This window comes from Pseudomonas sp. R38(2017), assembly GCF_002112395.1.
In the GTDB taxonomy this organism is placed as follows: domain Bacteria; phylum Pseudomonadota; class Gammaproteobacteria; order Pseudomonadales; family Pseudomonadaceae; genus Aquipseudomonas.
Genome location: NZ_NEHN01000002.1, coordinates 398,024 through 455,360, shown reverse-complemented (window position 1 = coordinate 455,360; position 57,337 = coordinate 398,024). Strand labels below are relative to the sequence as shown.

Annotated in this window: 50 protein-coding genes (2 of these 50 cut by a window edge); 15 read left to right on the top strand and 35 right to left on the bottom strand. The window is 60.7% G+C overall.

Annotation, left to right across the window (positions count from 1 at the left end; all coding sequences use genetic code 11):
• The 8 genes in view from CAF87_RS05690 to arnB are tightly spaced (each overlapping or abutting the next) and all read right to left on the bottom strand, a layout consistent with a single transcriptional unit that may run on beyond the window.
• A protein-coding gene (locus CAF87_RS05690) for a UDP-glucose/GDP-mannose dehydrogenase family protein (RefSeq protein ID WP_085730864.1) crosses the window boundary here: on the bottom strand, positions 1–258 show its beginning. The gene continues 1,122 nt to the left of window position 1, outside the view; only the first 258 of its 1,380 coding nucleotides appear in the window; its start codon is at positions 256–258; its stop codon lies beyond the left edge, outside the window.
• Positions 255–668: a 4-amino-4-deoxy-L-arabinose-phosphoundecaprenol flippase subunit ArnF gene (gene arnF / locus CAF87_RS05685; RefSeq protein WP_085730865.1), complete on the bottom strand. Its 414-nt coding sequence runs from the start codon at positions 666–668 to the stop codon at positions 255–257. The genes CAF87_RS05690 and arnF overlap by 4 nt, the downstream gene beginning before the upstream one ends.
• Entirely contained in the window at positions 665–1,009 is a 345-nt protein-coding gene (gene arnE, locus CAF87_RS05680; RefSeq protein ID WP_065257283.1) for a 4-amino-4-deoxy-L-arabinose-phosphoundecaprenol flippase subunit ArnE, read from the bottom strand. The genes arnF and arnE overlap by 4 nt, the downstream gene beginning before the upstream one ends.
• Complete coding sequence (gene arnT, locus CAF87_RS05675; protein WP_085730866.1) at positions 1,006–2,655, bottom strand: lipid IV(A) 4-amino-4-deoxy-L-arabinosyltransferase; 1,650 nt, start codon at positions 2,653–2,655, stop codon at positions 1,006–1,008. The genes arnE and arnT (CAF87_RS05675) overlap by 4 nt, the downstream gene beginning before the upstream one ends.
• Positions 2,652–3,536, bottom strand: coding sequence for a 4-deoxy-4-formamido-L-arabinose-phosphoundecaprenol deformylase (arnD, locus tag CAF87_RS05670; RefSeq protein WP_085730867.1), 885 nt, complete (start codon positions 3,534–3,536; stop codon positions 2,652–2,654). Before arnD ends, arnT (CAF87_RS05675) begins: the two co-directional genes overlap by 4 nt.
• The gene (arnA, locus tag CAF87_RS05665; protein WP_085709967.1) at positions 3,536–5,527 is read right to left on the bottom strand and encodes a bifunctional UDP-4-amino-4-deoxy-L-arabinose formyltransferase/UDP-glucuronic acid oxidase ArnA; all 1,992 of its coding nucleotides are present in this window, start codon (positions 5,525–5,527) and stop codon (positions 3,536–3,538) included. Before arnA ends, arnD begins: the two co-directional genes overlap by 1 nt.
• Positions 5,524–6,546 carry an undecaprenyl-phosphate 4-deoxy-4-formamido-L-arabinose transferase gene (gene arnC / locus CAF87_RS05660; RefSeq protein ID WP_085730868.1) on the bottom strand — a complete coding sequence of 341 codons (1,023 nt, stop codon included), beginning with the start codon at positions 6,544–6,546 and terminating at the stop codon, positions 5,524–5,526. The genes arnA and arnC overlap by 4 nt, the downstream gene beginning before the upstream one ends.
• Entirely contained in the window at positions 6,543–7,694 is a 1,152-nt protein-coding gene (arnB, locus tag CAF87_RS05655; protein WP_085730869.1) for a UDP-4-amino-4-deoxy-L-arabinose aminotransferase, read from the bottom strand. Before arnB ends, arnC begins: the two co-directional genes overlap by 4 nt.
• A gap of 373 nt (positions 7,695–8,067) precedes the next feature.
• Between arnB and xerC the strand changes: the two genes are divergently transcribed.
• Positions 8,068–9,006 carry a tyrosine-type recombinase/integrase gene (gene xerC, locus CAF87_RS05650; protein ID WP_349016886.1) on the top strand — a complete coding sequence of 313 codons (939 nt, stop codon included), beginning with the start codon at positions 8,068–8,070 and terminating at the stop codon, positions 9,004–9,006.
• Positions 9,007–9,013: 7 nt separating this feature from the next.
• Here xerC and CAF87_RS05645 read toward each other — a convergent pair whose 3' ends face one another.
• The 6 genes from CAF87_RS05645 to CAF87_RS05620 all read right to left on the bottom strand — a co-directional run bounded on the left by CAF87_RS05645 (position 9,014) and on the right by CAF87_RS05620 (position 17,065).
• Positions 9,014–10,072 carry an ABC transporter ATP-binding protein gene (locus CAF87_RS05645; protein ID WP_085730871.1) on the bottom strand — a complete coding sequence of 353 codons (1,059 nt, stop codon included), beginning with the start codon at positions 10,070–10,072 and terminating at the stop codon, positions 9,014–9,016.
• Positions 10,069–11,664: an iron ABC transporter permease gene (locus tag CAF87_RS05640; protein ID WP_085730872.1), complete on the bottom strand. Its 1,596-nt coding sequence runs from the start codon at positions 11,662–11,664 to the stop codon at positions 10,069–10,071. Before CAF87_RS05640 ends, CAF87_RS05645 begins: the two co-directional genes overlap by 4 nt.
• Positions 11,665–11,667: 3 nt before the next feature.
• Positions 11,668–12,681 carry an iron ABC transporter substrate-binding protein gene (locus CAF87_RS05635; protein WP_085730873.1) on the bottom strand — a complete coding sequence of 338 codons (1,014 nt, stop codon included), beginning with the start codon at positions 12,679–12,681 and terminating at the stop codon, positions 11,668–11,670.
• Between the two features lie 200 nt (positions 12,682–12,881).
• The gene (locus CAF87_RS05630; protein WP_085730874.1) at positions 12,882–14,411 is read right to left on the bottom strand and encodes a glycosyltransferase family 39 protein; all 1,530 of its coding nucleotides are present in this window, start codon (positions 14,409–14,411) and stop codon (positions 12,882–12,884) included.
• Entirely contained in the window at positions 14,408–16,120 is a 1,713-nt protein-coding gene (arnT, locus tag CAF87_RS05625; RefSeq protein WP_085730875.1) for a lipid IV(A) 4-amino-4-deoxy-L-arabinosyltransferase, read from the bottom strand. The genes CAF87_RS05630 and arnT (CAF87_RS05625) overlap by 4 nt, the downstream gene beginning before the upstream one ends.
• A gap of 291 nt (positions 16,121–16,411) precedes the next feature.
• Positions 16,412–17,065, bottom strand: coding sequence for a histidine phosphatase family protein (locus CAF87_RS05620; protein WP_085730876.1), 654 nt, complete (start codon positions 17,063–17,065; stop codon positions 16,412–16,414).
• Between the two features lie 326 nt (positions 17,066–17,391).
• On the opposite strand from CAF87_RS05620, the gene CAF87_RS05615 reads away from it, so the two are divergent.
• Positions 17,392–18,702, top strand: coding sequence for a HAMP domain-containing sensor histidine kinase (locus CAF87_RS05615; protein ID WP_085730877.1), 1,311 nt, complete (start codon positions 17,392–17,394; stop codon positions 18,700–18,702).
• Here CAF87_RS05615 and CAF87_RS05610 read toward each other — a convergent pair.
• From CAF87_RS05610 to CAF87_RS05590, 5 genes are all read right to left on the bottom strand, one after another.
• Positions 18,663–19,211 (bottom strand): membrane integrity-associated transporter subunit PqiC, encoded by a 549-nt coding sequence (locus CAF87_RS05610; protein WP_085730878.1) that lies wholly within the window; start codon positions 19,209–19,211, stop codon positions 18,663–18,665. The genes CAF87_RS05615 and CAF87_RS05610 overlap by 40 nt on opposite strands.
• Positions 19,212–19,227: 16 nt before the next feature.
• Positions 19,228–20,883 carry an intermembrane transport protein PqiB gene (locus CAF87_RS05605; RefSeq protein ID WP_085730879.1) on the bottom strand — a complete coding sequence of 552 codons (1,656 nt, stop codon included), beginning with the start codon at positions 20,881–20,883 and terminating at the stop codon, positions 19,228–19,230.
• A gap of 113 nt (positions 20,884–20,996) precedes the next feature.
• Positions 20,997–22,298 carry an FAD-binding oxidoreductase gene (locus CAF87_RS05600; RefSeq protein ID WP_085730880.1) on the bottom strand — a complete coding sequence of 434 codons (1,302 nt, stop codon included), beginning with the start codon at positions 22,296–22,298 and terminating at the stop codon, positions 20,997–20,999.
• Positions 22,295–23,383 (bottom strand): polyamine ABC transporter substrate-binding protein, encoded by a 1,089-nt coding sequence (locus CAF87_RS05595; protein ID WP_085730881.1) that lies wholly within the window; start codon positions 23,381–23,383, stop codon positions 22,295–22,297. Before CAF87_RS05595 ends, CAF87_RS05600 begins: the two co-directional genes overlap by 4 nt.
• A 91-nt stretch (positions 23,384–23,474) precedes the next feature.
• A complete protein-coding gene (locus CAF87_RS05590; protein WP_085730882.1) occupies positions 23,475–24,833 on the bottom strand; it encodes a glutamine synthetase family protein in 1,359 nt (452 codons plus the stop codon).
• A 162-nt stretch (positions 24,834–24,995) separates the two neighbouring features.
• On the opposite strand from CAF87_RS05590, the gene CAF87_RS05585 reads away from it, so the two are divergent.
• Positions 24,996–25,901, top strand: a complete 906-nt coding sequence (locus tag CAF87_RS05585; RefSeq protein ID WP_085730883.1) for a helix-turn-helix domain-containing protein — start codon at positions 24,996–24,998, stop codon at positions 25,899–25,901.
• Between the two features lie 18 nt (positions 25,902–25,919).
• Here CAF87_RS05585 and CAF87_RS05580 read toward each other — a convergent pair whose 3' ends face one another.
• Together CAF87_RS05580 and CAF87_RS05575 are read right to left on the bottom strand one after the other, a co-directional pair.
• The gene (locus CAF87_RS05580) at positions 25,920–26,666 is read right to left on the bottom strand and encodes an anti-sigma factor (protein WP_085730884.1); all 747 of its coding nucleotides are present in this window, start codon (positions 26,664–26,666) and stop codon (positions 25,920–25,922) included.
• Positions 26,659–27,171 (bottom strand): sigma-70 family RNA polymerase sigma factor, encoded by a 513-nt coding sequence (locus CAF87_RS05575; protein ID WP_085730885.1) that lies wholly within the window; start codon positions 27,169–27,171, stop codon positions 26,659–26,661. The genes CAF87_RS05580 and CAF87_RS05575 overlap by 8 nt, the downstream gene beginning before the upstream one ends.
• 154 nt (positions 27,172–27,325) lie before the next feature.
• On the opposite strand from CAF87_RS05575, the gene CAF87_RS05570 reads away from it, so the two are divergent.
• A complete protein-coding gene (locus CAF87_RS05570; RefSeq protein ID WP_085730886.1) occupies positions 27,326–28,297 on the top strand; it encodes a metallophosphoesterase in 972 nt (323 codons plus the stop codon).
• 14 nt (positions 28,298–28,311) lie between these two features.
• Positions 28,312–28,620, top strand: a complete 309-nt coding sequence (locus CAF87_RS05565) for a cupredoxin family copper-binding protein (RefSeq protein WP_085730887.1) — start codon at positions 28,312–28,314, stop codon at positions 28,618–28,620.
• 42 nt (positions 28,621–28,662) lie between these two features.
• On the opposite strand, the gene CAF87_RS05560 is transcribed toward CAF87_RS05565, so the two are convergent.
• The 12 genes from CAF87_RS05560 to CAF87_RS05505 all read right to left on the bottom strand — a co-directional run bounded on the left by CAF87_RS05560 (position 28,663) and on the right by CAF87_RS05505 (position 44,460).
• On the bottom strand, positions 28,663–29,712 hold the full coding sequence (locus CAF87_RS05560; protein ID WP_085730888.1) for a hypothetical protein: 1,050 nt from the start codon (positions 29,710–29,712) through the stop codon (positions 28,663–28,665).
• 30 nt (positions 29,713–29,742) lie between these two features.
• The gene (locus CAF87_RS05555; protein WP_085730889.1) at positions 29,743–31,560 is read right to left on the bottom strand and encodes a hypothetical protein; all 1,818 of its coding nucleotides are present in this window, start codon (positions 31,558–31,560) and stop codon (positions 29,743–29,745) included.
• Between the two features lie 3 nt (positions 31,561–31,563).
• Entirely contained in the window at positions 31,564–32,856 is a 1,293-nt protein-coding gene (locus CAF87_RS05550) for a hypothetical protein (protein WP_085730890.1), read from the bottom strand.
• A gap of 19 nt (positions 32,857–32,875) precedes the next feature.
• Entirely contained in the window at positions 32,876–33,796 is a 921-nt protein-coding gene (locus tag CAF87_RS05545) for a hypothetical protein (RefSeq protein WP_085730891.1), read from the bottom strand.
• 65 nt (positions 33,797–33,861) lie between these two features.
• Positions 33,862–36,231 (bottom strand): hypothetical protein, encoded by a 2,370-nt coding sequence (locus tag CAF87_RS05540; RefSeq protein WP_085730892.1) that lies wholly within the window; start codon positions 36,229–36,231, stop codon positions 33,862–33,864.
• 10 nt (positions 36,232–36,241) lie between these two features.
• Entirely contained in the window at positions 36,242–37,384 is a 1,143-nt protein-coding gene (locus CAF87_RS05535) for a hypothetical protein (RefSeq protein WP_085730893.1), read from the bottom strand.
• Complete coding sequence (locus CAF87_RS05530) at positions 37,363–38,808, bottom strand: alkaline phosphatase family protein (protein WP_085730894.1); 1,446 nt, start codon at positions 38,806–38,808, stop codon at positions 37,363–37,365. The genes CAF87_RS05535 and CAF87_RS05530 overlap by 22 nt, the downstream gene beginning before the upstream one ends.
• Positions 38,798–40,030, bottom strand: coding sequence for a metabolite traffic protein EboE (gene eboE / locus CAF87_RS05525; protein WP_085730895.1), 1,233 nt, complete (start codon positions 40,028–40,030; stop codon positions 38,798–38,800). The genes CAF87_RS05530 and eboE overlap by 11 nt, the downstream gene beginning before the upstream one ends.
• Positions 40,027–40,911: a TatD family hydrolase gene (locus CAF87_RS05520; protein WP_085730896.1), complete on the bottom strand. Its 885-nt coding sequence runs from the start codon at positions 40,909–40,911 to the stop codon at positions 40,027–40,029. The genes eboE and CAF87_RS05520 overlap by 4 nt, the downstream gene beginning before the upstream one ends.
• A 35-nt stretch (positions 40,912–40,946) precedes the next feature.
• The gene (locus tag CAF87_RS05515; RefSeq protein WP_085730897.1) at positions 40,947–41,702 is read right to left on the bottom strand and encodes an EboA domain-containing protein; all 756 of its coding nucleotides are present in this window, start codon (positions 41,700–41,702) and stop codon (positions 40,947–40,949) included.
• Positions 41,699–42,589, bottom strand: a complete 891-nt coding sequence (locus CAF87_RS05510; protein WP_085730898.1) for a UbiA family prenyltransferase — start codon at positions 42,587–42,589, stop codon at positions 41,699–41,701. Before CAF87_RS05510 ends, CAF87_RS05515 begins: the two co-directional genes overlap by 4 nt.
• On the bottom strand, positions 42,586–44,460 hold the full coding sequence (locus CAF87_RS05505; protein ID WP_085730899.1) for a 3-dehydroquinate synthase: 1,875 nt from the start codon (positions 44,458–44,460) through the stop codon (positions 42,586–42,588). Before CAF87_RS05505 ends, CAF87_RS05510 begins: the two co-directional genes overlap by 4 nt.
• A 470-nt stretch (positions 44,461–44,930) precedes the next feature.
• Between CAF87_RS05505 and CAF87_RS05500 the strand changes: the two genes are divergently transcribed.
• Positions 44,931–45,146: a hypothetical protein gene (locus tag CAF87_RS05500; protein WP_139831703.1), complete on the top strand. Its 216-nt coding sequence runs from the start codon at positions 44,931–44,933 to the stop codon at positions 45,144–45,146.
• Between the two features lie 153 nt (positions 45,147–45,299).
• On the opposite strand, the gene CAF87_RS05495 is transcribed toward CAF87_RS05500, so the two are convergent.
• Positions 45,300–46,007 carry a cupin domain-containing protein gene (locus tag CAF87_RS05495; protein ID WP_085730901.1) on the bottom strand — a complete coding sequence of 236 codons (708 nt, stop codon included), beginning with the start codon at positions 46,005–46,007 and terminating at the stop codon, positions 45,300–45,302.
• Between the two features lie 63 nt (positions 46,008–46,070).
• A complete protein-coding gene (locus tag CAF87_RS05490) occupies positions 46,071–46,925 on the bottom strand; it encodes a GNAT family N-acetyltransferase (RefSeq protein ID WP_085730902.1) in 855 nt (284 codons plus the stop codon).
• 593 nt (positions 46,926–47,518) lie between these two features.
• On the opposite strand from CAF87_RS05490, the gene CAF87_RS05480 reads away from it, so the two are divergent.
• From CAF87_RS05480 to CAF87_RS05440, 9 genes are all read left to right on the top strand, one after another.
• Complete coding sequence (locus CAF87_RS05480) at positions 47,519–48,187, top strand: haloacid dehalogenase type II (protein WP_085730903.1); 669 nt, start codon at positions 47,519–47,521, stop codon at positions 48,185–48,187.
• Positions 48,188–48,219: 32 nt separating this feature from the next.
• Entirely contained in the window at positions 48,220–49,494 is a 1,275-nt protein-coding gene (locus CAF87_RS05475; RefSeq protein WP_085730904.1) for an FAD-binding oxidoreductase, read from the top strand.
• Positions 49,495–49,588: 94 nt separating this feature from the next.
• The gene (locus CAF87_RS05470; RefSeq protein ID WP_085730905.1) at positions 49,589–51,226 is read left to right on the top strand and encodes an ABC transporter substrate-binding protein; all 1,638 of its coding nucleotides are present in this window, start codon (positions 49,589–49,591) and stop codon (positions 51,224–51,226) included.
• A 47-nt stretch (positions 51,227–51,273) separates the two neighbouring features.
• Positions 51,274–52,230: an ABC transporter permease gene (locus CAF87_RS05465; protein ID WP_085730906.1), complete on the top strand. Its 957-nt coding sequence runs from the start codon at positions 51,274–51,276 to the stop codon at positions 52,228–52,230.
• A complete protein-coding gene (locus CAF87_RS05460) occupies positions 52,227–53,102 on the top strand; it encodes an ABC transporter permease (RefSeq protein WP_085730907.1) in 876 nt (291 codons plus the stop codon). The genes CAF87_RS05465 and CAF87_RS05460 overlap by 4 nt, the downstream gene beginning before the upstream one ends.
• Before the next feature lies 1 nt (position 53,103).
• On the top strand, positions 53,104–54,945 hold the full coding sequence (locus CAF87_RS05455) for an ABC transporter ATP-binding protein (RefSeq protein WP_085730908.1): 1,842 nt from the start codon (positions 53,104–53,106) through the stop codon (positions 54,943–54,945).
• Complete coding sequence (locus CAF87_RS05450) at positions 54,942–55,250, top strand: (2Fe-2S)-binding protein (RefSeq protein WP_085730909.1); 309 nt, start codon at positions 54,942–54,944, stop codon at positions 55,248–55,250. The genes CAF87_RS05455 and CAF87_RS05450 overlap by 4 nt, the downstream gene beginning before the upstream one ends.
• On the top strand, positions 55,232–56,608 hold the full coding sequence (locus CAF87_RS05445) for an NAD(P)/FAD-dependent oxidoreductase (protein WP_085730910.1): 1,377 nt from the start codon (positions 55,232–55,234) through the stop codon (positions 56,606–56,608). Before CAF87_RS05450 ends, CAF87_RS05445 begins: the two co-directional genes overlap by 19 nt.
• A protein-coding gene (locus CAF87_RS05440; RefSeq protein WP_085730911.1) for an FAD-binding oxidoreductase crosses the window boundary here: on the top strand, positions 56,605–57,337 show its 5' portion. It continues 422 nt past the right edge of the window; the window shows 733 of its 1,155 coding nt (coding positions 1–733); it begins with the start codon at positions 56,605–56,607; its stop codon lies off the right edge, out of view. Before CAF87_RS05445 ends, CAF87_RS05440 begins: the two co-directional genes overlap by 4 nt.

Here is a 57,337-nt window from a genome sequence, read left to right as displayed (position 1 = left end):
TGTGCCCACGGCAATGAACGCCACGCGACCGTGAAGTACGGCGGTCTTCTCATCGGAAGTGAAGTGCAGACGACCGGAATCCAGGCCTTCACGGACCAGGCTCGACAGGCCCGGTTCGAAGATGCTGACGTGACCCTGGCTGAGCAGCTCGACCTTCTTCTGATCGATATCCATGCACACGACATCATGGCCGACCTCGGCCAGAACCGCGGCTTGCACCAGGCCGACGTAACCGCTTCCAAATACTGTGATTTTCATGGAGCACTCCTCAAATCGGGCGCTTGTGCCGGACGAGTGTTGATAGTGATGACACCGAGCATGACCAGTGCCACGCCCAGTGATTTGGTGAAACTGAAGGATTCGTTGAACAGCGGCAGACTGGCCGCCAACAGGTACACCAGCGCATAGCTGATGCTCAGCAGCGAATAAGCACGGCCCAGCGGCAGGTCGCGCAGGGCGGCGAGCCAGCAGAGCATCGACAGTGCGTAGGCGAGAATGGCCGTGACGACCACCGCTAGCGCTGACAGATCGACGCTGCCGCCGCTCAGGGCTGACAACCATTGTTCAGGCTGCGGAAGGCGCGTCATGCTCCAGCGCATACCCAGTTGGGCGCCGCTGACCAGCAATACGCTGCCCAGGGCGAAGCCGATGCCGCGTCCCTGGCTCATGATTGTTGCCCCAGCAGTGCCACGCCGCCGATCACCAGTGCGACGCCGATCCAGTGCTGGCGATCGATCGGTTCGCGAAAGACGAAACGCGCGATCAAGGTGATCAGCACAAAGTTGAGGCTGAGCATCGGATAAGCGATGCCCACTTCAAGGCGTTGCAACACCAGCAGCCAGACCAGCAGGCCCGAACCGAGTGCGAACAGCGCCAGCCACAGCCACGGCGAGCGCAGTTTGTCGGCCCAGGACGAGTCGACACCACGCCAGCTCTCCACGGCGTACTTCTGTGCAACCTGGCCCAGACACGTCAGCAGACACGCCGTCAGCAACAGCAACCAGCTCATGACGGATCCTTGGGCAGGACGATGATCACCAGGTTGCCTTGCTCATAACGGGTGCCGTCCTTGGGCAGCAGGTCGACTTCATGCAGCTCGTCGTCGCCCTTGACCCGCATGACCACGCCGACCGAGCCGGTGCGGCGGGCATCGCGTACCCACTGCTGGACTTCATCGGTGGTGATCCGCTGTTCGGCGCCTTCGGGATAGCTCAGGCCATACTTCAGCTCGCCCACGGTGTTGTACAACGCCACCTTGGGTTGCTTCAGGCGCCAGGCCAGTGCCGAAGCGGCACCGAGATCGTTGCTCAGCAGGTGCGTGGTGCCGGACAGTTCGTCGAGGTGATGCAGGATGAACTGGTCCGGAGTCTTGTTGGCCACCACCGACTTCGGCAGTGCGGCCGGCAGCACGCCGATCAGCAGCAGACTGCCGAGCGCCGGAGCGGCCCAGCACTGCAGCGGTAGAAACGCTTGCGCAAGGTTGGCGATGATCCAGCCGATCAGGGCAATGAACACCAGCACCATGCTGTGCAGCTCATGGTCGTACACCGGTTTTTTCAGTTGCAGGTAAACCAGTGCGATCAGCGTGACGACACCCAGCACCAGGTTAAGCAAACCGTTGATGCTCAAGGCCCGGCCTTGTTCCAGACGCAAACGGTCGGCCAGGGCATGACCCAGCAACAGCGCCAGCGGCAGCAGACACGGCAGGATGTAGGTCGGCAGCTTGCCGTTGGCGGTGCTGAAAAACGCCAGCGGCATCACCAGCCACAGCAGCAGGAAGGCGATGCCCGGTTGGGTACGGGTCTGCCAGGCTTGCTTGAAGGCCGGCACCAGCATGCCGACCCACGGCAGGCTGAAGGCAACCAGCAATGGCAGGTAGAACCACCAAGGCGCGTCGTGTTGGGCATCGTCACCGGCAAAACGGCGGATGTGTTCGTGCCAGAAGAAGAACCGCCAGTAATCCGGTTCCTGACTGTGCACGGCCAGCACCCACGGCAGGCTGACGACGATCGCCACGGCAACCGCCACCGGGCCGTAGATCAGCAGCTCACGCCAGCGTTTCTGCCAGAGCATCCAGGGCAGGGCGACCAGCACCGGCAGCAGCCAGGCGAGAAACCCCTTGGTCATGAAGCCCATGCCGCAGGCTAGCCCCAGGACCGCCCAACTGATCACGCGTTGTCGGGTGCTGCGACTGTCGACAGCAAACCACAGGGCCACGAGGCTCAGGTTGACCCAGAAGGTGAATTGCGGATCGAGGTTGGCATAACCAGCCTGGCCGGCAACCACCGTGAAGCTCATGTAGAGGAGGGCGCAGATGAAGCTTTTGCGCGGCTCGTTCCACAGGCGACGGGCAACCAGGAAGCACAACAGCACACTCAATCCGGTGCTGAGGGCCGAGGCGAAACGCACACCGAACAGGTTCTGCCCGAACAATTCCTGACCGAGCGCGATCATCCAGTAACCGGCAATCGGTTTCTCGAAATAACGCAGGCCCATGAAATGCGGGGACACCCAGTTGCCGCTCAGCAGCATGTCCTGGCTGATCTGGGCGTAACGGGTTTCATCGGGAATCCACAGACCATGGGTGCCGAGCGGCAGCAGGTAGGCAAGCAGAAACAATCCGATCAGCAGCGGCAATGCCCAGCGTTTGCTCATGCCCCTTGCACTCCCAGCCAGCCTTCACGGCCTTCGAGGACGCCACGCTGCACACGGCCGACAGGCAATGTGTTGAGAAACTCGGGCAACAGATCGCCCAAAGGCTTGAACTCGATTTCTCGCTGGCGTGCATCGGCCAGCAAACGGCGAAACTCTTCGGCCATCAGAATCCCTTCTACTTCGGCATGAATGGTGTAGTTGTTGAGGTTGTCCGGGCGGAACCGGTCAAGAATGAAGGCGTTGAAGTCCTTCGCCGCCACGGTCGGGCCGACCACTTCGTCGAAGGTCGGCATGTCCACCGGAATCTGCGGCGCACCCACTGAACCATCGGCCAGCAGTGGTCGAAACAGCCGATTCCCGCGGCAGTCGCTGTTATAGCGAAAACCGAAGGTCTCTTTGGCTTCGACCACACGCTCGTCCGCGCGCCATCCGGCGGCGGCCGAACACTGGATTTTCTCGCCGATGATGTCGCTCAGGGTGTCGACGCCGCGACGGATCTGTTCGATCAGTTGCGCGTCGCTCCAGGTGCCGGCATTGGCCTGCCAGCCGTGGTGATCCCAGGCGTGCAGGCCGACTTCATGGCCGGCGTCCCGGGCCTGACGCATCAGGTGCCCGAGGTCGCGACCGATCGGTTTGCCCGGCCAGGCTGTCCCGGCCAGCAGGATGTCCCAGCCATACAGGCCGGCGGCGTTGGAACGCAGCATTTTCCAGAGGAATTGCGGGCGGATCAGGCGCCACAGATGTCGGCCCATGTTGTCCGGGCCGACACTGAAGAAAAACGTTGCCTTGACCTGCGCTTCGTCGAGGATTTCCAGCAACCGGGGCACCCCTTCACGGGTGCCTCGGTAGGTGTCGACATCGATACGAAGACCTGCCTGCATTAACGCTTGTCCGCGATTTCGAGCATGGCTTCACGCAGGAAGAAGTCCAGGGTGTTGCCGATGGTTTCGCGCATTTCCACGGTTGGCTCCCAGTTCAGCAGGCGCTTGGCGTTGGCGATGCTTGGCTTGCGGTGTTCCACGTCCTGGTAACCGGCACCGTAGAACGCCTTGCTTTCCACGTCGCGGAAACCGGCGAACGGAGGGAAGTTGCTGCGCAGCGGGTGAGCTTCGAACTGACGCAGCAGTTCTTCGCCCAGCTGACGGATGCTGGCTTCGTTTTCCGGGTTGCCGATGTTGATGATCTGGCCGTTGCAGACATCATTGTCGTTGTCGATGATGCGGGCCAGCGCCTCGACGCCGTCGGCGATGTCGGTGAAGCAGCGCTTCTGCTCGCCGCCGTCGAACAGACGGATCGGAGTGCCTTCCACCAGGTTCAGGATCAGTTGGGTGATGGCGCGGGAGCTGCCGATACGGGCCGAGTCCAGACGGTCCAGACGCGGGCCCATCCAGTTGAACGGACGGAACAGGGTGAAGTTCAGGCCTTTGGCGCCGTAAGCCCAGATCACGCGGTCCAGCAGTTGCTTGGAAACCGAGTAGATCCAGCGCTGCTTGTTGATCGGGCCGACGATCAGGTTGGAGCTGTCTTCGTCGAAGTTCTTGTCCTGGCACATGCCATAGACTTCGGAGGTCGACGGGAAGATCACGCGCTTGTTGTACTTGACGCAGTAGCGAACCAGTTTCAGGTTCTCTTCGAAGTCCAGTTCGAACACGCGCAGCGGGTTGCGGGTATATTCGATCGGTGTGGCGATCGCCACCAGCGGCAGGACCACGTCGCATTTCTTGATGTGGTACTCGATCCACTCGGAGTGAATGCTGATGTCGCCTTCGACGAAGTGGAAGCGTGGGTGGTCGCGCAGACGGTCGATGGCGTCGGAACCGATGTCCAGGCCATAGATCTCGTAGCGGTCGTCACGCAGCAGGCGCTCGGACAGGTGGTTACCGATGAAGCCGTTGACGCCCAGGATCAGCACGCGGGTGCGACGTGGCGCACGGCCGGATTCAGCACCGCGCAGCAGCGAACCGTCTACCAGACCCAGTTCATTGGCCAGTTGCGGGCCGCTCAGGTACAGGCCGTTGTCGTTGCGTTGACCGGCGTTGATCACCAGCGAATCTTCACCGCAGGCGATGCGCAGCGGATCGACGCTGATCACACGGCCAGGGGCCTGACCTTCGTTGCCCTTGACCACTTCGGCGCTCCAGACGATCAGCTTGTGCTCGCCTACGGCGCAGAAGGCGCCGGGGTACGGACGGGTCACGGCGCGAACCAGGTTGAACAGCTGCTCGGCCGGTTTGGCCCAGACCAGTTTGCCGTCCGCCGGCGTACGACGACCGAATACGGTGGCCTTGGATTCGTCTTGCGGGGTTTCGGTGATTTTGCCTTGCAGCATGTTCGGCAGGGTGTCGCGCAGCAGGTCGCTGGCGGCAGTGCGCAGTTTGGCGTGCAGGGTCAGACCGGTATCGCTGCGCTCGATGGCAACGCGTTGCTGGGCAACGATGGCGCCGGCATCGGCGCGCTTGACCATCCGGTGCAGGGTGACGCCGGTTTCGGTTTCGCCGTTGACCAGCACCCAGTTGGCCGGGGCGCGGCCACGGTAGCGTGGCAGCAGCGAGCCGTGCAGGTTGAACGCGCCTTTTTTGGCCAGTGCCAGCAGCGGCTCGCTCAGCAGGTTGCGGTAGTAGAACGAGAAAATGTACTCAGGGTCGAGTTTGGCGATGCGCTCGATCCACAGCGGGTGGTTGGCGTCTTCCGGGGCGTGGACCGGAATGCCTTTGCTGGCGCACAGCTGTGCAACCGAGGCGTAGAAGGCGTTTTCTTTCGGATCGTCGGCGTGAGTGAACACTGCTGCAATGTCGTAGCCGCTGTTAAGCAGGGCTTCAATGCCGGCGCAGCCAATATCGTGGTAAGCGAAGACAACAGTTTTTGCACTCATGAGAGAACCTGATCGGAAGTGGAATTGGAAGTAAGGCCGTCAACGGTGACCGCAGGTGCCGGGGAGGCCGGCTGGCTGCGCAACACCTTTTCAATGAAGAAGCGCGGGCGGGCGCGCACGTCGCTGTACATGCGTCCCAGGTATTCACCCAGCAGACCCATGCCGATGAACTGGCCACCGGTGAACACGAACAGCACCGCAAACAGTACGAATGTGCCGTCACCGGCCCAGACTGCACCGAACGCCAGGCGCAGGACGATCAGCGCAACGGCGAACAGTGCGCCCAGGCCTGCCATCGCGAAGCCGACGATGCTCAGCAGGCGCAGCGGCGTGGTGGTCATGCACGTGACCAGATCGAACATCAGGTTGATCAGGCGCATCGGGCTGTACTTCGAGTCGCCGTGTTCACGCTCGGCGTGGGCCACGACGATTTCGGTGGTGTGGCGAGCGAAGCTGTTGGCCAGGATCGGAATGAACGTGCTGCGTTCGCGGCAGGCGAGCATCGCGTCGATGATGGTGCGGCGATAGGCACGCAGCATGCATCCGTAGTCGCTCATGGCCACGCCGGTGGAGCGTTGCACCGCCAGGTTGATCAGCTTCGACGGATAGCGGCGCAACGCCGAATCCTGACGATGGCCACGCACGGTGCCGACCACGTCATAGCCTTTCTCCGCCTCGGCCACCAGGCGCGGAATTTCTTCCGGCGGGTTTTGCAGGTCGGCGTCGAGGGTGATCACCACGTCGCCCTTGCACTGTTCGAAACCGGCCATGATCGCGGCGTGCTGGCCATAGTTGCGGTTGAGGATGACGGCTACGAACGGACTGTTTTCACGCCCGGCGGCTTCCTCGAGCATGTTGGCCGACTCGTCGCGACTGCCGTCGTCGACCAGCACGATTTCGTAGTCATGTTTGAGCTGGGCGCAGGCTGCCTCTGTGCGCCGAAGCAGCTCAGGCAGACTGTCCTGTTCGTTGTAGACCGGGATGACGATCGACACGCATTTAATCGGGTAAGGTCTCACGAGCGTTTGTCCATAAGGGTGGCGATGGCACCGACAACACGATCCAGATCCTGGTCGGTCATGTCGGGGAACAGCGGAATTGAGCATAGCCGCGCCGAGTTCCATTCGGTGTTGGGCAGATACAGATCAGGGTCACGCTGGCGGTACCAGGTGTGCAGATGGGTGGCAATGAAGTGAATGCCGGTGCCGATACCTTGCTCCTGCAGGCCCTTCATGAAGGCCTCGCGATCCATCCCGCAGCGCTCGCTGTCGATGCGCAGGATGAACAGGTGCCAGGCGTGTTGCTGGGCGTATTGCTGTGGCACGGCCAGCGGCTGCACTGGCAAGCCTTCGAGCTTTTGCAGGTACTGACCGGCCAGCTCGGTGCGGCGGGCATTAATGGCGTCCAGGCGCTCCAGTTGCACCAGGGCAATGGCGGCGTTGATGTCGGCCAGGTTGTACTTGAAGCCCGGCTCCATGACCTGAGCTTGCGGCTTGCGGCCACCGGTCAGACGATCGTAGGCATCGACGCCCAGACCGTGGAACTTGAGCATGCGTACACGGCTGGCCAGGGCTTCGTCGTCGGTGACGAACATCGCGCCTTCGGCGCAGGTCATGTTCTTGATCGCGTGGAACGAGAAGATCGCCGTGCCGTGGGAACCGACATGGCGGCCCTTGTAGCGGGTACCGGCAGCGTGAGCGGCGTCTTCGATTACGGCGATGCCGTGCTTGTCGGCCAGGGCATACAGCGGATCGAGATCGAACGCGGCGCCGGCGTAATGCACGGGAATGATGGCTTTGGTGCGCGGCGTGATGGCCGCTTCGATGCGGGCCGCGTCGGTCATCAGGGTGTCGCGGTCGACATCGACGAACACCGGTGTGGCGCCCAGCAGGGAAATCATGTTGGCGGTGGAGACCCAGGTCTGCGACGGCGTGATGACTTCATCGCCGGGACCGATGCCCAGGGCCAGCAGGGTGATGTGCATGCCGCCGGTGGCGGAGGAGAGAGCAACGGCGTGCTTGCAACCCACGTACTGCGCGAACTGTTCTTCAAGTGCCTGGTTTTTCGGCCCGGTGGTTATCCAGCCCGAACGCAGTACCTGCTCGACGGCCGCAATTTCTTCATCGCCGATACTCGGGCGAGAGAAGGGGAGAAACGCCTGACTCATGGACACCTCATTGCGAAAAAAATGGACAGATCCATCTGTTCATCGGATCCAATCCCAGCGTAGCTACAAAAAACGGGTTTTGCATCAACGAGTTGCTTGGTAAGCATGACGTCGGGGTTTGGTTGACTTTTCAGGCGTTGCCCGGCAGGTTGGGCGGTACCGACTGAGGACCTATCTAGCTAAGGTTATTCCCGATTTTGTGAAAGGAATATGAAAAACCGGTCGGCGAATCGTTTATCTGAAATTCATACAGCCGCTGTTCAGACTTCCGCGGCTTTTGTTGGAAAAGTCCTACTAAAAGACTCTCCTTTATATCAAGTTCATTGCAGTTGTTAGTTGTTGTGCTGGACTGTTTTTACTCAAGGCCTTTCGTTTGAGCAGCTTATCCGTTACCCCTTCAGAATCCATCAGAAGTAATCCTTTGTCCTTGTATCTGGCGCGTTTGGCACCTTCCAGCCAACTCACCATGCGTTACGTTTTGCAGGATGCCGCCGACCGTCTCGGCTTTGAAGACATGAATGTCGAGGACATTCCGTGGCATGCCTTACAACCCGAAGATGTTGTGGCGTTAGTCGCAGCATTGCGTGCAGACAACTATGCCCCCAACACCTCTTCACTTTATGTAAATGCCATTCGCGGTGTGATGAACGAAGCCTGGCGCATGAGCCTGATCACTCAGGATCATCTTTTGAAAATGCGTTCGGTCAAGGGCATGGCCGGCACGCGACTGTCTCAGGGGCGCAATCTCAAGCGCACGCTGATTCATGAACTGATGGAAGTCTGCGCCGCCGATCCGCGCCCGCAGGGGTTGCGTGACGCGGCTGTGATTGCGTTGTTGTACGGCACCGGCATGCGTAAATCCGAGTCGGTGGATCTGGATTTGAACCAGGTGGACTTCACTGAACGCAGCCTGTGCGTCACCGCCAAGGGCAACAAGCAACTGATCAAGTACGCGCCGGCCTGGGCGTTTGCCAAGCTGAATGCCTGGCTGGAGTTTCGCCGTTCAGAACTCAAGGAAGGCGAAAGCGACGATTCGTTTCTGTTCAACCGCATTCGCCGTGGCAGCCACATCACCCGCGAGCGCATCACCAAACACGCGATCTATTACATCGCCCGCCAGCGCGGCACGCAGGTCGGGGTGAAGATCATGCCCCATGATTTCCGGCGCTCATTCATCACTCGGGTCATCGAAGAACACGATCTGTCGATTGCCCAGAAACTGGCGCATCACAGCAATATCCAGACGACCGCCAACTACGACGTGCGCGACGACAATGAACGGCGTCGCGCCGTGGATCGTTTCGATCTGTAGCTGAACGTCAGGATGCCTCGAAAACGTGGGCGGCCCCGAGTATCGACAGTTGCACCGCGCTGCCGGCCGGTGGCGCGTGCATTCCGGTACTGCGCACCAGTAGCGAACGGCCGGCTTCTTCATTGATGCTGGCGCGCAGTTCAACCGTCAGGGTGCAGGTATTGCCACCGAAGTCGCGTTCGGTGACGACAGCATTGCAGCCCCTTTGATCGGCAGGCGCATCGGACAGCTGAAGCTGTTCCGGGCGCAGCATGATCTGCGCCGGCCCGGAGAAACCGTTGCTGTTCACCGCGATCCGTCCAAGATCGCAATGGGCCCAGCCGGCCTCGATTCGCGCCGGCATGACCACCGCTTCGCCGAGAAAACGTGCGGTCTGCTCGTCGTCCGGATAACGGTAGAGGTCCATCGGATGCCCCGATTGCACGAGTCGTCCGTCACGCATGACCGCCAGTTGATCGGCAAACGACAGCGCTTCGCTTTGGTCGTGGGTGACCAGAATTGTGGTCACGCCGGCCTCTTCGAGCAGGCGGGCGACCATTTTGCGCATGGCGCCGCGCAGGCCGGTGTCGAGGGCGGAAAAGGGTTCATCCAGCAGCATCAGGCGTGGTTGTTGGGCCAGTGCCCGGGCGAGCGACACCCGTTGCTGCTGGCCGCCGGACAATTCATGAGGCCAGCGTGCGGCCATGCTGGCGTTCAGGGCCACGCTGTCCATCAACGCCTGAATGCGTTCAGTTCGAGCGCTGCCGGTTTCGCTCAGTCCGAAACCGATGTTGTCCGCCACGGTCATGTGTGGAAATAGCGCGCCATCCTGCGGAACATAGCCGATCTGCCGCTGGTAGGCGGGCACGGCGTGGGTGCTGTCGACCAGCGTCTGGCCGTTGAGCATCAGGCTGCCGGCGTCGGGAAACTCGAATCCGGCGATCATCCGCAGTAGCGTGGTCTTGCCGGAGCCAGACGGGCCGACGATCACGGTGCGACTGCCGGTCGGGACGGACAGGTTGATGGTGTCCAGCGCGGTTTGCGCGCCGAAGGATTTGCTGAGATTGATGATGTCGAGAGCGTTCATCGGCCGGCACTGCGCCTGGATTGGTGATAGAGGATGGCCGTGAGCGGCAGCGAAAGCACTACCATCAACAGCGCGTAAGGCGCTGCGGCGGCGTAGTCGATTTCGCTGGTCATGGCCCAGAAACCGGTGGCCAGGGTGCGCGTGCCGTTGGGCGCGAGCAACAGGGTTGCGGTCAATTCATTGGTGATCGCCAGGAACACCAACGCGGCACCTGCCGCTGCACCCGGCGCGGCCAGGCGCAGAGTGATCAGCCACAAGGCGCGCAGGGGTGAACGGCCGAGGCTTTGCGCGATATTTTCCAGTTCCACCGGCGCCTGGGCGAAACCGGCACGCAGGCTGACCAGCGCCCGCGGCAGGAACATCAAAAGGTACGCCAGCAGAACGGTGATGGTGGTCTGATAGATCGGACGGGCGAAGTGGATCGTTACGGTGACCAGCGCCAGTGCCACGACAATCCCCGGCAGCGAGCTGGTGATGTAGTTGCAGCCTTCCAGCACACGTTGCAGCTTGCCGGGGGCGCGAATCGACAGCCAGGCAATCGGAATCGCCGCCAGACTGGTCAACACTGCACCGGCCACGCCGAACGACAGGGTCTGAAGCAACGCTGGCAACAACTCTTCGCCTTGCCAGACTTCCGCGCCGCCGTCGATCAGCCATTTGCCCAGAGTCAGCATCGGGACTCCGAGGGCCAGCAGGCAGGTCAGAACTTGCAGGCACAGGCCCAGCGCGGCGGTGCCACGTTTGAGGCGCACGGTCCGCTGTTCGCGGGCGCTGCCGGAACCGACCCGGGCATAACGCGCGTGGCCACGAGCGGCGGATTCCACGGTCAGCATCGCCAGACAGCACAGCGCCAGAACACTGGCGAGCATGTTGGCTGCCGGGCCATTAAAGGTGGATTTGAACTGATCGAAAATGGCCGTGGTAAAGGTGTCGAAGCGGATCATCGCGTACAGGCCATATTCGGCCAGCAAGTGCAGGCCCACCAACAGCGCACCGCCACAGATCGCCAGGCGCAATTGCGGCAAGACCACCCGGAAGAACACGGCCCACGGTTTCAGTCCGAGGGATTCGGCCACGTCTTCAATCGCCGGGTCGAGGCGACGTAACGTCGCCGCAATCGGCAAATAAAGAAACGGAAAGTAAGCGATCACAGACACCAGCACACCGGCCGGCAGTCCATTGATCGACGGAACCAGACTGACCCATGCATAGCTGTGCACGAACGCAGGCACGGCCAGCGGTGCAACCGCCAGCACTGACCACAATCTCCGGCCGGGCAGGTCGGTGCGTTCGGTCAGCCAGGCGAGGGTTATGCCAAGCACAATGCAGATTGGCAGGGTGATCAATACCAGCAATACGGTGTTGATCAGCAGTTCGGCCACCCGAGGGCGGAAGATCAAGGCTTCGATGGTCGCCCAACCGGTGTACCACGACACGCCGATGACAAAGCCGATCGGCAGTAACGACAGCAGTGATACACCGATCGCTAGCACGACCACCCAAGGGCTCCCGCGCCCATTGAGGGCGCGGGGTCTGCGTGAAAGGTTGGCGGAGGGCGCCGCAGCGATCCCCGCCGGCAGAGTTTCTGGCATCAATTAAAGCAGTCCCGCCTGAGTCATCAGTTCAACGGCTTTCTTGCTGTCGAGCTTCGATGCGTCGACTTTTGGCGCGTCCAGATCCTTCAACGGCACCAGTTTCGGGTTGGAAGCCGAGTCCTTGCCCACGGCGTACTCAAAGGAGTTGCCGGTGCGCAGCACTTCCTGGCCTTGTTTGCCGGTGATGTACTGGAGGAATTTCTGTGCTTCTTCCTGGTGTTTGCTGGACTTCAGCACGCCACCACCGGAGATGCTCACGAACGCGCCCGGATCCTGATGCTTGAAGTAGTGCAGGGCGGTGTTCTTGCTGTTTTCGCCGGTCTTGGACTGATCGACGAAGTAGTAATAGTGATAGATCACGCCGCTGTCGATCTGCCCGGCATTGACCGCTTTGAGCACGGAGCTGTTGCCACGGTAGGCGGTGAAGTTGGCTTTCATGCCCTTGAGCCACTCAAGGGTGGCAGCTTCGCCTTTCTGTTCCAGTACGGCGGCGACGATGGCCTGGAAGTCCGCACCGGCAGGGGATGCGGCCCAGCGGCCTTTCCAGGCTGGGGAGGCGAGGTCCGTCAGGGATTTTGGCAGGTCTTTTTCCGCCAGTTTAGCCGGGTTGTAGACGAATACGGTGGAGCGAGCGGCGATGCCGACCCATTGGCCGTGCGCCGGACGATAGGCTGCGCCCACTTGTTCAAGGGTCGCCGGAGCGACTGGGGCGAACAGCTTGGCATTGTCCACCAGCACCATGGCCGGGGAGTTTTCCGTCAGGAACACGTCGGCCGGAGAGGAAGAACCTTCCTGCACGATCTGGTTGCCCATTTCAGTGTCGTCGCCGTTACGGATCGTGACCGGGATCCCGGTTTCTTCGGTGAAGCCGGCGACCCACGCCTTGGTCAGGGTTTCATGCTGGGCGTTGTAGACCACGATACCAACCGAGTCGGCGGCAAACACCTGGCCGGCAGCGAGCAGCGCCGTCGCCAGAGCAGCGTGCTTCAGAAAGGACGGAATGGATGAACTCATGACGGGGCAGCTCCTGTTTTTTAGACGTTATGGGCAACAGATCGCAGGGTTTTCAATGCGAATGATTTGCATATGTTGGCTGGCTGGCAATGTAGAGAGGCAAATGAGAAAAAAACGTCAAACAAACCGTTAATACATGTCATTGTCATTCAGGTTAGCAGTCACTTGGCGGGGACGCCGGGCGAACCCGGCGTTGTCTTTCAGGAGCCTTGGGGCAGGTAGGCGACGCTTTGATCCTCGCGGCCATGGAACACTTGTTCGCCGCGGGTCGGGGTGGTCGTGATGACTTGATGGTCTTGACCGAGCCTGGAGAGCGGCACGGGATCGCCGGTGCGGTACTGGGCGACGAAGATCGTACGCTTCGGATCCCAGTGCTTGCCGCTGGTGCGTTCCAGCCATTCGAACATCGCGGCAGCATCGCCGTCGCGAGGGAAATCACGGGTTTCCGGCACGTAGTAGAACGGTTCGCCGCCGGTCTGCAGGTACATCGGGACCTTGTTGTCCACCTCGACCATGACGAAGTGCCATTGACTCAACGGCGCGCGCTGGCTGGCTTGCAGGCGCACAGTCTCGCCGAAGCGGATCGCGCCGCCACCGCTGTTGGTCCAGGGATAGAGCACGCCGAGAATCCCCAGCAGCAAGACCGTGGTCACGGCAAAACCGATTTTCAGGCCGCGCCCGCCAAACGGACTCTCGGCATTGCGCGCAGCCATGCGCCGGGTGATCCACCAGGCCCCGAGCAGTTGCGCGAACGGCACCAGTGGCAGCACGTAGTAACTGCGTCGGCTGCCGCTGGCGGTGAAGAACAGCATCAACAACCCGAGGCCCTGGATCAGCCAGCGGGTGTCCGGTTCGATGTGTTTCCAGTTTCGCGCGGCAACCCACAAGGCGATGATCCAGCACGGCGCCCAGGGCAGGGTGTAGACCGGCAGGTACAACAAATAGGTGTAGATCGGGCCGATGTTGTCGAACGGCTGGAAAAACCGCACGACGTTTTCCCGCAACACCAGTCCCAGCCCGCTTTCCCCGTAGTTCGGCGCGCCGTAGAGGTGGGACAGCAGGAACGGCGTCATGTAGAACGCGCCGGCAATCACCAGCGCCGCGAGCAGGCGCAGATTCAGATGACGTTTCCAGCGGCTTTCATTCAGCAGGTGCGGCAGCAGCACCAGCCCGGGCAGGATGAAGCCGATCAGGCCTTTGAACAACGAGGTCAGGGACAGCAGAACGCAGAACACCAGATAGCGCGAAAACCGCGTGTCGTCCGGCCCGCGCCAGTACCACCAGACCGCTGCCAGCACGCCGCAGACCGTCAGGATGTCGGCCGTGGCGACCCGCGCCCAGAACACGAAATAGAAGGTGGTCGCCAGCATCCAGCCGGCGATCAGCCCCGTGCCTTTGCAAAACAACTGCTCGCCCAGCAGATACACCAGCCAGACACTGAGCCACGCGGACACCACCGAAGACAGGCGCAGCGACCAGTGATCCAGACTGCCGGTCAACCAGGCGGTCGCGGTGATCAGCCAGTACGACAAAAGCGGCTTGTCGTAGTAGGGATCACCCTTGAGGTACGGGTCGAAGTAATCGCCGCTTTGCATCATCTGCAACGCGATGTTGGCCCAGCGGGTTTCCGCGCCCCACAATTCGCGGCTGCCCAGCCCGAGCAGCAACATCAGGGCGCTGGCCGCCAGCAGGAGCAGCAGGGCGCCCCGGTCGTTATTGCGCAAGGTCATGGCTGGCGCTGCGGGAAGATGAAGATCTGCAGATTGCCGCGACGATAATGCTTGCCATCTACCGGCAGCAATTCGACTTCCTGCTCTTCCTGCGTACTGTTGACCCGCAAGACCACACCGACCGCGCCTTTCTTCCGCGCTTCGGTCATCCACTGGCCGACGCCGTCCATAGTGACTTTACGTGCTTCCATGGCCGGGTCTTCGAGGCCGTACTTCAGTTCACCGATGGTGTTGAACAGATCCACTTGCGGGCGCTTCAAGCGCCACGCCAGTGCCGAGGCTGCGCCGAGGTCGTTGCTCAGCAGCGAAGCGGTTTCACTCAATTCCTGTTGATGTTCGGCAATGAACTGGTCGGGCATCTTGCTGTTGACGATCTGCCCCGGCATGGCCGCCGGCAGCAACGCCACGAGCAGGCCGATACCCAGCGCCGGCATGGCCCACAGCGTCAGCGGACGCAGCACTTGCAAGGCGTTGGCGATGATCCAGCCCACCAGCACGATATAGGCCAGCGACAGGTTGAACATCTCTGTGTTTTCGTAGATCTCCTTGGTTGCCTGCAGATAAAGCAGCGCCACCAGCGCCGCAGTAGCGATGACGGTGTTGATCACGCCGTTCAGGCGCAGGACACGGCCACTGTTCTGATCCAGCCAGTTGACCACGGTCTGCCCCATCAACAGGGCGATTGGCAGCAGGCACGGCATGATGTAGGTCGGCAGCTTGCCGCTGCTCAGGCTGAAAAAGGCCAGTGGCAGCAGGAACCACAACGCAAGGTAGGCGGTTTTAGGATCACGCTTTTCACGCCAGGTGCGCAGGAGCGTCGAAGGCAGCAGCACAGCCCACGGCAGGGTGGAGGCAAACAGCAACGGCAGGTAGAACCACCATGGGCGAGCATGTTGCGCGGCATCGCCGGCGGCAAAACGACGGATGTGTTCGTGCCAAAAGAAGAACCGCCAGAAATCGGGTTCCCGGTAATGAACAGCCAACACCCACGGCAGGCTGATCAGCACACAAACCACCACGGCAACCAGTCCGTAACGCACCAGTTCGCCGAAACGGCGTTGCCAGATCATGTAGGGCAGGGCGATCAGCACCGGCAACAATAACGCCAGGAATCCTTTGGTCATCAGGCCCATGCCGCACGCGACACCGAGCAGCGCCCAGCCTCCCAGACGGGTGCGAGGGGTCTGGCTGTCGATGGCAAACCACACGGCGACCATGCTCAGGTTGACCCACAAGGTGAACTGCGGATCGAGGTTGGCGTAGCCGGCCTGGCCGGCAATCAGCCCAAAGCTCATATAAAGCAGGGCGCTGGCGACGCTGATGCGCGGGTTGTTCCACAGCCGGCGGGCTATCAGGTACGTCAGCCAGACGCTGACACCGGTACTCAGGGCTGAAGCGATACGCACGCCGAACAGGTTTTCACCGAAGATCGCCTGGCCGATCGCAATCATCCAGTAACCGGCGATCGGTTTTTCGAAATAGCGGATCCCCATGAAATGCGGCGCGACCCAGTTGCCGCTGAGCAGCATTTCCTGGCTGATCTGGCCGTAGCGGGTTTCATCGGGGATCCACAGACCGTGAGTCATCAACGGCAACAGGTAAAACACGACGAAAGCCAGAATCAGGCCGGGGATGGCCAAGCGTTCGAAAGTCGTGGTGGGGGAGGAATGACGGGCAGCGTGTCGCAGCGGGTTGTTTTCAGACGTCATGACAAAGCCTTGGTGCCAAACGAAGTTCTTGTGTCGATGGCCTGCCCGGCGTGTTCCTGAGCGGGCGGATCATCGTGTTGAATGAATGCAGGTGTGCGATCGGGGGACGGGCGTTTCCTGTATCCAGAGAGCTGCCGTACCTCCAAGCCTGAGTTCTCGCACTATAGCCAAGCTTAAAAAAAACCGTTGTCCAGTAAATCGGGGGCAGATACATCTTTCATTACAAATTAATGAACCCCGTCCCTGGTTAGTTAAAAAGTGCAAACTTGCCGGTCCGCCCCAACTAAAGCATTAATGACTATTGAGTTGTGACCATGCATCGGCATTCATGATACCCAACACTTTAAGTTGGCCCTTGTCATCGATGCGTGCAAACAGGGTACTGCCATATTCGGCGGCGACCGCGTGAGGAAAACCGGTCTGCTTTTCGAAATCACTGATGCATCCGCTGTGGGTGACCAGCACCAGATTTCGCTTGGCAACCTTGTGCGCCACCACGTCGTTGCGCAGAGAAGAACCGCAGGATTCGAGCCAGGTCTGGGGCGTGGCGTCCTGACCGAACATGGCGCGCGCGGTCTGCACGGTACGGGTCAACGGGCTGGTGAACACCTGCGCCTGCTTCATGCCCAGCCCCACGAAGCCTTTGCCTACAAGCGCTGCAGAGTCGTTGCCGGCCTGGGTGATGCCGTCGGCCGGGCCCAGGCAGAGGTTGACGGAGCGGTCGCAACGTTCGGCATGACGCACCAGCGCTACTACTTCACCAGCCTGCCAGGCCTGGGTCCAGTCAGCCCGGGCGGCCTTGCCGGCATGGCCCAGATCAACGGGCGAGCGGGTCACCCAGACGAAGCCGCTGACCAGCCCGATAGCGACCACTACACCGATGCCGGTCAACAGTTTTCCAAGTCGCAAAGTACGGCGTTGTTTAAATGTCGCTGTTAATTGCATCTGTCGCTCCACGGCATGCCCCTTGACGTCGCAGGCGAGTTGGGCCGGCGATTTAACCAACTTTTATAGTTATGTACTTGAATAATGGCTGAACATTACGTTCGTGCACGTCGGGGGGCGGTGAAGAACATGTGAAAATTTCGCGAGAGTCGATAAAGCACAACTAATCCAGTGTTTGATAACCAGACTCAAATACCCTTTTTTTTGGAGCCAGTCTTAACAAATGTTTATGTTTGCGGTGAAGCTGCGCAGGTTCGGTCAATATCGCGGTGCTCGCCTGTTTTTGACCGTGAAGTCTGAATTCAGCAGTGGAGTCCTCGACCCGAATGGATCTCAAGCAAAGCCTGACGAAACGGATCGTCATCGTGTTCGCTTTGATGAGCGCTCTCGTCGCCGGGGTGTTTGCGGTGGGCATCGTTGCCGCTGTGCATGTGGTCGAACACAAATTGGCCACCAGCACCCTGAGTGGCGGTCTGCATCGCTTGCTGGCGATGGATGACATCAATCGCTGGAGTCATCAGCCGGAAAAGAGTGAACTGTTTTTCTTTGAAGGCGGGCCCGGGCCCATGGCACTGATTCCGTCACTGGCTGCGCTGTCACCCGGCTTCCAGGAAATCATGTTCAACGGCGACGATTTTTTTGCGATGGTCGAGGTGGTCGGCGGGCGCAAATACGTGCTGCTGCGTGATCAGGAAAGCCTTGAGCAACGCGAGCGGTTGCTGTTCATCGTGGTCACGGTCGGTTTTCTCCTGAGCATCCTGCTGGCGATCATGCTTGGCCGATTGCTGGCTCGACGGGTAATGGCGCCGGTTATTCGACTGGCACGCCAGGTTCGCCACCGCGATCAACTGTTGGTGCTGGCGCCCCCGCTGCACCCGGATTATGCGGCGGATGAAGTGGGGGAGCTGGCGTTGTCGTTCGATCAGACGCTGGGTCGTTTGCGCGAAACCCTGAGCCGCGAAAAACTGTTCACCAGCGATGTCAGCCATGAACTGCGCACGCCGTTGATGGTGCTGGGCGGCGCCTGCGAATTGTTGCTCGCCAATCCGTCGCTGGATCCCCGTTCGACCGCACAGGTCAATCGCATCGCCCGGGCCAGCCATGAGATGCGCCAACTGGTGGATACCTTCTTGATGCTGGCTCGCGCAGAGGATGATGTCGGAAATGATATTTGCGTCACGCTCAAGGAAGTCGCTGATGCACAGTGCGAGATCTGGGGCCGGCTGATTCGTGAAAAGGGACTGGAGTTTTTCTACGAGGTGGAGCAGCCCTGTATGGAGCGTTTCAACCTGACGTTCCTGCAATCGGTGATGGGTAACCTGCTGCGCAATGCCTGGCATTACACCGATCAAGGGTTCGTCCGGCTGACCCTGACAGGCAACGGTTTTGTGGTGGAAGACAGCGGCATCGGCATTCCTGAGGAACAGCGTCAGGCGGTGTTCCAGCCGTTCGTGCGCGGCGATGAGGGCCGTGGTGAAGGCCTTGGCCTGGGGTTGTCGCTGGTGCAGCGGATCTGCAAGCGCCAGCACTGGCGGGTGCAATTGAGCAGCGGCCAGCCCAGCGGCAGCCGCTTCAGCGTGGAATTGAAACCGGCGACTCAGGATGGCGGGCAGCTGCGCGCATTGCCGGCGGCCTGATGGATCAGCGCCGCGAGACGTTTGACGTTGTTCTGCTGAGCGTTCACCAAATCGTCGATGCTCGATCCGGATGGCGTCTGCAGAATCGAGCGGCAGGTGAGCAGACCGCTATCGCCCGCATCCGCCGGACGCAGGCGCCATTTCACGTCCATCAATCCGTATTGCCCGGGAACCGAATCAAAACGCTGCACATCGATGCGCACCGATGTTTTGCGCGGGACTCCAGCGTTGCTCAACTGATCCACCAGTGCGCTGCGCAGCTCATCGCTGAGGCTGGCAGCCCACCACTGGGTTTCCAGAATCGCCAGGCCGCTGTTGCCCTGGCGGATGACGATTTGCGGGCGGTCGACCTGGGGCGGCACGCTGATGCTTTCAATCGCGATGTCCTGTCCGGATCGGCCAGGCATCGGCTGTGCCGGGGTCAAGGTGTGGAAGCTGATCGGGTCGCTGCGACAGGCACCCAGCAACAGGCATGCGGCGAGCACGGTGAACTTCAGCGGTAAGGCCATGGCAAAGCTCCTGTGCTCAATTGCGCGGCGGTCCCTTGAGATCGAGTGGCGCAGCGTTGTCGGGGCGACCGCGAATCAGCGATTCCGGATGGCGTCCGAGGTAATCCGACAGCTCACGCAGCGAACGCGACATGCGCCCGAGTTCGTCGAGCGTCTGGGTGAGCTTTTCTCGCTGCGGCGAATCTTCGGCCAACGTCGAATTTGCCGATTGCAGGGTCTTGCTCACGTCCGCCAAAGTGTTCTGAACAGCGGGCATAGTCTTGGCATTGAACTGGGTCAGGCTTTTGCGCAGTTCAACGAGATTGCCGTCGAGATTGCCGGCAATGCGTTCCAACGGCAGTTTGTTGAGCTTGTCGACCATGGCCTCGAGTTTTTCCTGCAACTGTTCGAGGCTGCCGGGAATGGTCGGAATGACGATCGGACGCGCCGTCGGATCAAACGCGACTTTCTCGGCTTTCGGGAAAAAATCCAGAGCGATATACAGCTGACCGGTCAGCAGATTGCCGCTGCGGGCCTGGGCCCGCAGACCGTTGTCGATGAAGGTGCCGATCAGACGCACGGCGGCGGCTTCGTCTTCCGGGTTGTGGTTGAGCACCTTGAGCATCTTCTCGTGGGCCCGTCCCAGACGTTGTGGGTAGATCACAATTCCGACGTTGACCGGGAAGCTGCGTTTCTTCTCGTCGTAGTCCAGGTTGATGCTCACCACACGGCCGATTTCCATGCCGAGGAATTCGACCGGCGCATCGACCTTGAGGCCGCGCATGGCCTGATCGAAACGCAGGCTCAGGTACTGCGGTTTGCCGGCGGGCGGGGCGAGGGCGGTCTGCTGGTCGTCGAACAGGTCGAAGGATTTTTCATCCGCTGCCGCCACATCGTTGGGGCTGTAATCCGGCGCGCGGAAGGCAATGCCCCCGACCAGCAGGGTCGAGAGCGATTCGGTCTTCACTGCAAAACCATTGGCGCCGACGTTCACGTCTATACCGCTGGCGTTCCAGAACCGGGTGTTCTCGGTGACGAAGGCATCGTTCGGCGCGTGGATGAACACTTCGATATTCACCCCTTTGCCATCGGGATCCAGTGCATAGGCCACGACCTGGCCGACCGGGATCTTGCGGTAGTAGACCGGGGAACCGATATCCAGCGAACCCAGGTCCGAGGCGTGCAGGTTGAAACGCCTGCCCGGTTCGCCGTAGGTAATGGGGGGCGGATTTTCCAGGCCTTTGAAGTACCTGGCGCGATCTTTCGATTGGCCGATATCGGCACCAATGTAGTCGCCAGAAAGCAGCGTATCGATACCCGACACGCCGCCGGCACCGATTCGCGGCCGGACTACCCAGAACTTCGAATCTTCGCGGGTAAAGGTTTCGGCCTGCTTGGCCAGCTTGATCGTGGCGTTGACGCTCTTCTGGTCGTCGCTCAGTTCGACATCCGAGACCTGGCCGACCACCACGTTGCGGTATTTGACTTCGGTCTTGTTGGCCGTCAGACCGCTGCCGGTCTTGAAGGTAACGACGATCGTCGGGCCTTCCTGCATCAGGTTGTGCACCACCAGCGAAATGCCCACCAGCACGGCAACAATCGGCACGATCCATACCAGCGAAATGTTGAAGCGCCGGGTCTTGATCGGTGCCTGGCCGGGTGCTCGCGGTTGATCGGCGGCTGACAACTCCATCCATGACCTCCAGAGTGTGTTGGGCACTGAGCGTCAGGAACGCAAAAGCACTTCATCAATATAGAAGTGCTTTGCGATAGAGCAAATGTGCAGGTCGCTTCAACCCGCGAGATTCAGCCGAGTATTTCCCGCAGGCGATACCAGAACATGCCCAGTGCCAACAGCGGTGAGCGCAACGCCGGGCCCCCGGGGAAGGTCATGTGCGGCACGCCGCTGAACACGTCCATGCCCTGGCTGTGGCCTGCGTGAATCGCTTCGCCCAGCAATTTGGCGCACCAGTGCGTGACGTTCAGGCCATGGCCGGAATAGCCCTGGGCGTAGAACACGTTCGGGTGCTGCTTGAGCCGTCCGACCTGCGGGAAGCGGTTGGCGGTGATGCCGATCTTGCCGCCCCATTGGTAGTCGATGCGCATATCCGCCAGTTGCGGGAAGACTTTGAGCATCTTCGGTCGCATGTAGGCAGCGATGTCCGCCGGGTCTCGGCCGGAATAGTGGCAGGCGCCGCCGAACAGCAAGCGTCGGTCTGCCGAGAGCCGGTAATAGTCGAGGCCGACTTTCTGGTCGCAGAGCGCGAGGTTTTGCGGGATCAGTTCGGCGGCGCGCTCTTTGGACAAGGGCTCGGTGGCGATGATGTAGCTGCCGGCAGGCAGGACTTTACCGCTTAGCTGTTGCTCGAGTTCATCGAGGTGCGCGTTGCAACCGAGTACCAGACTGCCGGCCCGCACAGTACCAGAAGCACAGCGCACCTGAACCGTGGCGCCGTGGATGATTTCCAGCACCGGGCTCTGTTCGAAGATCCGCACCCCGAGCGACGCTGCCAGACGTGCTTCGCCCTGCACCAGATCGAGCGGGTGCAGGTGGCCCGAGCCCATGTCGATCAGGCCTCCTTTATAGACACCCGAATTGACGACTTGCCGACGCATGTCTTCAGGGCCGACCAGTCGTGTTTCATGGGCATAACCCGAGGCCGCGAGACTCGCCTGTTCAGCCTTGAATGCCTCGAACTGCGCCGGGGTGTTGGCCAGTTCGCAGAAGCCCCAGCGCAGGTCGCACTCGATGGCGTTGTCTTCGATGCGCCGGCGCACCAGTTCCACTGAGTCGACGCCGGCCTGTTGCAGATAGCGCACGCCTTCGGCGCCGACATGACGGGCGAAGCCCTCGACTTCATGGCCGATGCCACGGATCAACTGGCCGCCGTTGCGCCCGCTGGCGCCCCAGCCGATGCGCCGGCCTTCGAGCAGCACCACCGAGAGGCCGCGCTGGGCCAGCTCGATGGCGGTGTTGACGCCGGTGAAGCCGCCGCCGATCACGCAGACGTCGGCGATCAGGCCGCCTTCAAGCGTTGGGTAGGTTGTGCTCGCCCGAGCCGATGCGGCGTAGTAGGAGCGGGCGTGTTCCTGGGTGTACTGATTCATTTGTTCGACTTCACTTTGCTCCAGGAACGGGTCATCAGACGCATGATCGACTGGGGCGGGGTGGTGGAAATGTAGAGTTTGTCGAGCACTTCCTGAGGTGGATACACCTCTGGATTGCTGACCAGTGCCACGTCCATGTATTGCTTGGCCGGCGGGTTCGGGTTGGCATAGCCGACCGAGGCGCTGACCTTGGCGATCACTTGCGGATCGAGCAGGTAATTGATGAAGGCGTGGGCCTCTTTGGTGTTGCTGGCATCGGCGGGAATCGCCAGCAGGTCGAACCACAGGTTCGCGCCTTCCTTGGGAATGGCATAAGCGATGTTCACGCCGTTCTTCGCTTCCTTGGCGCGGTTGGCGGCCTGGAATACGTCGCCGGAGTAACCGAAGGCTACGCAGATGTCGCCGTTGGCCAGGTCCGACACGTATTTCGACGAGTGGAAGTAGGTGATGTACGGACGGATGCTCAGCAGTTTGGCTTCGGCTTTCTTGAAGTCTTCCGGGTTCTCGCTGCGCGGGTCCATGCCCATGTAGTTGAGGATCGCCGGGAACACCTCGTCGGCCGAGTCCATCATCGACACGCCGCACTGGGTGAGCTTCTTCAGGTTCTCCGGTTCGAACAGCACGGCCCAGGAATCGATGTGGTCGACGCCCAGCACCTGCTTGACCTTATCGACGTTGTAGCCGATGCCGTTGGTGCCCCACAGGTACGGCACCGAGTGCTCGTTGCCCGGATCGTTTTTCTCGAGCAGGGCCAGCAGTTTCGGATCGAGGTTCTTCCAGTTCGGCAGTTGTGAGCGGTCCAGTTTGAGGAACGCCCCGGCCTTCACCTGACGGGCCAGGAAGTGATTGGACGGAACAACCACGTCGTAACCGGTGCGACCGGCGAGGAGTTTGCCTTCGAGGGTTTCATTGGAGTCGAAAACGTCGTAGATCACCTTGATGCCACTGCCGGCCTGAAAGTCGGCGAGGGTGGTTTCGCCGATGTAATCGGTCCAGTTATAGACGCTGACCTGGGGTTGGGCTTGCGCACCGGCGCTGCAGGCCAGGGCCAGGGCGGCGGGGATCAGGGATTTCAACAGACGCATATCGACACCTCTTCGAGTTGGATTTTTTTATGCTCGTAAAGTCGGTAGGGATCGCTCCCGGACAGTGTCCGGGAGCGATCAGGTCGCAGGCTTAAACGCTCAACAACAGGAACTCACGCTCCCAGGAGCTGATCACGCGCTTGAAGTTTTCATGCTCGGCGCGTTTCACCGCCACGTAGCCGCGCACGAATTTGCTGCCCAGATACTCGGCGACGGTGTCGCACTCTTCCATCTGGGTCAGCGCTTCTTCGATGGTGATCGGCAGGCGTAGATTGCGGCGCTCATAGGCGCGGCCTTCGACGGCGGCACTTGGCTCGATGCCTTCGACCATGCCGATGTAACCGCACAGCAGGCTCGCAGCAATCGCCAGATACGGGTTGGCGTCGGCGCCGGGCAGGCGGTTTTCCACGCGCATTGCTTCAGGGCCGGACGTTGGAACTCGCAGGCCGACGGTGCGGTTTTCTTCGCCCCATTCGACGTTGACCGGCGCCGAGGTGTCGGGCAGGAAGCGGCGGAACGAGTTCACGTTCGGCGCGAACATCGGCAGCACTTTCGGGATGAATTTCTGCAGACCGCCGATGTGATGGCGGAACAGGTCGCTCATGGTGCCGTCGGCATTGGCGAAAATCGGCTTGCCGGTGGCGATCTCCACCACGCTCTGATGCAAGTGCATGGCGCTACCGGGCTCGTCGCCAATCGGCTTGGCCATGAACGTCGCGGTGACGTCGTGCTTGAGTGCGGCTTCACGCAGGGTGCGCTTGAACACGGTGATCTGGTCGGCCAGATCCAGCGCGTCGCCGTGACGGAAGTTGATTTCCATCTGCGCCGGGCCGTCTTCGTGGATCAGCGTGTCGAGGTCCAGGCCTTGCAGCTCGCACCAGTCGTAGACGTCTTCGAACAGCGGATCGAATTCGTTGGCGGCATCGATGGAGAACGACTGACGACCGCTTTCAGCGCGACCGGAACGACCCAGTGGTGCCTTCAACGGCAAGTCCGGGTCTTCGCAACGCTGGGTCAGGTAAAACTCCATTTCCGGCGCAACGATCGGCTTCCAGCCCTTGTCGGTGTACAGCTGCAAGACTTTTTTCAGCACGTTGCGCGGCGACAGTTCGATCGGGTTGCCGAACTTGTCGAAGGTGTCGTGGATCACGATGGCGGTCGGCTCGATGGCCCATGGCACCACGTACACCGCGTCGCTCACCGGTTTGCAGACCATGTCGATGTCGGCCGGGTCGAGCAGGTCGTAGTAGATGTCGTCGTCGACAAAATCCCCGGTTACCGTTTGCAGCAACACACTTTCCGGCAGGCGCATGCCTCGCTCATGCAGGAACTTGTTGGTCGGTGCAATTTTGCCGCGGGCGATGCCGGTCAGGTCGCTGACCACGCATTCCACTTCGGTAATCTTGTGATCTTTCAGCCATGTGAACAGCTGATCGAAAGGGGCATTCATAAAGACCTCGTCGTTGGTTTTATTGACGCGGGGGAAGTGCGATTTCATCTTTCGCAGGCTTCCCCTGTGGCGCGTTGACGACTATCTTGGGCGGGCCTTGCCGTTCCATCTATCCACTTTCAGCAGCACCAAAGCGCACCAAAAGAGTGCGCAAGGTCTCCCATGACAACGTGTAATCCGCTACAGGTTCAAGCTTTCAACACCGCCGATGTCGCCGAGCAGATCCGCGCGACACCGGGCTGGGTCCAGCATTACCAGCAGATGTCGCCGGGGCATTTCGCCGGGCAAATCCGCTATCTGGACCTGGAAGGCGTGGAGGTCTACGAAGAACAGATGAACACCCGTGTGGAGCAGAATTTCAGTGCACCGTCGGGGTCTCTGGCGTTCTGTTTCGATCGCAGTGACAACGCGCTCTATCTGCTGAACGAAGAGAGCCGCAACATCTGGATCACTCCGGAGAACTACCAGGAAATCGCCGTGGTGTTCGGCCCCGAGTTCGTCCGCCGCAACGGCCTGGACGTGGCCCGGCTGGAAGGTTTGTTCATGGCGCCGCTCAATGGCGCGCAGAATGCGCTGTTCAGCCGCTGGTTAAGCTCGACTCTCACGAAGTTGTCGCAAACCCTTGATCAGCCAAGCAAAGAAGCATTGACCCAGCAGTTGCTGGAGGACTGCCTGTTCATCCTCGATAACGCCAGGGTGTGTCTGGACAGTGGTGGTTTGCAGCGTCGCGCCGAAGAGCGGCAAACCATGAAGCGCGTGGGGGAATGGGCGGCGGACTCGCCGGAAGAAACCCTCAATCTGCTGGAGCTGGCCCAGGTGGCCGGGGTGTCGTTGCGACAGTTGCAGCAGACCTTCAAGGCCTATACGGGGATGTCACCGACTCAATGGTTGCGTTTGCGCCGGCTCAACAGTGCCCGCCGGGAACTGCTCAAGGGAGCATCCTCGGGCACCACGGTGGCTGAAGTCGCGATGAACTGGTCGTTTTGGCATCTGGGGCGGTTTTCCAGCAGTTACCGGGCTTTGTTCAATGAGCTGCCAAGTGAGACATTGAAGCGATCAAGCCGCTAACGGAGGAGATAAAACCTTTCAAGCGCCGTTCCTGAGTAACTGGCCGAACGCCTCCAACTCACTTTTCTCTACATCCGAAACCAGCACGAAACGCATGTGAGCGGCCTGCCATGAAACCACATTGAAACCGCGAATCGACTGGCTCTGCGTCGGCTTGTCGGCTTCCGTAGTCGGCAGGATAAACACATTGATGATGTGTTTGGCCCGGCCGTAACTCAGGGCCGCGGTGGTCTGGTGCTGCAAGTAATCCAGCCGGCCGCCGAGCAGTGGAAAGCCCTGCGCCGAGTAGTCGACGACGGGCGGCGAGAAGTCGAGTTTGCCGGTGAACCAGGGTTTTACGGTGTGCCGATCGGACGACACCACATCGTTCAGGTGCTGGCCCATCAACGAGCGCACATGGCTGGAGACGGCTTCGTCCATCAACGGTTGTTCGCTGCCCGGTGTTGCCACGTAAAGCACCATCGCCAGGGCCAGGGCCGCTGCGGAAAAAACCGGGGCGAACCATTTTCGCCAGCGTTCGATCGGGCCCGGTGATGCCGGAGCAACAGCGGCAAGCACGCTGGCAGTCAACGAAGCCGGCGCGGAGTAATAGGGCGCATGACGTTTCACGCTGACCTTCAGCAGCTTCGCCTCATCATGCAGCCGCGCACAGTCAGCGCATGTGGCCAGATGCGCAGCGACATCCGCCGCCATCGCCGGATCAAGTTCCTGATCCAGATAGCCATGCAGTTGTGTCTGGCAAACCGTGCATTGGAGTTCATTCATGATCGTGCAACTTCAGTAGTTCGAGCTTGAGCATGGCGCGAGCCCGGGCCAGTCTCGACATGACGGTGCCGATGGGAATATCGACCACCAGGGCGATGTCCTTGTAGGGCATGTCTTCGAGTTCCTTGAGCACAATGACCTCGCGAAACGCCGGTGGCAAGGCGCTCAATGCCTGCTGGAGCAACGCCGCGTTTTCCGTGTGAATGGCCAACAGTTCCGGGCTCTGGCCGTGACTCAGTGCGCCGTCGATATCACCCGTCTCGTCATCGATAGCGACCCAGTGGCGCCCGGCCGAGGCTTTGAGACAGGTGTAGCTTTCGTTGCGCACGATGGTCAGGAACCAGGCCTTGGCGTTGCCGTCGGCAAAACGCTGTAAAAACCGGAAGGCGCGCAAGGCGCTTTCCTGCACGACATCCCGTGCAGCGGCGTCGTTGCCCGTGATCCAGCGCGCGAGGTTGTAAGCCGCGTCCAGGTGCGGCGCAATCAGTTCCTCGAATCGATTCATAGTGGTTTCCGCACCGTCACACCCCTATAACCGTGATGCGTCGTGTTTTATTCCCTGAAAAGAATTTGTTTTGCGGCGTGGAATAAACGTTCGTCCCGCAAGGTTCTTCCTGGTGTCAGCTACATCACTGTAGTCCGCCAGCGAGGACCTACCGATGGACAATCAAACAAAACATCCACTGCGCACCGACGGTTTTCTGAGCAACCCGGACCGGCGAACGCTGCTCAAATGTTCGGCGTGGGCCGGGGCCGGGGTGCTCTGGGCCCTGAGCGGCGGCATTCCCAGAGCCTTTGCGATGGATGAAGCGGGCAACGTCAGCGATCCCAAGGCGTTGGCCAGCACCTTTCATTTCGTGCAGATCAGCGACTCGCACATCGGCTTCAACAAGGAAGCCAATCCGGAGCCGGTGAAAACCCTGCAGGTGGCGATCGACAAGGTCATTGCACTGCCGAAACGGCCGTCGCTGATCCTGCACACCGGCGACATCACCCACCTGTCCAAGGCCGAGGAATTCGACACAGCGGCGCAGGTACTCAAAGGCTTGCCGTCCACGGTGCATTACATCCCCGGCGAACACGACACCCTCGACGAGGGCGGCGGCAAGCTCTATCTCCAACGTTACGGCAAGGGCACCAAAGGCAACGGCTGGTACAGCTTCGATGACCACGGCGTGCATTTCATCGCGCTGGTCAATGTCTTCAACTTCCAGGCCGGACATGAAGCCACCTTGGGTGCGGATCAACTGGCCTGGCTGGCCGATGATCTGCGCGCGGTATCGACCAGCACGCCGATCGTGGTGTTCACCCACATTCCGCTGTGGACGATCTATCAGCCATGGGGCTGGGGCACCGAGGATGGCGATCAGGCGATTGCGATGCTGCGCAAGTACGGCTCGGTGACGGTGTTGAACGGGCATATCCATCAGGTGATCCAGAAGGTCGAAGGCAATATCACCTTCCACACCGCCCGTGGCACGGCCTACCCACAACCGGCACCCGGTGCGGCGCCGTCACCGGGCCCGATGACCGTAGCGGCGGACCAGTTGCGCAACTATCTGGGGATCACCGAGGTGCGGGCGACACAGGGCGAACATCCGTTGGCGCTGATCGATTCGACACTGGTCTAGGGGAGGGCGACCCAATGAAAGCACGACTGTTGGCAGTGCTGTGCCTGTTTTTGTCGATTCCGGTCTGGGCACAGGAAGTGAAGGTCGACATCAAGGAATTCATGTTCGGCCCCAAGGATCTGACCGTGGCTGTGGGCACCAAGGTGACGTGGGTCAATGATGATCAGATTCCGCACACGGTGGCTGAAACCCACAAGGTGTTCCGCTCGGGGGCGCTGGACACTAATGACAGTTTTTCCTGGGTGTTCAATACGCCGGGCGAGTTCGAGTATTTCTGCGTGCTGCATCCGCAGATGATCGGCAAGATTGTGGTGACTCAGTAAACAGGGGCGCGGCTTCAATGAGGCCGCGCCCTTTTTCTGTTTTCAGAGCTGTACCCGACGCAGCCTGCCGCTCAATGCAACCACCGTGTTATCCGGCGTGGGCAAGGGGCGCCCGGTTAACCCCATGCCTTCGCTCACCAGTACCGCATCCTGCACCAGACACAGGTTGGACGGGGTATCCAGGTCACGGGCGAGCACCGTTACTTCGCTGGTTTGCAGATTGCAGCTCAACAGTCGCCCGCTGAACCGGGTAAATCCGCCATGCAGGGGTTCGCCATTCCAGTCAGGCGGCAGGGGTTGTTGCAGACGGCTGCAGAGTTCCAGCACCAACACATTTCCTTGCGGACACAGCGCCAGCCCGGTGGGCAGTTGCAGGCCGCGAATCAGCACTTCGATCCGGCCGGTGTCGGGCCAGACCCGAATCACCTGACCGGCCTGATCATCAAAGTCGATGCCTTTGCGGGCCGGGTCGCCTTGCAGCTCCCCGGAGAACAGGCTGATCAACACAGCGTCTGTCGCTGGTTCATGCACCAGCGTGACGGGGACGGCTTCCTGGCCCATGTCCAGATCGGGCAACTGGACCAATACCTGTTCATCCTCGCCAGTGCTGAACTCCACCAACTGATTGGTATCGGGTTTGACCGCCAGCCAACTGCGGCGGGTCGGGTGATAACACAGCGCATTCAGGTTACCCCGGCTGTGAAACACCGGCTCCGGCGGGGTGTATTGCAGGTCCAGCAGTTTCGAGCCCGCGACATAATCGGTCTGGCTGACCAGACAGCGCCCGTCACCGCAGGCGATGTCCGACAGGCCCATGATTTCATCGCGTAGCATGCGGGCCTGCATGTTCATCGAGCGAAAACCCTGAACCACGGTTTCCCGGGCGAGCCAGGCGCCGGGGTGGAGCGGGTCGGGTTGCAGCCGGCTGATACGGCCGCTGAAGGGCTGATCCGGCAGACCTGAGCCAGCCTCGGCCAGCAGCAGGCTGCCATCGGCTTGCACGCAGGCGCCGCGTGGGTTCAGCAGGCCTTCGGCGATGATCGTGCTGGGGCGCAGCGTCTCGCGGGGGCGCGCAGGAATATGAACAGTCATAGGTGTCTCTCCATGGTCTGAGGGGCGCGATCACTGCGGCGGTTGCCACGGCTCGCCCGTGAGATAGGCCCGCAACAGTGCCCGCTGACAGGGCGACATTGACCTCACCACGGGCATGAACAGCGTGGTGCCTTTGTAGGCATCCGAGGTCCGCGCGAGGATCGGGTTCTTCGCGCCCATGATCGCGTCCGGCTGGTTCAGCGGGATGTAGCGAGACATGGCCGGGAAGGCCAGATAGTGAAAACGCAGGACGTTCGGGTACATCTGTTCCCACGTGATGGTGGTGCCTCTGGGGATGCCGAAGTCGGTCTGGGCGTATTTGCGGAAGTTGGTGAAATACGTGCCGCTGTCCTGACCGTTGACGGTGTAGGTCAGGGCGACGAACCCGGCGAGTGGCGCCGCTGCGGGTTTTACGTTGACGGAGAACGTGACGGACAACTGACCGGGGCTCAGCGTCAGGGCAGGAGGGAAATAAAGGAAGTCGCAGTAGCGCTGTTGCGTGTAATACGGCCCCGAGGGCGCGGCGGTTAGATCGATTTCGGTTGTGCTGGGCACCGCAGCCCCCATATACCGGACCTGCAGCGTAATCGACAGGCCCTGCGGGTAGTCCTCGGTATAGACGCTGCGTTGATCGGCATAGATCCGATAGACAGACTCTGTCGCCTGCAACTTAGTCCCGGCGACCGAGCCGGGGGCACTGATGGCCAGCGCCGAGGATCTGACCGCCGACTGTTGGGCTGTATTGAGTGGCAAATCGACAATGCCGCCATACACGTAGTAGTCGAGCAGGGGACTGCTGGTCGGATCGAATGTACCCAGGCTGGTGTTGCCGGCTGCCACGGTGACAGTGCCGTAATTGCCGTTAGGTCCGATAGGGCTGGTGATGTCATCCCGGACGGCCCTGAACGTCTGCTTCGGAATGATATTGACCATGTCGACGCTCAGCATTGCGGGGTTGCTCAGGTCTGCATAGCCGGTGCCGCCCGTACCCTGATTGACGATCTGACGGCCCGCCTGACAGTCCAGCGGCTCATTGGCGAACGCCGGCGCCAATGTACCGATGACCCGGCCAATGCTCGGGTTCGGGGTGTCTCTGCCGGCGGCATAATCGGCTTGCAGCTGGGACGTGGTCATCGTCGGGCACATTTCGAACATCACGAAGCGCAGGACGATACCGGTGGCGCCCGGTGCCTGGATGATCGATCGCAAACCGCTGCTGTTCTGGTTCCAGCTGACAATACTGCTCAGCGGGAAGGTCAGCTGGAAGGTGCCACTGATACGGCAAGAACCAGGTGCATCCAGCTCCTTCGGCGTCGGTTGCAGCACCCGCTTGCCGAGATCCTGGCTGCTGCAAACCGTATTGGCGTGAATCAGCAATTGGATGTTGCTACTGCTACCGATTTGCAGGCCACCGACAAATATCTGGGTGGTGGTGGTCGAGGTGGGGTCGAGGTCGACCATCATCGGGCCTGATACCGGCGCTTGCCCGGTGACCGGGTCCACGGAGCCCAGCAGATAGACCGGCTGGCCCACCATATCCCCGGTGGTACTGACGCTGCCCGGGCTGCCTTGAGAACTGATCAGCGCATTCTGCATGTCGACGACATGTTGCCCGTAATGATTCCAGCCACCGGCGGTGTAGTAGTCGCCCGTAGGCGCATTGATCATGCTGTTCAACTGATCGTCGGTATAAGACTGAGACCCCGATGCCAGGGTCGAAGTGGTCAGGTCAAAGATCGGCCAGTTGTCATCGCCGTCATAAGGAATGGTGGGTGAATTGTTCGGCAGGCTGACATCCGTGCGGATACCACCCCAGAAATTCAGTCGCGGGCCGTTGAGGATGCTCATGATTTATTTCCCGTCCTTGATGGTTTTGCCGAGCGGCGAATTGGCGAATTTGAACAGGTAGGAGTAATCGGACTTGTAGGGACTCTTGACCGGCGTCGCCATGGAATGGCAGTTCATGCAACTACTGTTGGGCTGGATGTAGCTTTCCATGGTCACGTTGGCCGAGAGTGCCGGTGTCGGCTGGCCCAGCGGGTTGCCGGGGTTGTCCGGCATCAGCGGGCGTTGGGTGGTGATGAGCTGGTAGTACTTCAACACGCTGTTTTGCAGCCCCGGGTCGGCCTGGTAACTGGCGTTGATCTGGTTGGTGATATCGGCAATCGGCGTGACCCGGTTCAGCGGGTTCGGGGTCTGGAACGTGGTGCCGGGTTTGGGCACGCAGACCTGGTGCGGGCCCTGAGTCTGCCAGTCGCACGGCGATTGGTTGAGGGATGCGTCGGGCGCGGCGGCGTTGAAGTAGGAATAGGCCGTGCCCGCGACCGGCTGATCGACCCATTGGCCGTTCACCAGTGCCTTGGGTGGAACGTTGTCGACCTGCTCGAACGTCGACCAGATCCACTGCGGATAACCGTTGGCCTTGGTGATGATGTGCAAGCCCACCAGCCCCAGAAATGCCTCGGTGACACCGTTCTTCTGGCCCTGTTCATTGAAGGTCGCCACCTGGGCGAGCATGGTCAGGTAACGGCTGGCGTTGTCATGGACGGTGAGTATGCGCCAGCTCGACTTGATCTCGATGACGCCCCACGGAAACGTGATGTTGTTGGCTTTGGAGACGACGTCGGCGTTATAGAAGTTATTGCCCACGATGTAGTTGTATGAAGTCTCGTTGGCCGAAATATCGTAATAGGTCGGGTTTTTCGCCTGATCGATCAGCCAGCCGCCGACCGCCTGATCGACGGCGTTGACCTGAGCGCTGTTTTTCAAAGAGGCGATGTTGATGATGTTGAAGCTTTTTGCGATCTGCGGGGAATTCCACGGCCCCGGATTGGCGGCGTTCGGCAAAAAGATTTCCCCCACGGTCTTGTAGGTCTGCCAGACGGTGTAGCCGGCCGCACCGGGCTGCTTGGTGCAGTCGGGATTGCCGCGCTGCCCGCTCTTTGCCGGCCAGCTCAGGGCGATGAACATCTGCCAGCTGTATTGATCGAACTGATCCTGACCGGCCGTGGCGGCCGGTGCGGTGCTCGGCGGCTGGCAGTTCAACTGGCTGGTCTGCATCGATGGCATGGCTTGTTCCCTGGCCAGCACCGGCAGGCTGGCCAGACCCAGCAACATCACGGAAAAACAGAGTGTGGTTTTCATGGCGATCCTTCGTCGTTGATCACGGTTTACGCTGCATGAGCTTGTTCCACTGCGCCTTCTGACCGTTGCTCTGCGATTCCGGTGGCTCGAACAACTGGCAGGGTGGCGGATTCGACGGGCACATGGCGGCGACCTGCGCCCAGGTCTTGGCCGGGTCCGGTTTGGCGATGTGAAAGTCGGTGTAGTTCTGGCTAACGATCGGCGCGTTGGCGACGCTGGTATCGCCCGAAAAGAAGAACGATTGCGGCGGCCGGTAGGGCGGTTGCCCCGACATTTTTTTGTAGAAGGCATAACCGAACAGAATCGGACCTTGTGGCGAATCGAGATCCAGGGCGTAAGCCTGCACGCTGCCGTTGAGGTTTTTGCTGCGCTCGGCGCTGTAGGGCAGGTGTTCGATGAAATCCTGCCGTGGCGGATGATTCATCGGGGAAAACATGCAGCAGGCCGGCATGTCTTTCGGGCGATCCTGCGGATAGGTGAGGAAGTACGCCTTGTTGCCCAGAGATACGAACGAGCAGGTGTAGTTGTTGTTCTTGATCGGGAAGATCGGCAGACAGTATTTCTCGTAGTGCTCCATCATCGCGCCGAAGCCGTCGCCGTCCGGTGGAATGTACGTCGTGTCGTAGTAGCTGGTTCCGCGAGAGACGGTGTAGTCCGCAGGCTTCAGGGTCGTTGGCGGGTTGCTGTAGGGCGGCGGGTTGTTTTCGTAGTTGTGCATCACCCGGTACATGGTCCAGTTACTGATCCAGAACGCCGGAAAGAACGGGTCGGAAGGCTCACCCGGATTGCGTTTGGCGATGCAGTTGCCGTTCTGTTCATTACACCCCAGCGTGTTGTGTACGCCATTGGTGAAGTAGACGGCGCCGCTGTCCTGGGCGAATGCAGACGGGCAAAACAACAGGATCAACAGCAACAGACGGTTCAAGAGGCTGACGTTCATGGGTCACTCCCTGGCAAGGCGCACTGCGGGCGCGAGGCCCGCAGTGGCTCATCTTTCCTGATGGATCAGAGGTCGTCGTAATCGCTCATCTTGAGTTGCATGGGCGGGAAGTTGCGCTTGACCAGTTTCTGCGCCCACAACTCCAGCACGGCGCGACGGCTTTGCGACAGGTCACGGGTGATAGGCATCGCGAGAGTGCTTTCTTCCTGGTACTCCTTGCTGATCAGCCGGATCAACTGATCGACAGCGCCTTCCACCCGCGTGCGGGAGTTGAGCGGCATGAACTTGTTCATGATCGGGTACAGGTAGTAGAAGGTCTTCAGGACCCGTGGGTAGATGAAGTCATCCCAGATCGCTTCGGGCGCATCCTTGTTCTTGTAGATGTCGTTCCAGTAGTTGACGAAGTCCTGTTGCAGCTGCATGTCCAGTGGCAGGACGCGTAGCGGGGCGAGGAAGTCGACTTGGGCGTCCGTGAGCGCGAAGCTGAAAGGGATGTCCGGGTCGCTGGTGCCTTCCTTGACGATCAAGCGCAGCGTAGGGAAACCCGGGGCCACCGCCTTGAAACTCACCTGGGCGATGCCGTCGGCGTTGGTGGTGGTGGCGACGTAGGAGTAATCCACCGTCTGATCGTTATCCAGCGTTCCGCTGACGTAGACGCCGGCGTCGAATTCTAGGCAAGGGGTTAGCGGGACCGTGATCGGTTTACTTGAGCCGTTCATGAATGACTGATAACTGACCTCAACGCCCACCGGTTTGTCTTTGGTTTCCAGATTGACCAGTCGACGACCGCTGCCGGTGGCCAGGTAGTTAGCTACAGGCGCCGTGCCCTTGAACTGTGGCAGGTTGGCGGTGTTTTTGTTGCGGTCTGCGTTGTCGTAGAACAGCGTGAAGTCGGGGTTATTCAGGAACGTCAGGTAGTAGTCGCTGGTGGTCACGTTGTAAGGGTTGCCGTATTCCACAACCCAGAGTGTGGTGTTGGCGGCCGGTTGACCATTTTTCTGCACCATGATGTTCAGCGTCTTGCGGTCGTTCACGTCGACAAAGGTGCCGCTTTCTACCACCTCGGCGGTCCAGACTTGCTGAGTGGCGGCTTTCACTGGGCCTGATGAAGTCTGTTGTTGCAGTTCCAGCGGGCCGGATTGCAAGGTGGTCGCTTGCGTGGCGCTGAGGGGGATATCCAGCAGGCCCGAGCGTTTGTCGAAGGCCGACTGTCGATACTGCTCGAAACCGATGTCGACCACCGGCACGAAATTCCCGTTCTGTGATACACCCAGCTTAAAGTCGCCGGCCTGGAACTTCTCGGCAGTCAGGATATCGGCGTTCTTGTCCAGCGGATAGAACGGAAACGTGTTGGCCAGATCCAGCGACACCGTGTTGTTGGTGATCTGCGCCGAGGTCACACCCAGATTGGTGCTTGTCGGCTGAGACACGCCGGGGCGAGTGACCATGATCTTCTGGTCGGTGACCAGACGCGGGCCGGCGGGCGCCGTGGGGTATTCGTGATCGAACCACAGACCCAGGGTCGCGACGGTACGGTTGTAAGCGGGGTTGAAGAAAATATCGGAAACGTTGTCCAGCCCCTTCTGATACATCGCCGTCAAACGGGCCTGCGCCGATTTGACGTTGTCGCGGGTGTCGACGTACGGGAAGTCGTTGAACACACCGTTCCTGTCGTAACAGGTGAGGTACGTGGCGAACCTGAACATCAGACCCTGAGCGTTTTGCGCCTCCATCTGTTGCTGAAGATTGCTCAGCAGGACGGAATCGCCAATGACCCATTCCAGATTGTCCCGGGGAAAGCAGGTCTGCCAGGTGGTGGTGACATACGCCAGACCACCGAAGTCGCCGGCCCAATTGAACGTCAGGAAGCGGTCGAGCATCCGGTATTGACGGTTCAGGGTCAGGCCACAGGTGGCATCACCCAGCTGCAACTTGTCGAAGTACAGCGCCGTGAAGGTGTTCTGCCACGGGCTGATATCGACGAAGCGCGCGGCCGTCGGGCTCTGACTGCCAAAAGGATTGCCGAGCAACTGGAAGTCCCTGCCGACCAGTGCATCCTGAGCAATGTAGGTGTTGGCCTGCAACTCGCCACCAATAATGGTCGAGCGGGTGCTCTGGTAACTCACCGTCCCGCAGGCGTTGTCGCCAAACAGGTCCCATTCGGCGGGTATGAACGGGAAGGTGTTAGGGCCTCCGTTGGTCGGAACCTGCTGCACATAGGGCGGCAGGTCATTCTGCTGCACGGGTGAAATGATCCAGGGCATCAGGGTGGTGGGAGCGTTCTCCTGGGTAATGTCGTAGTAGCGGGTGAACGGCCAGTTGATATCCATCTTCACCGCGTCATACAGCGGCAGCACGTCGTTGTTGTTGGCCGTCGGCGGGTTCCAGAACATATGGCCGTTGAGGTAGATCCGGGGGAAGTTCAATACGCTCATGTCGTGCTCCTTAGCGTTGCCACTGGGCGCGCTTCAGCGACCAGACAAAGTCCAGTTTTTTGTAGCCTTCGAAGTCGGAGGCCGGCAGCGGAGTGGTCGGGTAGACGATGCCGCCATCCTGTTTCATGGCGAAGTTGTAGTAGCCCTTGTCGTTCGAGTAGGCCGCAGTGCCGTGGCAGGCCAGACAGGACGAAGTGTTCTGGAACGCCGACTCCAGCTGCGAGTTGGCCAGCACCTGGGTGACGGGCTGGTACTCGACCCCGATCAGTTCGTACTTCGACAGTGTCGGGTTGCTCGTCTGGAAGCTGGCATTCACCGGTTTGGCGGCCGGGGTCGGCCCGGTGGTGTTGGTCATTGGCGTCGGTGTGGGGGCGTTGGTCACCGTGTATTTGCTGTTGTTGACGTTTTCGAAGGTGGTCCAGACCCAGTTGGCGTCCAGTTTGTTGACCACGTGCAGCCCGCTCAACGCCGCATAGCCGACCTGGTAGGTGCCGTCATCCTGCTCGTAATAAGCCTGGCCAATGTAGTAACCGTCGTTGGCCAGGGTTTGCCGGTAGGTCGTGTCCGAACCGATCCACAGCCACGCGGCCTTCAACTCCCACGCAGTGGCCGGGAAGTTCAGGTTGTCCGGCAGCGCGGCCTGACCGTTCATGTTGTAGACCTGACGCGCCACGATGTAGTCGAAGGTGTCCTGTCCCATCAATAGTTGAAAGCGCACCGGGTTGCCTCGCTGAGAAGCAGGCACGGTGCCGCCCATGTGCAGCGCCAGACCATCGACCTGTTGCGTGGCATTGATATTGTGGAAGGTCCGGTTCAGGTCCATCCCCAACGTTCGGGCCTGTGTCAGCACCTCGGCTGGAGGCGGCACGGGACTGGCGTAGGCGCCGGGAGCAGCGCCATCCGGCAGGTAGACCTGGTCCGAAGGCTTCATGGTTTCCCACACCCGGTTACTGGCCTGGGTGGGGCTGAACTGGTTCAGACAGACAAACCAGTTCCAGGCCATGGTTTCGGGACTCTGCTCGAACGCCGCCCGGGTCTTGGCAATGTCGGTTCCAAACTTCAGGAATTGATTGCAATCGAAACTGTTGGTGTCCTGTGCCTGAGCCAAACCGGCCAGTGCACTGAGAACGGTTAAAGAAATGGCTCGCCGCATGGAAGCTCCTTGGCATTGGCCGAGTGGTGGTAGAGGTGCCCCAGAAAATGCTGAAGGAGCAGTTGTTTCACTGCCGTAGCCGCCAGGGTTTGTGGCAGCGGCAGATCGCAATTGGTGATGAGCAGCGGGCCGCTTTCCTCACGCTCGGGCAGGCGACCGTGACTGCCACGGACCAGTCCGGTGTCCAGTGGAATCAGGTCCATGTAGTAGCGAAAGCCGAGCTTCTTCTGCAGCAGGCGCCGCGCGACTCGCAGTTTCGGGAAGCGGATGGCCGGGTCGATGAACAGTTCCAGCGGGTCGTAGCCCGGCTTTCGGTGGATGTCCACGGTGCGGGCAAAGTCGGGCGCCTTGTGGTCGTCGAACCAGTAGTAGTAATCGAACCAGTAACCCGCGGCGGCCACGGCCACTAGTTCGCCGCTGCGCGGGTGATCCAGCGCAAAGGTCCGTTGTTCGGCCTTGTCCAGCACCTGCTCGATGCCGGGTTGGCGCTGCAACAGGGCTTTGACGCGGGGAATGTCCCGGGCGTTTTTCACGTAGACATGCGCGATCTGATGATCGGCCACGGCAAATGCCGCACTCGCGCCAGGGTCGAGCAGTTCCCAGGTCAGTGATTGGCGTACTTCCAGCAAACCTTCCGAGCGCAGCACGCGGTTGATGGACACCGATTGATTGACCGCTTCGATGCCGTACTCGGACAGCAGCATCACCGCTGCGCCTTGCGCCTCGGCGAAGGCCAGCAGCCGGCCGACTTCCTGGTCGATGGCCTGCACCTCATCGGCAATCGACGGATGATCTGGCCCCACCCGCTGCAGGCTGTAGTCGAGGTGCGGCAGGTAGATCAATTGCAGGTCGGGCCGGTCGAGCTGGAATTCGGCAATGGCGCAATCGACGATCCAGCGGCTCGACACAATACCCGCCGCCGGCCCCCAAAAGCCCGGAAAGGGAAACTCGCCGATCTGCCGTTCGATGGTTTCGTGCAACGAAGCCGGTGACGAATACAAGCCGAACAACTTGCGGCCATCAGCCGGGTAGTGAGGACGCGGGGTGATGGCGGCATCCACGTCGGCGTACATGTTGTACCACCAGAACAACTGGCTGCAGCGAAACCCGGGGATCTCGCGCTTGAGCGTTTCCCAGACCTTTTCACCCTGGATCAACGCATTGGGCTGCAACCAGAAGCGCACTTCGGCCTGATCGCGAAAGTACCAGCCGTTGCCGACGATGCCGTGTTCCGACGGCGGCCGTCCGGTGAGAATCGAGGCCTGCACCGACGACGTGACCGCCGGGAACACCGGTTGCAGGCAGGCCATTTTGGCGGTTTTGAGCAGGGCATTGATGTTCGGGGTCGCGTCACCCAGCAACGATGGCGTCAGCCCGACCACGTTGATCAGCAGCAGCGGTTGGCGTGGTTGTTCAGAGGGCATCGGCGTACGCCTCCTGCGCTAGTGGCTGCAGCAGTTGCCGTTGGCGCAACTGCTCCTCGACCCATTTCAGTTCCGCCGCGATACCCTGCAGTTGGGCGTGTTCATTGGTCGGACGCAGTTGGGCGGGGAGGACGCCCCAGCTGTAGGTTTCCACTTCCAGCACGGGGCGAAACTCCCGATGGTCGGCGAGATAGTCAAAGGTCTGCGCCAGAGCGATCTGACTGCCACTCAGCTCGGGCAACACCAACTGTTCGCTGAACAGCGGGATATGGAAATGAATACGCAACTCGGCATAGCGATCCGGGTGCTGTGCGCATTCGTCGAGGGCGGCGGGCAGATCGGCCCAGGCCACCATGCGGTCCTGCGCGTCCAGCGCCTTCACCTGATGCAGATAGGTGGTTTCGCAGAAGTCGCGCAAGGTCTCGAGGACCTGTTCGCGACGGCTGTCTTCCGCGCAGGGCAAACGACAGACCAAGGCATTGGAAAGCTGGATCTTGCCGATCGGCACCCGTGCCTGACGCAGCCTCACCAGCGAGCGATAACAATCTTCGAACATCACGGCCTGGTGGCAGACGTCAAAACACAGCGCCAGATACTCATGATGCGGATCCGTGGTTTGCCAGCGGCGGAAAAAGGCGATGGCCTGATCGGTGTTTTCCAGCACGCAGTCCGGTTCCATCTCCAGACAGAACACGATTTTCTTGCCGGTCTCCCGATGCAGCCTCGCCAGTGACGTCGTGAGTTCGCGCAGTTGAAACTCGGCACGCAGCTGCAGCGTCGGGCTCCAGGTGGCGGCGTACCCCAGCGGCACGGTGGAAATCACCCCTTGATGACAGTCCGCCGGCAACGCCTGCGCGAGGATCTGCGCCAGTTCGAGGCTGTACGCCAGGCGCTTCGGCTCGGCCCAACTGGGCAGGTACACGGCGGCTTTTACCGCACCCTCATGAAACTGCCCGTAGGGGAAACCGTTGAGCGAGGTCAGTCGCAGCCCACTGCGTTGAAGCAGTCCGAGAAATTCCGTCCGCGCGGTTTTCTGCTGTAACCCAGTGGCGGCGAGGGCGCTGATCCACAGTCCACTGTCCTGTTCTTTCAGCCCGCGTTGCGTGCGCACGCCCTGAAAGTGCTGTTCGATGGAGGCCTTCAGCCTGGCCAGGTCATGGGTCGGGTGCACGTTGCTGCAATACCCGACCTGCGCGGCAGCCCAACCCATGCCGGCACTCATTTGATCACCGGCTCCTGCCCGCGCAGGGCAGAGTTGTCCTGCCATTGCCGGCGCTGATCGATGGGCAGCGGCGTGCTGATCAGGGTTTTGTCGAGTTGGCCACTCTGAGCGAAAAAATCCACCGGATTGTGGAACAGCACTTGTTCGACCTGAGCCTCGCTGAAACCCTCCGCCAACATTGCCTGACCGGTTTTCGGCACCTTGAGCGGATCGCTGATGCCCCAGTCGGCGGCGCTGTTGACCACCATTTTCTCGGTGCCGTACTGCTGGAGCAGGGCGACCATGCGCTGTTCCGACATCTTGGTGTTGGGGTAGATCGAGTGACCGCGCCAGCAGTCGCTGTCCAGCACCAGCGGCAGCGTCAGTTCGTTGAGGTGATCGATGATCACCAGATTCTCATTGATCCCCACCTCGCGAATCACCGCCAGCGTGCGCTTGGTGCCGCCGATCTTGTCGCGGTGCGGCGTGTGCACCAGCACCGGCAGATTGAATTGTCTGGCCAGCTCCAGTTGCGCGGCGAGAAAGCGGTCTTCCTCGGGCGTAATGTCGTCGTAGCCGATTTCACCGACCGCTACCACGCCGTCTTTCACCAGATAGCGCGGCAGAATCTCCAGCACTTCATTGGCCACCGACAGGTCATTGGCCTCCTTGGGGTTGAGGCCGATGGTGCAGAAGTGATGGATGCCGAACATGCTTGCGCGAAAGCGCTCCCAGCCCAGCAGGGTGTCGAAGTAATCGATGAAGCTGCCAACGCTGGTCCGGGCCTGACCCTGCCAGAACGCGGGCTCGATCACCCCGGTGATGCCGGCGGCGGCCATGTTCTGGTAGTCGTCGGTGGTGCGGCTGACCATATGAATGTGCGGGTCGAAATACTTGGGCATGGTGAATCCTCGTCAAGGGAAGGAGACGTTGGGTATCAGTTCAGGTGACTGCGCCATTCCGGCGGCAGGCGCTGCTGTTGGTCCAGGTCGAGCAGTCGCTGACGCTGCTCCGGGGTGAGCTGGTCGAAGGCAATCGCCAGGGGCAAGCCAACGGACACCGCCCGATCTGCCGCGAGTTGTTCTTCCAGCAGGTCGAGGGCCAGTTGATTGAGGGGGATGCTGTGTCGCTGGCTCAGGCCGATCAGGCGTCGCACATCGAGCCCCATGCCCAGCGCTTTCAACAGCAGTTGGTGGAAGGCCCGTTCCGGGTAGTGACGGGACGGGTAGGGCGTATCGAGGGCGAGGGCGGCAAACACCTGGCTGTTGCTGGTGCGCCCGGCCTGCAACGCCAGTTCCACGCATTGCCCATGGCTGTCGAGCCAGTCGAAGGCTTTGAGGACGGCGATCTTTTCCTGATCGTCGCCCCACAGAAAAAGCTGGCGCAGCATGGACAATTGTCCGCCCTCGGAGGACTGTTCAAGGACCTGTGCCAGCAATAAAGCGCGCGCCAGTTGGATCAGATTCCAGTGGCTGTCGGGCAGTGCCCGGTCACGCAGATGACGCTTGCACTGGCCGCTCAGAAACGATGCGGTATTGGCGTCCGGTTGCCGGGCCAGTTGCTCTTGCGCCTGACGCCACCAGTGCAACTCAGTGTCATCGAGTTGCCGGGTCAGGGCCTGATGGTGTTCGGCAAGGCAATCGCGGCGCATGCCGAGGGCCGCCGTCGGCGGCGCGGTGACGTCCATGTTCATGTCGGTTTGATCCAGCGCTGGAAGTGTGGGAGCAGGAAGAACACCAGAACACACAGCAGGCTGCCCAACGGCTGGTTGGCCACGGCCATCACCAGCGCATCGAACAGTGGCAGCGCCGCGAGGCCGGCCCCGATAAAGGCGCGGACCTTGCGCTGCTGCGGGTTGGCAAGGTGTTGCCGGTAATGCCAGCCCAGCCAGCCGAGCCAGAGCAACAGCACCGGCCAGAACCACAGGTTGTCGGCGTAGATCGCCAACGCGAGGGGACTCAGCATCAAGAGCAAGGGCAAGCGACTGAGCAACTGGTTGTTGTGCTCATTGCGCGCCAGGTAAGTCAGCCCGCTGATGTAGACGCCCAGCAAAATCGCGCAGAGCCAGATCGGCTCCGGCGGCACAGCCAGACTGGCCGCTGCCGTGAGGTACAGTGCCGAGCGACAGGCGCCCATCAACCAAACGCTGTGGGCGTATTTTTTGTGCAGCACGTTGTAGCCAATGATGCAGCCCACCAACAGGCTGACGCTGGCCAACAACCAATGCGGCTGATCGATCAGTTGGCTCAGACCCAGCACCGAAGCGGCCGCCAGTGTCAGCAACAACACGGTGGCGAGGCGCACTTGCTGGCGGCTCACCAGACCCAGCGTGATGGGCCGAGGATTATGGTGTTGCTGATCCCAGTCGGCATCCAGCAGATCGTTCAACAACATGCCGGCCAGATACAGCAGTGACAGGGTGAACAGCAGCAGAATCCACACGAGCCACGAGGGCGGCGCCAGTGCACCGGCGCTGCTGGCCAGCAGGGCGGCGGCCAGGGTGTTGGTCCACACCGTGGGCAGGTTGGAGACACGGCCGAGGGTCATCCAGGTCTTGAGGTTTTGCGGGGTCTGGCTCATTTCGCGAAACCCTCGCTCAAGTCGAGCACCGGGACGCTGCGGGCGGACAGCTTCCGCAGCGCCTGCTCCATCCTCGCGTCGTCGACTTCATGCAGGTCTACCGACTGGCCGATTCCGCTGAGCATCGGGATCGAGAGTTGCCCGCCGAGGTGTTGACGGAACTCTTCCAGCCCGAGCAACACGGGTGAGCGACCTTGCGCATCTTTGAGGGTCAGTTCCGGCGGGCACAGGTTGAAACCGAGTCGGGTCAGCAGGCTCATCACGCGTTCACTGTCGGTATCGCTCAACAGCCCGAGGGCATTGGCGTAAAGCCCGTCGAGTGCCATGCCAACCGCAACGGCTTCGCCGTGACGCAAGCGGTGATGGCTGAGGTTCTCCAGTTTGTGCGCGGCCCAGTGCCCGTAATCCAGTGGCCGTCCGTTACCGCGTTCGAAGGGATCGCCGGCGCCGGTGATGTGCGCCAGGTGCAGCTCGGCGCAGCGGCGGATCGCGTAACGACTGGCCGGATGATCGAAGCGGGCGAGGGCATCGGCCTGTTGCTCCATCCATTCGAAGAATGTCCGGTCCTTGATCAGCGCGACTTTCACCGCTTCGGCGAGCCCGGCGACCTGGTCGCGGCGGGTCAGGCTGGTCAGCAACTGGAAGTCATTGATCACGGCAGTGGCGGGGTAGAAGGCGCCGAGCAGGTTTTTCTGGCCGAAGGCGTTGATGCCGTTTTTCACTCCGATGCCGGCGTCGTTCTGCGCCAGCACGGTGCTCGGCACGCGGATCAGGCGGATACCGCGATGGAAGGTGGCGCAGGCATAGCCCACGGAATCCAGCGCCGCGCCACCGCCAAGAGCGAGTACGTAACAATGCCGGTCCAGCCCATGTTTCAGCATGTCGGCGTAGAGCTGCTGCAGCACCTGTGAATCCTTGCTCAGCTCACCGGCCGGAATGGCAATCGGCGGTGCCTGTAAATGCAGGTCCGCTGCATGGGCAGCAAAGTAGCCATCGATCTGTGCCAGCAGATGCGGCGCGCTTTTCAGCAGTTGTTCATCGGCGAACACCATCACCGTCACCCGGCCGTTTTGCCGGGCGGTGAGTTGTTGATGCAGGCAGGGGTTAGAAGAGTCGAAGAGGTGATCGGTGAACACCACCGGGTAGTCGTAACTGACTTCGAAACGCCCGTGCAGCACTGGCTCGGCACCGTGTTTGCGCAGGGCCTTGAACAGGCTGTACCCGGCGATGAACAACCCCGGCAACACCATGCTGGCGAGAATCGTCACCAGCAGCGCGTTCTCCTCGACGAGGAATGTGCCGATGGCGCTGTAGGCCAGTGCCAGCCCTGCATTGGCCAGGGTGGTCACCAGCAGGAATGCCCGCAGTGGATAATGCTGCATGCCGGCGGCCACCACAGACGTCTCAGCCAGCACGGGCACGCCGCGCAGACAGATCAACGACAGCGTGCCCAGTCGATAGGCCATTTGCCCGGGCTTGCGTTGATGCAGGCCGAGACGACTGGACAGCATCCGGAAATAACCGGCCCCCAATGCATAACCCAATCCGGCCCCCAGACATAGGCCAATGAAAATCACCAGATAACCGCCGACGCTGCCGAGCATGGCCACGGCCAGTAGCGCGACCACACTGGAAGGCACGGGCAGCACGACGTCCAGCGCCAACAGAGCGATCAGCAACAGCGCCAGGTTAAGTTGCTGGGTGGGGGAAGTCGGCAGGTACAGGTCGAGATGATTGAGGAAGTCCTGGATCTGCTGTTCGAACAACAGGAAACTGGCAATCACCAGTACTGCAAAGCAAAACAGTGACAGCCAGAAATGTCCGGCCGACGCATTTTTCGAGAGCGCACGATACCAACGGCTGTGCTTCATCAAGCATCCCTCTTGATTGTGATGACTGAGTTCCGTTCAGCAACTAAAGCAGCGTCTTGTTTGTTTCAGAAGAATGAACGCTCCCGCCGGGAGGGCTGTTTTTATTATTCGATGGGTCGTGCCAGTGAAGATATTCATGAACCTAGACGGTTGTTGTGGTTTTGCAAGTCGATTGGGTGATGGTGTTTCTAAGAGGATGTTTAGTGGGTGTGAGAGTATCGCAAGGTGGCGGCATTATTTCGTGAATTTACTCAGCATATTCAACAGGATGGGGGATTTTATTGAAGTGTTTTAATTGCTGTTTAAAACGCCAGATGAGAAGCCGTTTCAACTGGGTTTGTTAGCAAACTACTTAGATGATGGCCATGTGGCATTATTTTTCGTTATTTGAGTTATTGCGGCTGGCTATAAGTGTTCTTGATAGTTGAGTGAATTACTCGGTTAGTTGGACTTTTAACTTGCAAGCTCACATGGAAAGAAAGATCCGGATGACAGGCAATTCCTTAAAACCCATGCCGCAGACCGTGCTTGATCAATTGGCGACCGAAGGGGCCTTCGGCCGCGTCGCTGAGAATGGGCAGATGCTTGAAGTGGAGGGCGGCAAGTTTTCGCTTGCCGATGGCAGGTGCAAAGGGTGGGTGCTGGAAAGGCAGAGTCGTTGGGCTGCGAAGGCTTATGGCAACTGATATTCAGACGTCAGGAAGGCTGAGTGTGCGGAGATTTTGAGCTGCTATCGTTGTGCATACAGCAGAGTCGTATCCCTGCGAGGTTCTTGAGTGGCAAACCCTGCTGTATGGACGAGGCGGGTCAGCCCGGGACGTCATCGTCCGTGGCTGAGACTATTTGACGGCGTACACTTTGCGTACATAGCGCGTGCTTTTCCAGGCGCACGGCGCACTCCGCGCAACAAACACGCTGTCGCCGGTATTGACGGTCACGCTCAACCCCTCAGGCGTCTGCAACGTTACGGTTCCTTCGATCAGATACATCAGCTCATTGAGCTTGTGCGGGCGACCGTGACGTTCGTAGGGCGTCGAGTCCCACACGCCGACACGCAGATCGGTAGTCGCGTCTTCGAAAGCGTTACGTGACCGGCATTGCGGTGATGGACCGATCAGAATCTGTTGTTCCGGCGCGGCGGAGGGAGACAGGTGTGCCAGCGGGTCGAGCGAGGTCACACCAGGCGTCGCACCTTTGGTGGCCATGGCGCAAAACGCCCACCGCGAACCGGTCTGTGCTTCGATCCGTAAAGCCGTGCCCCGGCCTATGACCGCGCTGGCGCCGACGGCCAGTTCAAGTGTCCGCTCCCGGGTTTTCAATGTCACGTGCCCGGCGTGAACCACGATCACTTCGGTGTGCGGGAAATCCTCGACCTCAAGGCTTTCGCCTGTTTCGACGATGCCTGCAGACACGCCGTCGTTTCCTGACCAGGCGACCTGACGTTCAGTCGAGAACGGGTCTGCAGCGTTCAAGGGTTGCTGCTTGAAAGAGGTGTCGACGCGACTGCCATCGGCGCGAGCCAACAGCATGATGCAAGGTTCGAACATACGGGTGAAGCTCCAGCTATTGAGGGGATTTCTTGTGGGGGGCGAAAAGCGCCAACCCGAGGGTCAGCCGATGGCTTGAGTGACCAGCGCAAACTGCCGAACGCCATGGTGTGCTCGCGGTGCTGCACCACGGGACATTTGTGCCACGGTGTCGACCTGCTTCAGGCCGGCAGCTTCCAGCCAATCGGCCAGACCACCATCCGCTGGAATATCGATACGCACAAAGGCGTCCGGTACCTTGGCCAGCAATGTCGCGATCAGATGTTGGGCCTGCTCAAGGTTTTCGGCGATCAACGGGCCGATGCAACGACCGCGACCGAACGGGCGCAGCAGGGCGAACGCGCGCAGCTGACCGTCGCGCACAATGCCCACCGCATGCTCGACGATGGCGAATAGATCGGTGAGCACCGCTTGTCGATCCAGGCCGCTCCCGGCATTGGCCAGTTCCAGCACCCGCGCATGATCCGCTTCGCGCAGTGGGCGGCATTCTTCACCGTCTGCCAATGGCCCGGGCAGAGGGGCTTGCGCCTGGCCCTGGTGCTGCTGAATCCGGCCAAACTCGACAAAACCCTGGCTCGCATACAGCGGTGCGCCGGCCACGGTTGCATTCAATATCGCAGTGCTTGACTGGCAAGCCTGCAGCGCGTGTTCCATGAGCTTTCGCCCGATGCCCTGGCCCTGGTAATCGTTACTGACAATGACCAGGCCAATGGTCGTGAAATCACCTTGCGGGCAGGCGAACGCGGTGCCGATCAAACGCTCGCCATCAACTACGACAAAGCCCTTGCTGACCCTTTGCAGCATGGCCCAGTCGTCGAGTCGATGGGGCCACTTCAATTGCACGGACAGTGCATGGGCCTTGGGCAGGTCGTCGGCAGTCATCGGCCGATAGACGTAGGACGGACGTGGGGTGGACATGGCGATTCTCCGATAAAGAGTGTGCGCTTACGCCGGTTTTTCCGGCGAGATGACGCCTGTATCCCATCTGGATGAAAGCCTGACAAGGGGGCAGGGAATATTCGGCAGATTCCGCGAAGCACGGCCCCGAAGACCACACTTACTACTTAATCCGGGGCTTGTGTCGGCAGCAAATGCTTGGGCCTTTTTACTCTATAAAAGGCTTGTACCGAGCCTCGTCGCCCTAGGCGCTGGATGTGTTTTCTATCGCTTCAATTCAGAACCGGGCTGACGCGCGCGACAGCACCTGACACTACTGCTGCGATGGGGCGCAGTTTCTGCGGGCAAAGCCGATATCCGAAATCCACAGCGGCTGAAACAGGTCCATAAGGGCGCATAAACCGGGGCTTTGCCCAAGGCTGGAGCGCACCGCAAAGTCTGCTGAGTGGAATGACCAAAACGGTGATTTGTATCGAACGGAGGTCGCTTTTAACGCCATCTGCTGATTTCACGGTGTTGTAATGACGGTGTGCTGCAGCGTTGCATCGCTACTGCGCAAACCAGGCAAATGCTTGTAGCGCCATTGACCTCAACGAACTTCAGGAACGCACTCAATGAGCTTTCTTCGCCCCAAATTCATTACCTTCGACTGCTACGGAACGCTGACCAATTTCCACATGGGCACGATGACCCGCGAACTCTTCGCCGATCGCGTACCCGCTGAGCAGATGGATCAGTTCGTCAAGGATTTCTCGGCCTATCGCCTGGACCAGGTCATGGGCGACTGGATGCCGTATGACGAGATTCTCAAGACCGCTCTGGCGCGTACCTGCAAGCGTTGGGGAATTGAATACCGCGAAGAAGGCCAGCTGTATTACGACGCTGTTCCGACCTGGGGCCCGCACCCGGACGTACCAGCCGGCCTGTCGAAAATCGCCGACAAGATTCCCTTGGTGATTTTCTCCAACGCCAGTAACAGCCAGATCATGTCCAACGTCGAAAAGCTCGGCGCACCTTTTCACAAAGTCTTCACCGCAGAGCAGGCACAAGCCTACAAGCCACGTCTGGCAGCGTTCGAGTACATGCTCGACAACCTCAACTGCGGCCCGGAAGACATCTTGCATGTGTCTTCAAGCTTCCGTTACGACCTGATGCCGGCCCACGACATGAAGATCAAGAACAAGGCCTTCGTCGCCCGTGGCCACGAAGTACCGGGCAATGCCTTCTACAGCTACCACCAGATCCCGGACATCGGCGGCCTGGCCGGACTGGTCGGCCTGTAACGACATCCTCATTGGCAAAGGCGGGATTGAACATGGGCAGTGAATCCTACTGGCTCGACAGCGCACCGGACTTCACCGGCGCACAGCTCGGCGGTTTGCCCGGGCAAGTCGATGTGGCCATCGTCGGTGGCGGTTTCACCGGGCTGGCGGCGGCCCGGGCCTTGGCGCTCAAGGGCGCCAGTGTGGTGGTGCTGGAAGCAGGGCGCGTGATCGGCGAGGCATCGGGACGCAATGGCGGGCAGTGCAATACGGGGGTGGCACAGGATTACGCCAGCCTCAGCGCCAGTCTCGGTGCCGACCGGGCGAAAGCCTATTACCAGGCTTACGAAAGTGCCGTGCAAAGCGTTGTGTCGCTGGTCGAGCAGGAGCAGATCCCCTGTGACCTGCTGCGCAACGGCAAGCTGAAACTGGCGGCAAAACCGCTGCACTACGAAGGCTTGGCCCGTACCTGTGAGCTGATTCGCAACGAAGTCGATGCCGATGTTGAATTGCTGTCTGCCGAACAGATCCGCACCGAAGTCAACTCTGCGCAGTTCCATGGCGGCCTGTTGCAGCGCAATGGCGTGCAGATGCACGTCGGGCGTTTCGGCGTCGGTCTGGCGCAAGCGGCAGTGCGTCACGGCGCGCTGATCCATGAGGGCACCTCGGTGCTCGACTGGAAAGCCCGGGCCGGCGGTTATCAGGTCAACACCAGCAAGGGTTCGCTGCACGCCGGGCAGGTTCTGCTGGCGACCGGCGCCTGTCAGCACGGTGGGCTGGGCTGGTATCGGCGGCGGATTGTGCCGGTCGGCAGTTTCGTGATCGCCACCGAGGTCCTGCCGCGGGCGCTGATCGATCAGTTGCTGCCGGGGCGCCGCGCTTATGTCACCAGTCGAATGATCGGTAACTACTTCCGCCTGACCCCGGACAACCGCTTGCTGTTTGGCGGGCGGGCGCGGTTTGCCATGTCCGACAGTGTCAACGATGCCAAGAGCGGCAAGGTGCTGCAGGCGGCGATGATCCAGATGTTCCCGCAACTGGCCGGCGTCAGGATCGATTACTGCTGGGGCGGCCTGGTAGACATGACCTCCGACCGTTTACCGCGAGCCGGTCAGCACGGCGGCGTGTTCCACTCGATGGGTTACAGCGGCCACGGCGTGCAGATGTCGGTGCACATGGGGCAGGTGATGGCCGATGTGATGGCCGGCAATGCAGAGGCCAACCCCTGGCGTGAACTCGACTGGCCGGCGATCCCCGGGCATTTCGGCAAGCCGTGGTTCCTGCCTTTGGTGGGCGCCTACTACCGCTTTCAGGACTATTTGCATTGAGTTGATGTTGTGGCTTCACCGTCGTTTGCGTTTCCAGGACGTTCCGGTCAACCGGAACACTTGAGCCTTCTTGATTTCGACAGGTAGCACTGAAATGACTGATCACAAGAACGATTCACCGCTGATCTCAGGCGAAGAAAGCCTGCGGGTGTTCGAAGGCCTAAATCGCGGCATGTCACGCCGTCACGCGTTACAAATGCTCGGCGTGGCCGGCGTAGCGGCTGCCGGCGCCGGCAGCCTGTTCGGTGCCGCCGGCAAGCTGTTGGCTGACGATACGGCGACGCCGGGCAAAGGCAAGCAGGGTGGGCGGATACGCGTCGCCGGCATATCCAGTTCCACCGCCGACACCCTTGATCCGGCCAAAGGCGCGCTGTCCACCGACTATGTGCGGCACTACATGTTCTACAACGGCCTGACTCGTTTCGACGCGCACCTGGTGCCGCAACTGGAACTGGCCGAGCGCATCGACAACACCGACGCGACACTGTGGACGATCACCCTGCGCAAAGACGTGACTTTTCACAACGGCAAAACCCTCAGCGCGGCCGACGTGGTGTTCTCGCTGTCACGACACAAGGATCCGCTGACCGGCTCCAAAGTCATGCCGCTGATGGAGCAGTTCGCGGAAATCAAGGCCACTGGCGCCAACGAAGTACAGATTCGCCTGACTGCGCCAAACGCCGAATTGCCGTCGATTCTGGCCGTCTCGCATCTGCTGATCGTTCCCGAAGGCACCACCGACTTCAACCAGGGCATTGGCACCGGACCGTTCAAGGTCAAGGAGTTCAAACCGGGTGTCCGTTCGGTCGCAGCACGCAACACCGGCTACTGGAAACCCGGCCTGCCGTACCTCGACGAAATCGAATTCATCGCCATTGGCGACGAGCCGTCGCGGGTCAACGCGCTGCTGTCCGGCGACGTGCACATGATCAATGAGGTCAACCCGCGCTCCACCGACCGGATCAAGGCCAGCGCCAGGCACCGGGTCGTTGATGCGCCGTCGGGCAACTACACTGATTTGATCATCCGTCAGGATCAGATGCCCGGCCAGAACGCCGATTTCACCCAGGCGATGAAGTACCTGCTGGATCGCGAACAGATCAAGTCGGCGGTGTTCCGCGGCTTTGCTGTGGTCGGCAACGATCATCCGATCGCGCCCGGCTCGCGCTACTACAACAGTGACCTGCCGCAAACGGTCTACGACCCGGAAAAAGCCAAGTTCCTGCTAAAAAAAGCGGGCATGGAAAACATCAGTATGGAGCTGTTTGCGTCGCCTGCCGCAACGGGCTCCGTGGATATCGCAGTGCTGTTGCAGCAGTCGGCCAAGCAGGCCGGGCTCAAGCTCGACGTCAAGCGCCTGCCGAGCGATGGCTACTGGTCCAACCACTGGATGAAGCACCCGATCAGCTTCGGCAACATCAACCCACGGCCGAACGCCGACGTGATGTTCTCGCAGTTCTTCCAGTCGAAGGCGCCGTGGAACGAGTCCGGCTGGAAGAACGAGCAGTTCGATCAGTTGCTGATGCTCGCCCGCGGCGAAACCGACGATGCCAAGCGCGGCAAGATGTACGCGGACATGCAGACCCTGGTGCACGACCACTGTGGCATCGGCATACCGGTGTTCATCAGCAACATCGACGGCGTCGATCAACGGATCAAGGGCTACGGCAGCAACCCGCTCGGCGGTTTCATGGGTTACATGTTCGCCGAGCAGGTCTGGCTGGACGCTTGAACAGAGCCGTCGAAATGAACGGCAAGCCAGGTGCAGGAGGGTAGGCGATGAATAGCAACACACTGTGGTTGATCGGACGGCGGCTGGGCGCCGCGATCGTGACTTTGTTGATCGTATCGATGGTCGTGTTTGCGATCACGGCGGTACTGCCGGGAGACGCGGCACAACAATCCCTTGGCCAGTTTGCCACCCCGGAACAGGTGGCGGCACTGCGCCTGAAACTGGGGCTCGATCAACCTGGTGTGGTGCGTTACCTGCACTGGTTGATGAGCCTGCTCAGTGGCGATATGGGCGTGTCGGTATCCAACGCAATGCCGGTCGGTGAACTGATGGCCGGGCGCGTGCCCAACACTCTGATGCTGGCGGCCGCCACGGCGCTGGTGTCGGTGCCGGTGGCGCTGGTTCTCGGCATAGGCTCGGCGATGGGGCGTGGCGGACGGGTCGACAGTGTCCTGAGTTTCACCACCCTGGCCATGGTCGCGGTGCCGGAGTTTCTGGTGGCGACCCTCGCGGTGTTGATCTTTGCGGTAAACCTGGGCTGGTTGTCGGCGTTGTCCTATGCCAGCGACATCACTTCACCGTGGCAATTCATGCGTACCTACGCCTTGCCGGTGATGACGCTGTGCTGCGTGATCGTTGCGCAAATGGCGCGGATGACGCGCGCGGCAGTGATCGACCAACTCGACAGCCCCTACGTGGAGATGGCCCGGCTCAAAGGCGTCAGTCCGATCCGCATCGTACTGCGTCACGCGTTGCCCAATGCCATCGGACCGATTGCCAATGCGATCGCGCTGAGCCTGTCGTATCTGCTCGGCGGAGTGGTGATTGTCGAAACCATCTTCAACTATCCCGGCATCGCCAGCCTGATGGTCGATGCCGTGACCAACCGTGACATGGCACTGGTGCAGGCCTGCACCATGTTGTTCTGTACGGCTTATCTGGGTCTGGTGCTGATTGCCGACCTGTGCGCGATTCTGTCCAATCCGAGGCTGAGAAACCAATGAACAATCTCATTGTGAAATCGACGCCCGCAGCCCCCGATCTGTCAGCCGGCAAGGTGTCTCACGGGCCCGCGTGGCTGGGACTCATCGGAGCTTCCATCTGCGTTATCTGGCTGCTGGTTGCGTTATTCGGCCCGTGGCTGGCGCCGCATCCGGTCGGCGAGGTGGTCTCGGGCAACGTGTTCGACAACATCAGCGCGTTGTACCCGTTTGGCACTGATTATCTGGGCCGCGACATGCTCAGCCGGGTGCTCGTCGGCGCGCGCTTCACCGTGGGCCTGGCGTTGATTGCGGCGGTGCTGGCCAGCGCGCTGGGCACCGGCTGTGCGCTGCTGTCGGTGGTGTCGCCGAAGTGGCTGGACGAAGTGATCAGCCGCTTGATGGACGCCTTTATCTCGATCCCGAGCAAAATGCTCGCGCTGATCATGGTCTCGGCGTTCGGCTCTTCAGTGACCCTGTTGATCAGCACGGCGGTGTTGAGCTTCGCTCCAGGCGCGTTCCGTATCGCCCGCAGCATGGCAGTGAACATCGAAGCGCTGGAGTATGTGCAGGTCGCCCGAACCCGGGGCGAGCGGCGCTTGTACATCGCATGCGTGGAGATCCTGCCGAACATGCTCAACCCGGTGCTCACTGATCTGGGCTTGCGGTTCGGTTTCATCGTGCTGCTGCTCAGCGGCATGAGCTTTCTCGGGCTGGGCGTGCAACCGCCGGATGCCGACCTCGGTTCGCTGGTGCGGGAAAACATCGGCGGCCTCAATCAGGGCGCCCCGGCCATTGTTATCCCGGCGCTGGCCATCGGCACCCTGACCATCGGCGTGAATCTGTTCATCGACAGATTGTCGTCACGACGTAGTCGCCGCACGGGAGGCCATTGAAATGACCCAATTGATTCGAGTTGAAGACCTGCGCGTGGTTGCTTGCGGCGAGCATGGTGAAACGGAGATTGTCAAAGGCGTGAGCTTTGCCTTGGAACAAGGTGAAGTGCTGGCGTTGATCGGCGAATCGGGCTCGGGCAAGACCACCATTGCCCTCGCTCTGTTGGGTTATGCCCGACGGGGCTGTCGGTTGTCCGGCGGCGTGGTGCAGGTCGGCGAGCACGACATGCTCGCGCTCAGCGAGCAGCAATTGCAGGGCCTGCGCGGTAATCGGGTGTCGTATATCGCGCAGAGCGCTGCGGCTGCGTTCAACCCGGCGAAGAAACTGATCGACCAAGTGGTGGAGGGCGCCTTGATTCACGGCCTCGGCCCCCGCGCCGCCCTTGAGGCCAAGGCCATTGAACTGTTTCGCGATCTGGCCCTGCCGGACCCGGATCACATCGGCCAGCGGTACCCGCACCAGGTGTCCGGGGGGCAACTGCAGCGGGTGATGGCGGCAATGGCGCTGATCAGTGATCCGTTGCTGGTCATCCTCGACGAACCGACCACGGCGCTCGATGTGACGACCCAGATCGATGTGTTGCGGGCGTTCAAACGCGTGGTGCGTGACCGTGGCGCAACAGCGGTGTATGTGTCCCATGACTTGGCTGTAGTGGCGCAAATGGCCGATCAGATCGTCGTGCTCAATGGCGGTCAGATATTCGAACAAAGCGCCACGGCGGCGCTGCTCAACGGCCCGACTCATGAATACACCCGCAGTTTGCTGGCGGCCGCGCGGCCGGACACCACGATCCGTCCACCTTGCGGTATTGCCGAAGAAACTCCGCTGCTGACCATTCGCGGACTGACCGCCGGTTACGGCAACAAGAACACCCAGGGCATGCCGGCCATTCGTGTACTGGAGGACATTGATCTGACCGTGCGCCGGGGTCAGGCGATTGGCGTGATCGGCGAGTCGGGTTCTGGCAAGTCAACGCTGGCCCGTGTGGTGGCCGGATTGCTCACGCCGGCATTGGGCGGACTGACCTTTGACGGGCAACCGCTGGGAGGTTGCCTTTCCGAACGCAGCGACGAGCAATTCCGGCGGATCCAGATGGTGTTCCAGAACGCCGACACGGCGCTCAACCCGATGCACAGCATCAGCACGATTCTGAGTCGACCGCTGAAGATGTATTTCAACCTCAAAGGCGCGGCGTTGCGCGAACGTATCGGCGAGTTGCTGGATCTGGTGCGCCTGCCGCGAGCCTTAGCCGAGCGTCGTCCGAGCGAGTTGTCCGGCGGGCAGAAGCAGCGGGTGAACCTGGCGCGGGCACTGGCGGCCAAACCCGATCTGATCCTCTGCGATGAAGTGACCTCGGCGCTGGACACCGTGGTCGGTGCAGCGATTCTTGAATTGCTCCGCGATTTGCGTGAGCAGCTTGGCGTGTCCTACCTGTTCATCAGTCATGACATCTCCACCGTACGCGCGCTGTGCGATGACGTGGTGGTGATGTATAGCGGCCACAAGGTTCAGGCCGGCAGCCGGCAGTCGTTTGCACAGGCACCGTTCCATCCCTATACCGATCTGTTGATTCACTCGGTGCCGGAACTGCGCCAGGGCTGGCTTGAAACCTGCGGGACCACCTGCGGCGAACTGCCGCCCATCGGGCCAAAAGCCAACGTCGCCGAGCTGTGCACCTTCCTCAATCGCTGCCCGGTGCGCGTCGATGGCCTGTGCAATCGTACGGCACCCAACCGCCGAATCATCGACGGTGGCAGTGAAATTCTCTGCCATCACGACAGCGTCGAACTGCTGAAAACTCAGCGGGACGTGACCACCTTGAATCAGGGAGCCTATGCATGAGCGCTCGTTTTGTGAGACTGGCCGAGCAGGGTCGGGCGACCGTCAGCTTGACCGTGGATGGCGTGCCTATCAGGGCGTTGCAGGGCGACACATTGATGGTTGCGTTGCTCACTCAGGGCAATGCGTTGCGCCAGTCGGAATTCGATTCCGGTCGACGTGCCGGGTTCTGCCTGATGGGCGCCTGCCAGGATTGCTGGGTGTGGACGCGCAGCGGCGAGCGTCTGCGTGCGTGCTCCAGTGAAGTCCGTGAAGGACTGGATCTTGTCACCACACAACCGGAGGCGACATGGCCACTGCACGGGTAGTTATCGTCGGCGCCGGCCCTGCGGGGATTCGCTGCGCCGAAACGTTGGTGAAGGCAGGCTTCAAACCGGTCCTGATCGATGAAAATCGCCGCGACGGCGGACAGATCTATCGGCGCCAACCCGAAGGTTTCACCCGCGACTACCGCGCGTTGTACGGCACTGAAGCGGCCAAGGCGCGCGACCTGCACGAGAGTTTCGAGCGCTTGCGCCCACACATCGATTACCGCCCCGACACGCTGGTGTGGAATCTGATGCCCAGACAATTGTGCTGCGTCAGTCAGGGGCACCATACGACGGTGGACTACGATGCGCTGATTCTCTGCACCGGCGCCACAGACCGCTTGATGCCTATTGAAGGCTGGCAGTTGGCGGGCACCTACAGCCTCGGCGGGGCGCAGATCGCGCTCAAGTCGCAGGCTGTTTCTATCGGACATCGCGTGGTATTCATGGGCAGCGGTCCGCTGCTGTATCTGGTGGCCAGCCAGTATGTGAAGGCCGGCGCCAACGTCGCCGCGGTGCTTGATACATCACCACTGAGCAAACGCATCGTCGCGCTGCCGAAGATGCTCGCGCGGCCCGGGGTGTTGCTCACCGGGATGAAACTGTTGGCGCAGTTGTATCAGGCGAAAATACCGGTGCATCTGGGGATCAAGCCGGAGCAGATAACGGGAGATGCCACCGGCGGCGTCAGTGGCGTGCGTGTGCGCTCAGCCAAAGGCGAAACCCTGGACATCGATTGCGATGCCGTGGCCTTGGGGTATCACTTGCGTCCGGAAACCCAGCTGGCCGATCTGGCCGGATGTCGCATGCGTTTTGATGAGGCATCCGGCCAATGGTGGCTGGCGCTTGATGAAGAGGGCCGCACTTCGGTCAGTGGTGTGTATGCCGCTGGCGACGGCGCCAGGATTCGCGGTGCCGATGCGGCTGAACATGCCGGACGCCTGGTGGCGATGGCGCTGCTGGAGGATCAGCAAAAACCGGTGGATGCCGTATTGCGCGCAGAGCAACGGCGCGCATTGGCGGTGATGGATCAGTTCCGCCTCGGGCTGGCGCAGGCATTTCCCTGGCCCGCCGAACAGGCCGAGGCCTTGCCGGATTCGGCGATCGTCTGTCGCTGCGAGATGATCAGCGCGGGCGAACTGCGCCGTACGGTCAGTGAAAAGGGCGCGTGCGAAGTCAATCGGGCCAAGGCCTTCAGCCGAGTCGGCATGGGCCGTTGCCAGGGCCGCTACTGCTCGCAGGCCGGCGCCGAAGTGATCGCCGCCGCAGCCGGCGTCAGCGTGCAACAGGTCGGCCGCCAACGCGGTCAGGCCCCCGTCAAACCGCTGCCGATGGTCATCATCGAGGAACCGTCATGAACCCGCACAAAAGTGATGTATTGATTATCGGCGGCGGCATCATGGGCGCGGCGTCAGCGTTTTTTCTGCGCCAGCGCGGGCACTCCGTGACCCTGCTCGAGCGCGACCAGATTGGCCAATACGCCAGCGGCGTCAACTTCGGCAACGTGCGGCGTCAGGGCCGTTATCTGGGGCAACTTGAATTGGCCAACCGTTCGTTTGCGCTGTGGAAGCGCTTACCGGAGCTGATTGACGACGATCTGGAGTTCATCGCAAGCGGCCACATGCGCGTGTGTTACCGCGAAGACGAAATTGCCGAGCTCGAAGCGTATGCCGCTGCACCGGAAGCGGCGCAACTGGATCTGCAGATCTATCGCGGCGCCGAACTGCATCAGCGCTTTCCGTTTCTGGGGCCGGACGTGAAGGGGGGCTCCTACGCACCGCATGACGGTCACGCCAACCCGCGACTGGCGGCGCCGGCATTTGCCCGGGCGGCGCGGCGAATCGGTGCGCGTATCGAAGAACAGACTGAAGTGGCCGAAGTTCAGAAACACGGAAACGAGTTCAGCGTCACCACCACCGATGGCCGGCAATATCGCGCCGCACAATTGCTGATCACCGCCGGTGCCTGGGGAGAGAAGCTGTCCGCGCAGTTCGGCGAACCGGTACCGCTGGACACCCATGGCCCGCAGATGGCGGTGACGGAACCGGTTCCATACGCCTTGCCGACGGTAATTGGCGTGTTCACCA

Excerpts from the sequence above, each read along its gene's own strand:
- CAF87_RS05540 (WP_085730892.1), bottom strand. The coding sequence starts at position 36,231 with ATGAGCGTATTGAACTTCCCCCGGATCTACCTCAACGGCCATATGTTC.
- CAF87_RS05635 (WP_085730873.1), bottom strand. The coding sequence starts at position 12,681 with ATGAGTTCATCCATTCCGTCCTTTCTGAAGCACGCTGCTCTGGCGACG.
- CAF87_RS05600 (WP_085730880.1), bottom strand. The coding sequence starts at position 22,298 with ATGAATCAGTACACCCAGGAACACGCCCGCTCCTACTACGCCGCATCG.
- CAF87_RS05640 (WP_085730872.1), bottom strand. The coding sequence starts at position 11,664 with ATGCCAGAAACTCTGCCGGCGGGGATCGCTGCGGCGCCCTCCGCCAAC.
- CAF87_RS05450 (WP_085730909.1), top strand. The coding sequence starts at position 54,942 with ATGAGCGCTCGTTTTGTGAGACTGGCCGAGCAGGGTCGGGCGACCGTC.
- arnE (WP_065257283.1), bottom strand. The coding sequence starts at position 1,009 with ATGAGCTGGTTGCTGTTGCTGACGGCGTGTCTGCTGACGTGTCTGGGC.
- CAF87_RS05470 (WP_085730905.1), top strand. The coding sequence starts at position 49,589 with ATGACTGATCACAAGAACGATTCACCGCTGATCTCAGGCGAAGAAAGC.
- CAF87_RS05480 (WP_085730903.1), top strand. The coding sequence starts at position 47,519 with ATGAGCTTTCTTCGCCCCAAATTCATTACCTTCGACTGCTACGGAACG.
- CAF87_RS05500 (WP_139831703.1), top strand. The coding sequence starts at position 44,931 with ATGGAAAGAAAGATCCGGATGACAGGCAATTCCTTAAAACCCATGCCG.
- CAF87_RS05545 (WP_085730891.1), bottom strand. The coding sequence starts at position 33,796 with ATGAACGTCAGCCTCTTGAACCGTCTGTTGCTGTTGATCCTGTTGTTT.
- CAF87_RS05590 (WP_085730882.1), bottom strand. The coding sequence starts at position 24,833 with ATGAATGCCCCTTTCGATCAGCTGTTCACATGGCTGAAAGATCACAAG.
- CAF87_RS05560 (WP_085730888.1), bottom strand. The coding sequence starts at position 29,712 with ATGACTGTTCATATTCCTGCGCGCCCCCGCGAGACGCTGCGCCCCAGC.
- arnT (WP_085730866.1), bottom strand. The coding sequence starts at position 2,655 with ATGAGCAAACGCTGGGCATTGCCGCTGCTGATCGGATTGTTTCTGCTT.
- CAF87_RS05610 (WP_085730878.1), bottom strand. The coding sequence starts at position 19,211 with ATGGCCTTACCGCTGAAGTTCACCGTGCTCGCCGCATGCCTGTTGCTG.
- CAF87_RS05580 (WP_085730884.1), bottom strand. The coding sequence starts at position 26,666 with ATGAATGAACTCCAATGCACGGTTTGCCAGACACAACTGCATGGCTAT.
- CAF87_RS05615 (WP_085730877.1), top strand. The coding sequence starts at position 17,392 with ATGGATCTCAAGCAAAGCCTGACGAAACGGATCGTCATCGTGTTCGCT.
- CAF87_RS05565 (WP_085730887.1), top strand. The coding sequence starts at position 28,312 with ATGAAAGCACGACTGTTGGCAGTGCTGTGCCTGTTTTTGTCGATTCCG.
- CAF87_RS05535 (WP_085730893.1), bottom strand. The coding sequence starts at position 37,384 with ATGCGGCGAGCCATTTCTTTAACCGTTCTCAGTGCACTGGCCGGTTTG.
- CAF87_RS05445 (WP_085730910.1), top strand. The coding sequence starts at position 55,232 with ATGGCCACTGCACGGGTAGTTATCGTCGGCGCCGGCCCTGCGGGGATT.
- CAF87_RS05455 (WP_085730908.1), top strand. The coding sequence starts at position 53,104 with ATGACCCAATTGATTCGAGTTGAAGACCTGCGCGTGGTTGCTTGCGGC.
- eboE (WP_085730895.1), bottom strand. The coding sequence starts at position 40,030 with ATGAGTGCCGGCATGGGTTGGGCTGCCGCGCAGGTCGGGTATTGCAGC.
- CAF87_RS05530 (WP_085730894.1), bottom strand. The coding sequence starts at position 38,808 with ATGCCCTCTGAACAACCACGCCAACCGCTGCTGCTGATCAACGTGGTC.
- CAF87_RS05515 (WP_085730897.1), bottom strand. The coding sequence starts at position 41,702 with ATGAACATGGACGTCACCGCGCCGCCGACGGCGGCCCTCGGCATGCGC.
- CAF87_RS05490 (WP_085730902.1), bottom strand. The coding sequence starts at position 46,925 with ATGTCCACCCCACGTCCGTCCTACGTCTATCGGCCGATGACTGCCGAC.
- CAF87_RS05465 (WP_085730906.1), top strand. The coding sequence starts at position 51,274 with ATGAATAGCAACACACTGTGGTTGATCGGACGGCGGCTGGGCGCCGCG.
- CAF87_RS05555 (WP_085730889.1), bottom strand. The coding sequence starts at position 31,560 with ATGAGCATCCTCAACGGCCCGCGACTGAATTTCTGGGGTGGTATCCGC.
- arnA (WP_085709967.1), bottom strand. The coding sequence starts at position 5,527 with ATGAGTGCAAAAACTGTTGTCTTCGCTTACCACGATATTGGCTGCGCC.
- CAF87_RS05575 (WP_085730885.1), bottom strand. The coding sequence starts at position 27,171 with ATGAATCGATTCGAGGAACTGATTGCGCCGCACCTGGACGCGGCTTAC.
- CAF87_RS05460 (WP_085730907.1), top strand. The coding sequence starts at position 52,227 with ATGAACAATCTCATTGTGAAATCGACGCCCGCAGCCCCCGATCTGTCA.
- CAF87_RS05585 (WP_085730883.1), top strand. The coding sequence starts at position 24,996 with ATGACAACGTGTAATCCGCTACAGGTTCAAGCTTTCAACACCGCCGAT.
- arnF (WP_085730865.1), bottom strand. The coding sequence starts at position 668 with ATGAGCCAGGGACGCGGCATCGGCTTCGCCCTGGGCAGCGTATTGCTG.
- CAF87_RS05495 (WP_085730901.1), bottom strand. The coding sequence starts at position 46,007 with ATGTTCGAACCTTGCATCATGCTGTTGGCTCGCGCCGATGGCAGTCGC.
- CAF87_RS05520 (WP_085730896.1), bottom strand. The coding sequence starts at position 40,911 with ATGCCCAAGTATTTCGACCCGCACATTCATATGGTCAGCCGCACCACC.
- CAF87_RS05475 (WP_085730904.1), top strand. The coding sequence starts at position 48,220 with ATGGGCAGTGAATCCTACTGGCTCGACAGCGCACCGGACTTCACCGGC.
- arnB (WP_085730869.1), bottom strand. The coding sequence starts at position 7,694 with ATGAGTCAGGCGTTTCTCCCCTTCTCTCGCCCGAGTATCGGCGATGAA.
- CAF87_RS05505 (WP_085730899.1), bottom strand. The coding sequence starts at position 44,460 with ATGAAGCACAGCCGTTGGTATCGTGCGCTCTCGAAAAATGCGTCGGCC.
- CAF87_RS05645 (WP_085730871.1), bottom strand. The coding sequence starts at position 10,072 with ATGAACGCTCTCGACATCATCAATCTCAGCAAATCCTTCGGCGCGCAA.
- CAF87_RS05570 (WP_085730886.1), top strand. The coding sequence starts at position 27,326 with ATGGACAATCAAACAAAACATCCACTGCGCACCGACGGTTTTCTGAGC.
- arnT (WP_085730875.1), bottom strand. The coding sequence starts at position 16,120 with ATGACGTCTGAAAACAACCCGCTGCGACACGCTGCCCGTCATTCCTCC.
- CAF87_RS05550 (WP_085730890.1), bottom strand. The coding sequence starts at position 32,856 with ATGAAAACCACACTCTGTTTTTCCGTGATGTTGCTGGGTCTGGCCAGC.
- CAF87_RS05510 (WP_085730898.1), bottom strand. The coding sequence starts at position 42,589 with ATGAGCCAGACCCCGCAAAACCTCAAGACCTGGATGACCCTCGGCCGT.
- arnD (WP_085730867.1), bottom strand. The coding sequence starts at position 3,536 with ATGCAGGCAGGTCTTCGTATCGATGTCGACACCTACCGAGGCACCCGT.
- CAF87_RS05630 (WP_085730874.1), bottom strand. The coding sequence starts at position 14,411 with ATGACCTTGCGCAATAACGACCGGGGCGCCCTGCTGCTCCTGCTGGCG.
- CAF87_RS05595 (WP_085730881.1), bottom strand. The coding sequence starts at position 23,383 with ATGCGTCTGTTGAAATCCCTGATCCCCGCCGCCCTGGCCCTGGCCTGC.
- CAF87_RS05605 (WP_085730879.1), bottom strand. The coding sequence starts at position 20,883 with ATGGAGTTGTCAGCCGCCGATCAACCGCGAGCACCCGGCCAGGCACCG.
- CAF87_RS05620 (WP_085730876.1), bottom strand. The coding sequence starts at position 17,065 with ATGCAATTAACAGCGACATTTAAACAACGCCGTACTTTGCGACTTGGA.